This window comes from Burkholderia sp. MSh2, from assembly GCF_000731655.1.
Taxonomy (GTDB): Bacteria; Pseudomonadota; Gammaproteobacteria; order Burkholderiales; family Burkholderiaceae; genus Burkholderia; species Burkholderia paludis.
Genome location: NZ_JPGM01000016.1, coordinates 108676 through 154240, shown reverse-complemented (window position 1 = coordinate 154240; position 45565 = coordinate 108676). Strand labels below are relative to the sequence as shown.

At 66.6% G+C, this 45565-nt stretch carries 40 protein-coding genes and 1 pseudogene (1 of these 41 cut by a window edge); 28 read left to right on the top strand and 13 right to left on the bottom strand.

Translation table 11 applies throughout. From position 1 onward, the window contains the following. The 7 genes from GQ57_RS12710 to GQ57_RS12680 form a co-directional block, all read left to right on the top strand. On the top strand, nt 1-4980 hold a 4980-nt coding region (locus GQ57_RS12710; RefSeq protein WP_152603245.1), incomplete at its 5' end, for a non-ribosomal peptide synthetase. A 52-nt stretch (nt 4981-5032) separates the two neighbouring features. Continuing rightward, complete coding sequence (locus GQ57_RS12705; protein WP_052001288.1) at nt 5033-6391, top strand: lysine N(6)-hydroxylase/L-ornithine N(5)-oxygenase family protein; 1359 nt, start codon at nt 5033-5035, stop codon at nt 6389-6391. Nucleotides 6392-6434: 43 nt separating this feature from the next. Continuing rightward, complete coding sequence (locus GQ57_RS12700) at nt 6435-7547, top strand: GNAT family N-acetyltransferase (RefSeq protein WP_152601809.1); 1113 nt, start codon at nt 6435-6437, stop codon at nt 7545-7547. Between the two features lie 198 nt (nt 7548-7745). After that, nucleotides 7746-8486 (top strand): thioesterase II family protein, encoded by a 741-nt coding sequence (locus GQ57_RS12695; RefSeq protein WP_052001285.1) that lies wholly within the window; start codon nt 7746-7748, stop codon nt 8484-8486. A gap of 11 nt (nt 8487-8497) precedes the next feature. Continuing rightward, the gene (locus GQ57_RS12690; RefSeq protein ID WP_235215055.1) at nt 8498-9478 is read left to right on the top strand and encodes a TauD/TfdA family dioxygenase; all 981 of its coding nucleotides are present in this window, start codon (nt 8498-8500) and stop codon (nt 9476-9478) included. Further along, the gene (locus GQ57_RS12685; protein WP_081894933.1) at nt 9468-10049 is read left to right on the top strand and encodes an RNA polymerase factor sigma-70; all 582 of its coding nucleotides are present in this window, start codon (nt 9468-9470) and stop codon (nt 10047-10049) included. The genes GQ57_RS12690 and GQ57_RS12685 overlap by 11 nt, the downstream gene beginning before the upstream one ends. Nucleotides 10050-10104: 55 nt before the next feature. Further along, nucleotides 10105-10320: an MbtH family protein gene (locus GQ57_RS12680; RefSeq protein WP_031400536.1), complete on the top strand. Its 216-nt coding sequence runs from the start codon at nt 10105-10107 to the stop codon at nt 10318-10320. A gap of 73 nt (nt 10321-10393) precedes the next feature. Here GQ57_RS12680 and GQ57_RS41600 read toward each other — a convergent pair whose 3' ends face one another. Together GQ57_RS41600 and mdh are read right to left on the bottom strand one after the other, a co-directional pair. Continuing rightward, nucleotides 10394-10663 carry a hypothetical protein gene (locus tag GQ57_RS41600; protein WP_152603244.1) on the bottom strand — a complete coding sequence of 90 codons (270 nt, stop codon included), beginning with the start codon at nt 10661-10663 and terminating at the stop codon, nt 10394-10396. A 105-nt stretch (nt 10664-10768) separates the two neighbouring features. Further along, nucleotides 10769-11941 carry an iron-dependent methanol dehydrogenase gene (gene mdh, locus GQ57_RS12670; RefSeq protein WP_034198018.1) on the bottom strand — a complete coding sequence of 391 codons (1173 nt, stop codon included), beginning with the start codon at nt 11939-11941 and terminating at the stop codon, nt 10769-10771. 524 nt (nt 11942-12465) lie between these two features. On the opposite strand from mdh, the pseudogene GQ57_RS41595 reads away from it, so the two are divergent. Continuing rightward, nucleotides 12466-12672: pseudogene (locus GQ57_RS41595) on the top strand (transposase); the annotation flags it as partial. A 13-nt stretch (nt 12673-12685) separates the two neighbouring features. On the opposite strand, the gene GQ57_RS12665 reads toward GQ57_RS41595, so the two are convergent. Next, the gene (locus GQ57_RS12665) at nt 12686-13498 is read right to left on the bottom strand and encodes a DNA-binding transcriptional regulator (RefSeq protein ID WP_031400533.1); all 813 of its coding nucleotides are present in this window, start codon (nt 13496-13498) and stop codon (nt 12686-12688) included. Between the two features lie 164 nt (nt 13499-13662). Between GQ57_RS12665 and GQ57_RS12660 the strand changes: the two genes are divergently transcribed. Genes GQ57_RS12660 through GQ57_RS12625 form a run of 8 tightly spaced genes read left to right on the top strand, consistent with a single transcriptional unit; the run spans nt 13663 to nt 23017 of the window. Beyond that, the gene (locus GQ57_RS12660; protein WP_034198017.1) at nt 13663-15495 is read left to right on the top strand and encodes a bifunctional 3-(3-hydroxy-phenyl)propionate/3-hydroxycinnamic acid hydroxylase; all 1833 of its coding nucleotides are present in this window, start codon (nt 13663-13665) and stop codon (nt 15493-15495) included. Between the two features lies 1 nt (nt 15496). Continuing rightward, complete coding sequence (locus GQ57_RS12655) at nt 15497-16465, top strand: 3-carboxyethylcatechol 2,3-dioxygenase (protein WP_031400531.1); 969 nt, start codon at nt 15497-15499, stop codon at nt 16463-16465. Beyond that, nucleotides 16455-17243: a 2-keto-4-pentenoate hydratase gene (mhpD, locus tag GQ57_RS12650; RefSeq protein WP_031400530.1), complete on the top strand. Its 789-nt coding sequence runs from the start codon at nt 16455-16457 to the stop codon at nt 17241-17243. Before GQ57_RS12655 ends, mhpD begins: the two co-directional genes overlap by 11 nt. A gap of 17 nt (nt 17244-17260) precedes the next feature. Then, a complete protein-coding gene (locus GQ57_RS12645) occupies nt 17261-18208 on the top strand; it encodes an acetaldehyde dehydrogenase (acetylating) (protein ID WP_031400529.1) in 948 nt (315 codons plus the stop codon). 15 nt (nt 18209-18223) lie between these two features. After that, the gene (gene dmpG / locus GQ57_RS12640; RefSeq protein WP_326929153.1) at nt 18224-19246 is read left to right on the top strand and encodes a 4-hydroxy-2-oxovalerate aldolase; all 1023 of its coding nucleotides are present in this window, start codon (nt 18224-18226) and stop codon (nt 19244-19246) included. Nucleotides 19247-19304: 58 nt separating this feature from the next. After that, nucleotides 19305-20558: a 3-(3-hydroxy-phenyl)propionate transporter MhpT gene (gene mhpT, locus GQ57_RS12635; protein ID WP_031400527.1), complete on the top strand. Its 1254-nt coding sequence runs from the start codon at nt 19305-19307 to the stop codon at nt 20556-20558. A 14-nt stretch (nt 20559-20572) separates the two neighbouring features. Beyond that, entirely contained in the window at nt 20573-21439 is an 867-nt protein-coding gene (locus GQ57_RS12630; RefSeq protein WP_034198015.1) for an alpha/beta fold hydrolase, read from the top strand. Nucleotides 21440-21466: 27 nt separating this feature from the next. After that, entirely contained in the window at nt 21467-23017 is a 1551-nt protein-coding gene (locus tag GQ57_RS12625) for an MFS transporter (protein ID WP_235215054.1), read from the top strand. A gap of 96 nt (nt 23018-23113) precedes the next feature. On the opposite strand, the gene GQ57_RS12620 is transcribed toward GQ57_RS12625, so the two are convergent. Together GQ57_RS12620 and GQ57_RS12615 are read right to left on the bottom strand one after the other, a co-directional pair. Further along, nucleotides 23114-24040, bottom strand: coding sequence for an amidohydrolase family protein (locus tag GQ57_RS12620; protein ID WP_031400249.1), 927 nt, complete (start codon nt 24038-24040; stop codon nt 23114-23116). A gap of 544 nt (nt 24041-24584) precedes the next feature. Next, on the bottom strand, nt 24585-25289 hold the full coding sequence (locus GQ57_RS12615) for a TetR/AcrR family transcriptional regulator (protein ID WP_031400248.1): 705 nt from the start codon (nt 25287-25289) through the stop codon (nt 24585-24587). A 127-nt stretch (nt 25290-25416) separates the two neighbouring features. Between GQ57_RS12615 and GQ57_RS12610 the strand changes: the two genes are divergently transcribed. The 11 genes from GQ57_RS12610 (at nt 25417) to GQ57_RS12560 (ending at nt 38013) form a co-directional block, all read left to right on the top strand. After that, nucleotides 25417-26307 (top strand): alpha/beta fold hydrolase, encoded by an 891-nt coding sequence (locus GQ57_RS12610; protein ID WP_031400247.1) that lies wholly within the window; start codon nt 25417-25419, stop codon nt 26305-26307. Between the two features lie 14 nt (nt 26308-26321). Further along, the gene (locus tag GQ57_RS12605) at nt 26322-27332 is read left to right on the top strand and encodes a VOC family protein (RefSeq protein ID WP_031400246.1); all 1011 of its coding nucleotides are present in this window, start codon (nt 26322-26324) and stop codon (nt 27330-27332) included. Beyond that, nucleotides 27221-29092, top strand: coding sequence for a bifunctional 3-(3-hydroxy-phenyl)propionate/3-hydroxycinnamic acid hydroxylase MhpA (mhpA, locus tag GQ57_RS12600; protein ID WP_235212715.1), 1872 nt, complete (start codon nt 27221-27223; stop codon nt 29090-29092). The genes GQ57_RS12605 and mhpA overlap by 112 nt, the downstream gene beginning before the upstream one ends. A 24-nt stretch (nt 29093-29116) precedes the next feature. Further along, on the top strand, nt 29117-29926 hold the full coding sequence (locus tag GQ57_RS12595) for a 2-keto-4-pentenoate hydratase (RefSeq protein ID WP_031400244.1): 810 nt from the start codon (nt 29117-29119) through the stop codon (nt 29924-29926). Next, on the top strand, nt 29923-30870 hold the full coding sequence (locus GQ57_RS12590; protein ID WP_031400243.1) for an acetaldehyde dehydrogenase (acetylating): 948 nt from the start codon (nt 29923-29925) through the stop codon (nt 30868-30870). Before GQ57_RS12595 ends, GQ57_RS12590 begins: the two co-directional genes overlap by 4 nt. An 11-nt stretch (nt 30871-30881) precedes the next feature. Beyond that, nucleotides 30882-31925: a 4-hydroxy-2-oxovalerate aldolase gene (dmpG, locus tag GQ57_RS12585; protein WP_031400242.1), complete on the top strand. Its 1044-nt coding sequence runs from the start codon at nt 30882-30884 to the stop codon at nt 31923-31925. Nucleotides 31926-32011: 86 nt separating this feature from the next. Continuing rightward, nucleotides 32012-33058 (top strand): amidohydrolase family protein, encoded by a 1047-nt coding sequence (locus GQ57_RS12580; RefSeq protein WP_031400241.1) that lies wholly within the window; start codon nt 32012-32014, stop codon nt 33056-33058. A 118-nt stretch (nt 33059-33176) separates the two neighbouring features. Beyond that, nucleotides 33177-33902 carry an OmpW/AlkL family protein gene (locus GQ57_RS12575; protein ID WP_031400240.1) on the top strand — a complete coding sequence of 242 codons (726 nt, stop codon included), beginning with the start codon at nt 33177-33179 and terminating at the stop codon, nt 33900-33902. A gap of 747 nt (nt 33903-34649) precedes the next feature. Continuing rightward, nucleotides 34650-35939 (top strand): NAD(P)/FAD-dependent oxidoreductase, encoded by a 1290-nt coding sequence (locus GQ57_RS12570; protein ID WP_031400239.1) that lies wholly within the window; start codon nt 34650-34652, stop codon nt 35937-35939. A 17-nt stretch (nt 35940-35956) separates the two neighbouring features. After that, nucleotides 35957-36514, top strand: coding sequence for a helix-turn-helix domain-containing protein (locus GQ57_RS12565; RefSeq protein ID WP_031400238.1), 558 nt, complete (start codon nt 35957-35959; stop codon nt 36512-36514). Between the two features lie 152 nt (nt 36515-36666). Then, nucleotides 36667-38013: a glutamine synthetase family protein gene (locus GQ57_RS12560; protein ID WP_031400237.1), complete on the top strand. Its 1347-nt coding sequence runs from the start codon at nt 36667-36669 to the stop codon at nt 38011-38013. 14 nt (nt 38014-38027) lie between these two features. On the opposite strand, the gene GQ57_RS12555 is transcribed toward GQ57_RS12560, so the two are convergent. Beyond that, nucleotides 38028-39215 carry an FAD-dependent oxidoreductase gene (locus tag GQ57_RS12555; RefSeq protein WP_034198013.1) on the bottom strand — a complete coding sequence of 396 codons (1188 nt, stop codon included), beginning with the start codon at nt 39213-39215 and terminating at the stop codon, nt 38028-38030. Between the two features lie 147 nt (nt 39216-39362). Here GQ57_RS12555 and GQ57_RS12550 point away from each other — a divergent pair, with 147 nt between their 5' ends. After that, entirely contained in the window at nt 39363-40283 is a 921-nt protein-coding gene (locus tag GQ57_RS12550; RefSeq protein ID WP_034198033.1) for a LysR family transcriptional regulator, read from the top strand. Between the two features lie 61 nt (nt 40284-40344). Here the strand turns inward: GQ57_RS12550 and GQ57_RS12545 are convergent, their stop codons facing one another. From GQ57_RS12545 to GQ57_RS12515, 7 genes are all read right to left on the bottom strand, one after another. Continuing rightward, nucleotides 40345-41208 carry a hypothetical protein gene (locus GQ57_RS12545; RefSeq protein ID WP_034198012.1) on the bottom strand — a complete coding sequence of 288 codons (864 nt, stop codon included), beginning with the start codon at nt 41206-41208 and terminating at the stop codon, nt 40345-40347. Between the two features lie 100 nt (nt 41209-41308). Then, on the bottom strand, nt 41309-41866 hold the full coding sequence (locus GQ57_RS12540) for a GNAT family N-acetyltransferase (RefSeq protein ID WP_031400233.1): 558 nt from the start codon (nt 41864-41866) through the stop codon (nt 41309-41311). Nucleotides 41867-41916: 50 nt separating this feature from the next. Beyond that, entirely contained in the window at nt 41917-42495 is a 579-nt protein-coding gene (locus tag GQ57_RS12535) for a hypothetical protein (RefSeq protein WP_031400232.1), read from the bottom strand. An 85-nt stretch (nt 42496-42580) separates the two neighbouring features. Continuing rightward, the gene (locus GQ57_RS12530; protein ID WP_031400231.1) at nt 42581-42970 is read right to left on the bottom strand and encodes a lysozyme inhibitor LprI family protein; all 390 of its coding nucleotides are present in this window, start codon (nt 42968-42970) and stop codon (nt 42581-42583) included. 54 nt (nt 42971-43024) lie between these two features. Further along, nucleotides 43025-43783 (bottom strand): N-acetylmuramoyl-L-alanine amidase family protein, encoded by a 759-nt coding sequence (locus GQ57_RS12525; protein WP_031400230.1) that lies wholly within the window; start codon nt 43781-43783, stop codon nt 43025-43027. Nucleotides 43784-43906: 123 nt separating this feature from the next. Beyond that, nucleotides 43907-45526, bottom strand: a complete 1620-nt coding sequence (locus GQ57_RS12520) for an NAD(P)-binding protein (protein ID WP_034198011.1) — start codon at nt 45524-45526, stop codon at nt 43907-43909. After that, on the bottom strand, nt 45526-45565 hold the 3' portion of the coding sequence (locus tag GQ57_RS12515) for a polyamine aminopropyltransferase (protein ID WP_031400228.1). 1475 nt of this gene lie beyond the right edge of the window; only the last 40 of its 1515 coding nucleotides appear in the window; the start codon falls outside the window, past its right edge; the stop codon is at nt 45526-45528. The genes GQ57_RS12520 and GQ57_RS12515 overlap by 1 nt, the downstream gene beginning before the upstream one ends.

Below are 45565 nucleotides of genomic sequence, written 5' to 3'. Positions count from 1 at the left end.
TCGCGCCTGCTGCTGGTCGTGCATCACCTGGCGGTGGACGGGGTGTCGTGGCGGGTGCTGCTCGAGGAGCTGGGCCAAGCCTACGAGCAAGTGTCGTCGGGCGCGCCGCTGGCGCTGCCGGAGCGCAGCATGAGCTGGAGCGAGTGGAGCGACGCGCTGGTGGCGCATGCACAGAGTGATGCGGTGCGCGGCGAGCTGGACACGTGGCGCACGCAACTGGCGCCGACGTCGGGCTGGGATGACGCACGACGCGCGCGTGGCGGCCTGCCGCTGGCGGCGGCGCTGACGGAAGTGGACGCGACGCTGGGCGCGAGCCGGCTGATTCGCCGGAGCCTGGATGCGGCGAGCACGCGCGCGCTGCTCCAGGACGTGCCGGGTGCGTATCGCAGCCGGGTGGACGAAGTGCTGGTTGCGGCGCTGGTCGACGCGTTGTCGACGTGGAGCGGCGAGCAGGGCGTGCTGGTGGAACTGGAAGGCCATGGCCGCGAGGACGTGGTGGAAGGCGCGGACCTGACGCGCACGGTGGGCTGGTTCACGACGCGCTACCCGGTGTGGTTCGCGTCGCAGGGAGAGGGCGCACGGACGCTGGCCGGAGTGAAGGCGGCGCTGCGCGCGGTGCCGCACAAGGGGATGCACTACGGGGTGCTGGAATACCTGGCGCCTGAAGCGGAGCGTTCGGCGGTGCGCGCCTTGCCGCGTGCGCAGGTGAGCTTCAACTACCTGGGCCAGTTCGGACAGGAAGGCGACCGGCGCGGCCCGATGCGGCTCGCCACCGGCGAACATGCCGGCGACGCGGCCAGCGCGGCCGGCCGCTGCGCGCACGCGCTGTCGTTCAACGCGTGGATCGTCGACGGCGCGCTGTCGATCGAATGGCGCCACGTGCCGGGCGCGCTCGACGCGACGGCCGCCGACACACTCGCGGCGGCGTTCGATGCGCGACTCGCGAGCCTGATCGCGCATTGCGCGGCCGCGCCGCGCGGCGCGACGGCCGCCGATTTCCCGCTCGCGGGCCTCGACGAAGCGGGCCTCGCGGCACTCGGCCTGCCGCTCGCGGAGATCGACGACATCTATCCGGCGACGCCGCTGCAGCAAGGGCTGATCTTCCACGCGCAACTGCGCCAGGGCAGCGGCACCTACGTGAACCAGCTTCGCCTCACGCTGACGGGCGCGCTCGATGCGACGCGCCTCGAGCAGGCGTGGCGCACGGCGGTCGCCCGCCATGACGTGCTGCGCACCGCCTTCGGCCATCGCGCCGACGGCGAACTGCTGCAGATCGTCCATCGCACGGCCGACCTGCCGTTCACGTGGCACGCGGCGCGCGATGACGGCAGCGGCGCGCGCTACGAGGATCGCATCCACGCCTGGTGTGCGCAGGATCTCGCGCAGGGCGTCGATCTCGACCGGGCGCCGCTGATGCGGATCAACGTGTTCGAGCGGCCCGACGGTGCGCACGACCTGATCTGGACGAGCCACCATGCGCTGACCGACGGCTGGAGCAGCTCGCGGCTGCTCGACGAAGTCGCCGTGCATTACGCGGCGGGGGCGGACGGTGCGGCGCGGCTGCCGGCGGCGGGCCGCTATCGCGACTACGTCGCGTGGCTCGCCGCGCAGCCGTCCGCGCGCGATGCGTGGCTCACGCGGTTCGCGCAGGCCGACGATCCGGTGATGCTGAAGGACGCGCTGGGCGCCGTCGCGCAGCCGCGCCAGGGGCTGTTCCATCTCGAACAGCCGCTGCCGGCCGACGCGGAAGCCGCACTGCGCGCGGCCGCGCAACGGGCGCAGGTCACGCTGAACACGCTGATCCAGGCCGGCTGGGCGCTGCTGCTCGCCCGCCGCGGCGGGCGCGACGCGGTCCGCTTCGGCGTGACGACGTCGGGGCGCAGCGCGGGCGACGCGCAGGTGCCCGGCATCGACACCATGCTCGGCCTTTTCATCAACAGCCTGCCGATCACGCTCGACGTGCCGGCCGCCTCCGCGCCGGCCGACTGGCTGCGCGAGATCCAGCACGCGAACGCGGCGCTGCGCGAGCACGAGCACGTGTCGCTCGCGCAGGTGCAGCGCTGGATCGGCGCGAGCGGCGACGCGCTGTTCGATTCGCTGCTCATCTTCGAAAACTACGACACGGGCGAGCCGCGCGACGCGCAGCCCGACAGCGGGCTCGCGGTGCGCGCCGCGTCGGCGGTGAACCGCACGCACTATCCGCTCACGCTCAGCGTGACGCCCGGCCGCGCGCTGACCTTCGAATGGGCATGGGATGGCGCGCACGTCGATCGCGCGACCGTCGAGCGGCTCGCGGCCGACTACCTCGACCTGCTCGCGCAACTGGCCGACGGCGCAATTGCGCATGTCGGCGCGATCGGCGTGCGCCATGCGCCGACGGCCGCGCCCGTCCGGCGCGAGACGCCCGGATTCGCGTCGCTGCCCGCGCGGATCGCGGCCACGGCCGCGCGGGACGGTGCGCGCATCGCGCTCGGCTGCGGCGACGCGCGACTCGACTACCGGACCTTCGACGCGCAGGTGCGCGCGATCGCGCAGCGGCTGCTCGACGCCGGCGTCACGCGCGAGGCGCGCGTCGGCGTATGCGTCGCGCGCAGCGAGCGGCTGCCCGTCGCGCTGGTCGGCGTGCTCGCGAGCGGCGGCTGCTACGTGCCGCTCGATCCCGACTATCCGGCCGCGCGCCTGCGGTTGATGATCGAGGACGCCGGCGTGACGATCCTCGTGACCGATGCGGACAGCCGCGCGCGGCTTGCGGAAGGCGGCGCGCTGCCCGACGGGGTCGCATGCATCGACGTCGACGCCGCGCGCGCGGCGCCGCCCGGCGCCGGCCTGCTGCCCGAGATCCACGCGGCGCAGCTCGCGTATGTGATCTACACGTCGGGGTCGACCGGCCGCCCGAAGGGCGTCGCGATCAGCCACGGCGCGCTCGACCGGTTCCTGCATTCGATGCTCGCGACGCCGGGCATCGCGCGCGACGACGTGCTGTTATCGGTGACGTCGCCTTCGTTCGACATCTTTGCGCTGGAGGCGTATGCGCCGCTGATCGTGGGGGCGCGCGTCGAGATCGCGGCGCGCGCGGACGTCGTCGACGGCGAACGGCTCGCGAAGCGGCTGGCCGCGACGGGCGCGACGGTGATGCAGGCGACGCCGAGCGGCTGGAAGCTGCTGCTCGCGTCCGACTGGCGCGCGGCGCCGGGCTTCCGCGCGCTGTGCGGCGGCGAGGCGCTTGCGGACGATCTCGCGGTCGCGCTGCGCGCACGCGGCGCGACGCTGTGGAACCTGTACGGCCCGACCGAGACGACCGTGTGGTCGAGCGTCGCGCGCGTCGACGCAGCCACGCCGATCACGCTGGGCGCACCGATCGACCATACGGCGCTGCGCGTGCTCGACGCGCACGGCCATCCGGTGCCGGCCGGCGGCGCCGGCGAGCTGTTCATCGGCGGCGACAACCTCGCGCGCGGCTATCTCGGCCGTGCGGCGCTGACGGCCGAACGCTTCGTGCCCGATCCGTTCGGGCCGCCCGGCGCGCGTCTGTATCGCACGGGCGACGGCTGCCGCGTCGGCGCCGACGGCGCGCTGCGCTACCTCGGCCGGCTCGACCAGCAGGTGAAGGTGCGCGGCCACCGGATCGAGATCGGCGAGATCGAGGCCGCGCTGCGCGCGCTGCCCGGCGTGCGCGATGCCGCCGTTGCGCTGGTCGACGACGGCCGCGTCGCGCGTCTGGCGGGCTGCATCGTGCCGGCCGCGGATGCGCGCGACGCCGCATCCGGCTGGCAGGCCGCCGCCGCGGCCGCACTGCCCGCGCACATGGTGCCCACCGTCTGGCGGGTGCTCGACACATTGCCGCAGACGCCGAACGGCAAACTCGATCGCCGTGCGCTCGCACAGGGCTGCGCGGCCGATGCGGCGCCGCTCGGCGAGCCGCGCGCGCCGCGCACCGAGAGCGAGCGGCGCGTGGTCGACATCTGGCAACGCGTACTCGGCGGCGTGCCGGTCGGCATCGACGACGACTTCTTCCAGATCGGCGGCGATTCGCTCGCGGCGATGCGCGTGATGGCGCAACTGCGTGCGGCCGGCGCCGGCGCGTGTCCGCTCGAGCTGCTGTTCGTGCGGCGCACGCCGGCTGAACTCGCGGCCGCGCTCGACGGGGCCGGCGCAAGCTGGCCCGACAATCTCGTCGCGCTGAACGACGCGCCCGGCGCGCGCGACACGCTGTTCTGCGTGCATCCCGGCTTCGGCCTCGTGAACGGCTACGCGCCGCTCGCGGCCGCGCTCGGCCAGGACGTGCGCGCGATCGGCGTGCAGTCGCCGCGCTACACGGATTCCGCATGGCAGCCGGCCGACTTCGACGCGTGGATCGCCGACTACGTCGAGCGGATCCGCGCCGCGCAGCCGCACGGCCCGTACCGGCTGCTCGGCTGGTCGCTCGGCGGGCTGCTCGCCGCGCAGATCGCCGCGGCGCTCGAACGCGCGGGCGAAACGGTCGCGTGGCTCGGCGTGCTCGACGCGCATCCCGCGCCGGCCGCCGTCGATCCGGCCGAAGCCGTGCTCGACGTCGACACGTTGCGCGGCTATCTCGCGCCGCGTTCCGCCCGGCGGGCGGCCGCGCTCGACACGCTGCCCGCTGCCGCGCGCACGGGCGACGCGCACGCGCTGCTCGACGCCGCGCAGGCGGCCGGCGTGATCGACGCCGACGAGCGCGCGACGCTCGACACGCTCGACGCCGTCGTGCGCACGCATCGCCGCCTGCTCGCGATGCCGCGCCGCGCGCCGCGCCTGCATGCCGACATCGACGTCTGGCACGTCGCCGGCGCGTCGCCCGCCGACGCGGCCGCATGGGCGCCGCTGACGGCCGGCGTCGCGCACGCGGTGGCCGCGCTCGACACGACGCACGACGCGATCGTCCATCACCCGGCGGTGCTTCGCGAGGCCGCCGCGCGGCTGCGCGCGGGCACCGCCGCCGAATCGGGGACGCCCTCGTGAGCGCGCCCTTCATCCAGACCCGCCGCATGAATTTCAACAGGAGTGCTTGAGCATGCCAATCGATCAATACGCACCCACGCCTGCCGTCGATCTGCTCGGCATCGGCTTCGGCCCGTCGAACCTCGCGCTCGCGATCGCGCTCGACGAAGCCGGCCGCGCATCCGGGCAGGCGCTGCAGGCCCGCTTCATCGAACGCAAGCCGTCGTTCGCGTGGCACAGCGGGATGCTGCTGCAGGACAGCCGGATGCAGATCTCGTTCCTGAAGGATCTCGTCACGCTGCGCGATCCGTGCAGCCCGTTCTCGTTCCTCAAGTATCTGCATGAGCAGGGGCGGCTCGAGGATTTCGTGAACCTGCGCAGTTTCCTGCCGACGCGCATCGAGTACGACGGTTATCTGCGCTGGGCCGCGGAAGCGTTCGCGGATCGCACGCACTATGGCGAATCGGTGCTCTCGGTGCGGCCGCGTTCGGCGGGCGGCAAGGTGCGCGCGCTCGAGGTCGTGTCGCGCCGCGCCGACGGCAGCGAGGTCGCGCGCACCGCGTCGAACCTCGTGCTGGCGGTCGGCGGCCGGCCGTCGCTGCCCGCGCCGCTGGCCGCGCTCGACGGCCCGAGCGCACGCCGGCTCGTGCATTCGTCCGCGTATCTGCCGTCGATCGACGGGGCGCTGCGCGAGAGCCGCGCCGAGGCCCGCGCGGCGGGCCGCCGCGTGCGCATCGCGGTGCTCGGCGGCGGGCAGAGCGGCGCCGAGATATTCCAGGATCTCGTGCAGCGCGGCGGCCTCGACGACGATCTCGACGTGACGCTCGCGATTCGCGGCTCCGCGCTCAAGCCGGCCGACGACAGCCCGTTCGTCAACGAGATCTTTCACGCCGACTTCACCGACGAGATCTATCACCGCAGCCCCGATGCGCGGCAGCGCTTCTTCGACGAGTACCGCGGCACCAACTATTCGGTCGTCGACATCGACCTGCTCGAGCGGCTGTATGAGCTGTTCTACATGCAGAAGGTCAGCGCGCAGCCGCGCCACACGCTGCTCACGCAGCGTCACCTGATCGCGGCGACGCCGGGCGCGCACGGCCTCGCGCTGACGTTCGACGACACCGCGCGCGGCGTGAGCGAAACGCGCGAATACGACATCGTCGTCGCGGCGACGGGCTATCGCCGCGACGATTACCGGAACCTGCTCGACGGCGTCGCGCCGTATCTCGGCGAATTCGAGGTGGGCCGCGACTACCGGCTGAAGGCGCGCGACGATTTCCAGCCGGGTATCTGGCTGCAGGGCGGCTGCGAGGCGACGCACGGGCTGAGCGATACGCTGCTGTCGATCCTGGCCGTTCGCTCGGCCGAAATCGGCGCGTCCGTGTACGACGCATGCGTGCGCCGCACCGAGCGCACGCCGGCCGTCGCCTGACCGGCCTTTTCCTTTCCCCCGACAAACCACACGGAACATGACGATGGACACCACCCTGATCCCGCTGCCGACGGCCGCGGCCACCGCCCCGGGCGCAATCGACGCCGACGCCGACGGCTTCCCGTCGTTCTCGCTCGTGCTGGCCGACGGCCGCGCGAGCCGCGTGCAGGTGCGGACGGGCGGCAGCGTTGCACTGCACGTCGACGGCGAACCGCGCGCACTGCTGCTCGCGCGCATCGACGCGACCCATGTCTCGATCGAGATCGCGCCCGGCGACGCGGGACGCCTCGAACGGCAGCCGCCCGAGGTCCTGCTGCCGCTCCTCGCCGAATATTTCAGCCGGCCCGTGAACGTGTCGTCGGTCGAATTCACGCTGCCGGTCGGCCATGCGTGGGCGGTCGACGCGGTGCGACGCGGCGTGTTCGACGAGATCGTCGATGGTGCCGCCGGCTGCCGGCTGCGCTGCCACCGCGCGACCTTCTGGCAGCATCCCGCGCCGTGGCTGCGTGCGACGAGCAGTGCCGGCTATCCGCCGCGCTACACGATCACGAACCATCATCGCCATCCGGTCCGGCCGCCGAAGCCGCAGGGGCTCGTCTACGAACGGCGCATGCCGCATCTCGACCTGACGTTCTCGCTGCGCACGCTCGACGTCGGTCGCGACGTCGAGACGTTCAACCGCTGGATGAACCTGCCGAGCGTGGCGCGCGTGTGGGATCAGGCCGACGACGTGAAGACCCATACCGAGTATCTGGCCGCGCAGGCGGCCGACCCGCATACGCTGACGCTGTTCGGCTGCTTCGACGACGAGCCGTTCGCGTATTTCGAGGTGTACTGGGTCAAGGAGGATCGCCTCGCGCCGTTTTGCGACGCGGGCGACTACGACCGCGGGCTGCACATCCTGGTCGGCAACCGGCGCCACCAGGGGCCGGCGAAGCTCGAGGCGTGGCTGCGCTCGCTGTTTCACTACATGTTCCTCGACGATCCGCGCACGCAGCGGCTGTTCGGCGAGCCGCGCATCGACAACGAGCGCTGGATCGCCTACATGCAGGAGCAGGGCGGCTCGAAGCTGAAGGAGTTCGACTTTCCGCACAAGCGGGCCGCGCTCGTCAGCATCTCGCGCGAAACCTACTTCGAATCCTATGGCCCGCGCTGACCGGCGCGGCGCATGCCGGAGCGTACCGATCCCCGGATCGGGCCGCCCGGCCGTCAATGAAATGTCACTTGACAGCGATTTCGAGATAATAGTTAAATGCAAATCATTCTCATGTAGAGTCGTATTTCGTAATGACCTCGGGAGCCGGTCCGATCGCGCCATGCGGTGTCTCGCCGGCCCTCGCGGCGAGGGAAAGGTATGACGGCGGAACGCGCCACCTTGTTTTGCCTGCCGTTCGCGGGAGGGAGTAGCGCCGTTTTCAATCCGTGGCGCGCGCTCGCGCCGGCAGGGGTTCACGTCGCGCCGCTCGCGGTGCCGGGGCGCGGCGCGCAGTGGCGGGAGCCGCTGCTGTCGCAGTGGGCGCCGCTGGTCGATCGCCTGCTCGACCAGGTCGCACCTCACGTGTTTTCCCGTTATGCACTGTTCGGCCACAGCATGGGCGCGCTGCTCGCATTCGAACTCGCGCATCGCCTGCGCGCGTGCGGGCTGCCCGCGCCGGCGCTGGTCGTCGTGTCCGCGTGCCGGCCGCCGCGCAGCGCGCACCGCCTGTCGGGCGTCGACTGGCTGCACTGCCCGGAGCAGCGTGTGCTCGACGAGCTCACGTCGATCGATGCACCGGACGACGCGCTCGCGCACGACGAATTGCGCGCGCTGATGCTGCCGATCGTGCGCAACGATTTCCAGCTTTGCGCCAACTACCGTTATGTGCCGCGCACGCCGCTCGCGACACCGATCCACGCGCTCGCGGGCAGCCGCGACGCCGGCTGCCCGTTCGACGCGATGCGCGACGGCTGGCGGGCCGAAACGCTCGGATCGTTCTCGGGCGACGAACTCGACGGCGGTCACCTGTACCTGCGAGACGATCCTGCACGCACGTTTCTGGCGGTGTGCGACGCGCTCGATGCGCACGTACCGACCGCGCAACGCAGTCCAATTTGATAGGAGTCAACATGTCGATCGATGTTCGCGAAGCCCCGCCCGGGACTCGAATGGATGCGACGGTTTTCCAGCACGGCGACACTCGCCTGCCGGTGCTGTCGGCGCCTGGCGCCGACATTCTCGACGAGATGCTGCGCGATGCGATCGCCGGGCACCTGAATCGCGAGGGCGGCGTGCTGCTGCGCGGATTCGCCGGCATGAGCATCGAGCGCTTCCACGATTTCGCGAAAAGCTTCGGCTCGCCGCTGCTGTCGTACGAATTCGGCTCGACGCCGCGCAGCGAAGTGAAGAAGGGCGTGTATTCGTCGACCGAATACCCCGCGCATCAGTGGATTCCGCAACACAACGAGCAGGCGTACACGACGCAGTGGCCGATGAAGATCTGGTTCTACTGCGACGTCGAGCCGGTCGATCGCGGCGAGACGCCCGTGGCGGACGCCCGCGCGGTCTATCGCGACCTCGACGCCGCGCTGCGCGAGCGCTTCGCGACCCGCCGGCTGATGTACGTGCGCAATTACGGCGGCGGGCTCGACCTGTCGTGGCAGCAGGTGTTCAACACCGACGACGTCGCGACGGTGGAGGCGTATTGCCGTGCGCAGCAGATCGAGTGGGAGTGGAAGGAAGACGGCAACCTGCGCACGCGCCAGATCTGCCAGGCGGTCGCGAAGCATCCGCGCACCGGCGAGGACGTGTGGTTCAACCAGGCGCACCTGTTTCACGTCTCGTCGCTCGAAGAGGCGACGCGCGAGGCGCTGCTCGACATCGTCGACGAGGAAGACCTGCCGCGCAACGTGTACTACGGCGACGGCACGCCGATCGCCGACGACGAACTCGATGCGGTGCGCGCCGTCTACGATGCGCACCGGCTCGATTTTGCGTGGTGCCAGGGCGACGTGATGATGCTCGACAACATGCTGCTCACGCACGGCCGTGCGCCTTTCTCCGGCCCGCGCCGGATCGTCGTCGCCATGGCGGAACCGCATGGGGTTTGACATGGGCTGCATCGACATCGATCGGGGCCCGGCCGTGCAGGAGCCGATCGGCGGCCGCGGGCAGGAGCTGACGCATGCGCTGCTGGCGTCGCGCCGCGCGTTGATCGATACGGCCACGCGCATCGTCGGATGCCGGCGGCGCGGCGAGGACGTCGTGCACGACGTGTGGGTCAAGCTCGAGGAAGGATGCGAGGCCTGCGACGTGCGGCAGCCGGGCGGATACGTGGCGCGGATGGTGCGCAACCACGCGATCGACCGGTGCCGGCGGATGAATCTCGAGGCGTGTCACTGGGCGCCCGAGGAGGCCGGGCTCGAGGTGCCGGCCGAAGCGCCGTCGCCCGAGCAGACCAACATGGTGCGGGAAGCGATGTGCGAGTTGTCCGACGCGCTCGACGCACTGCCCGAACGCTCCCGTACCGCGTTCTGCATGTACTACGTATATGGCTATACGCAGCGGGAGATTTCCGACCAGCTCGGCGTGTCGTCGACGCTCGTCAACTGCATGGTGCGGGACGCGACGGCGCATTGCCGTTCGCGGCTCGAGCCGTATTACCGCGCGGACCGGATGTGATGCGCGCCATCGCGATTCCGGTGCCGGACGTTTCATTCAATCAGGAGTTTTCATCATGAGTTTCGACAACGACAACGCGACCTTCCAGGTGGTCATCAATCACGAAGAACAGTATTCGATCTGGCCGGATTTCAAGGAAGTGCCCGCCGGCTGGCGCAAGGTGGGCGTGCAGGGGACCAAGCAGGTCTGCCTCGACCACATCGAGCAGGTCTGGACCGACATGCGCCCGCTCAGCCTGCGCCAGGCGCTCGGCGAGGCGCCCGCCGCCTGACGGTGCGCGGTGCGCGGTGGGGCCCGCTTCGCGCGACGGGCGGCTCGATCGCGCTCCCCGAGGGGCTTGCCCGTCAGCCGGATTCGGGCAGGCGGCGATCCGGCAAGCCGCCTCCTGGTGGGACAGCGTCCGGTGCGCGCTGGGTCCGGGCCTGGTTGTATCCCAGGACCGCCGACGACGCGATGTCGGGGCGGTGCGCGACGTTGGTCGCGATGGTCGTCAGCGGGGCGCGAAGCCGCGCGGCGTACACCGACGTGACGGGGCTGTCGCCGGGGCGGGCGGTCTTGCGGCTGTCGGCGTCGGCAGGCTGCCGCGCGCCTGGCGTGAAGGATGCGTCGGGCATGTTCGTCAGGATCTCGTTACGGGTGTGACACGATGGAATGCGAGGCAGGATCGCCGGCGGCGATGCCCTCCCCCCGACGCGACGTCGTCGAGGGGAGGGCGGCCCTTACATGGCTGCCTGGAAGATCTCGACGACCTGGTTGAGCGTGGCCTTGCGCGGATTGGTGAGCATGCACGCGTCCTTCTGCGCGTTGTGCGCCATCACCTCGTGGTCTTCCGCCTTCACGCCCAGGCCGGCCAGGCCCGACGGGATGCCGATGGCGCCCGACAGGCCGCGGATGGCGGCGATCGCCGCCGCCGCCGCGTCCGTGGTGGACAGTCCGGCCGTGTTCGCGCCCAGCAGCGCGGCAATGCGCGCGAAGCGCTCGGGCGCGGCGATCAGGTTGAACGCCGACACGTGCGGCAGCAGGATCGCGTTGCACACGCCGTGGGGCAGGTTGTAGAAGCCGCCGAGCTGGTGCGCCATCGCGTGCACGTAGCCCAGCGACGCGTTGTTGAACGCCATGCCCGCGAGGTACTGCGCGTAGCACATCGCCGCGCGCGCCTCCATCGATTCGCCGTTGGCCACCGCCTTCGGCAGCCACTCGCCGATCAGTGCGATGGCCTTCTCCGCGCAGGCGTCGGTGATCGGCGTCGCCGCGGTCGAAACGTAGGCCTCGATCGCGTGCGTGAGCGCATCCATGCCGGTGGCCGCGGTCAGCGCCGGCGGCATCGCGACCATCAGGCGTGGATCGTCGATCGCGATGAGCGGCGTGCAGCGCCAGTCGACGATCGCCATCTTCACGTGATTGCTGGAGTTCGTGATGATGCAGAAGCGCGTCATTTCCGCGGCCGTGCCCGCCGTGGTGTTGATCGAGATCAGCGGCGTCATCGGCACGGTGGACTTGTCCACGCCCTCGTAGTCGCGGATGTGGCCGCCCCCTGCGGTGACGAGGCCGATCCCCTTGGCGCAGTCATGCGATGAACCGCCGCCCAGCGACACGATGAAATCGCAGCCTTCCTGCTGATACAGCTTGACCCCGTCATGGACGTTGACGTCGGTGGGGTTGGGCTCCGCGCCGGCGAAGATCGCGGCCTGCAGGCCCGCTTCGCGGAGGTAGCCCGCGAGGGTTCCGGACAGCCCCATCTTGTGCAGGCCCGCGTCGGTCACGATGAGCGCCTTCCTGGCGCCCAGCGACTTCGCGCGCGAGCCGGTCTCGCGTGCGCAGCCGGGACCGATGAGGGTGACGCAGGGAATGAAGAAGCTGTCGGTACGATCGGCGATGCTCAGGTAGCTCATGTCGTCTCCAGGGATTGTGGGGGTGTCTCGGCACCCGCATGAGCTTTCGCACGAACCGTACCAGGGGCTTGAAGTCCCGGATTCAGGTGTGGGCATGCCGCCCGCAGCCCGGTTCGGCTGTTCCTGTTCGACACACCTGTTCACTTTCGACACAGGGGGAGGGGGTGCCCTGGGGGCACGTTTTCGCTGGCTCCGGATGTGCCGGATGTGCCGGATGTGCCGGATGTGCGCGCGGCTATCGCCTCGATCCGGAGGAGCACGGTCGATCGCCGGTGGAGCGGTGCGGTGCGCATCCGCTGACCGTCGTCTGCGTGCACCCGTCGCCTGCGCGGTTCGCCTTGTCGCCGCGCGCCTGCCGCGATTGCGCGGAATCGATTCGCCCCGGACGCGTCATCGAAGTCCTGTCCCAACTGGTCAGCCTTCATGGTGCGCCTCGTTACTTGCGTTCGGGCAATGGCCCATAATTCGTATCGCGGGCCATCCTGAAGTGGGCTGCACGGAACGGCATGGACATGGCGCTTAGCGATCCGCAGCATCCCCGGCAACGCGGCACGAACGAAAACACGAACGGGCTTCCTGGACAGTACGTCCCAAAAGGAACGGACCTCTCTGCCTACTCGCAAGCCAGGCTTGACGCCATTGCCCGACGGCTCAACGAACGTCCACGCAAGACACTAAACTTCGATACACCGGCTGAACGATTCCATCACGCTGTTGCATCGACCGGTTGAATCCACCATGTGCTTACGCCGATGGATGGGGTTGAGTCCCTGGTTTCTGCTTCAACGCTGCGGCGATTTCTGTCGCCGTTTTCTGCAACTCGGGCACATAGCGGCGAGTGGCGTCTGCGAGACTGACCGCGCGCGACAGGAAGACGATGTTGAGACTCGCGATCACGCGTTCGTCCGCGCTGATCGCGACCGCCACTGCACCGATTTTCGCCTGTGCGGTCCAGTCTCCGTGATTTGATCCGAAACCATCCTCGCGCACACGCCGGATCAGCTTGCGCACGAGCGCATCGTTTCTCGCGAACGCCTGTTGCTCTTCGCCGCCCGCGCCGGAGCGCAACAGGTCGAGAATCTCCTCGCGCTCCTCGTTGGGGCACATCGCGAAGTAGGCGCGGCCCGCTGCCGTCAGCAAGATCGGCAAACGCCGCCCGACCATCGCCCGATGAAACGACAGCCGGCTGAAGCGATGCGTCGTCTCGCGGATGATCATCGCATCGCCATCGGGCGTGGTCAGATCGGATGGCCATGCAACGCGCTGCAGTAGCTGCCCCATGATCGGCGGCGCCACGGTCGCGATACGCTCGGTATCGGTGAAGCCCTCGCTCAACGCACGCACGGCGAGCGTCAGGCGGAAGCTGTCGTCCGATGGGCTGCGGCGTACGAACCCTTCCTCCATCAACGTTTCGAGCAGACGGCGCACCGTGGTGCGATGCAGGCCGGTCAGATCGGCGATCTGTTGACTCGTTGCGCGCCCGTCTTCCATTGCATTCAGCGCGCGCAGCACCTGAAGGCCGCGCGCCAGTCCGCGCACGTTCGTGTAGGTCGTCACGTCAAAAATACCATTGAAATCAACTATGTGCATTCTATGCACATTCTGGAGATTTTGTTGAGGGCGCTTTCGGCGGTCCATAAACTGCATTCATAAGCTGAACGACCGGGCGCCAGACGCTTCGCCGGTTCAGCACATCGGACAAGCCCAGTCAGGAGACAAGCATGCGCCCCGCCTTTGAACCGGCGGCCGGCAACGGCCGCGCTCATCCTCGCGAAACGCCCCATCGTTCGATCGACGCCGATGTCGCCATCGTCGGCGCGGGCCCGGTCGGCCTGATGAGCGCGAACATTCTCGGCCTGCAGGGCGTGCGCGTCGTCGTGATCGAGAAGCTCGCGCAGATCATCGACTATCCGCGCGCCATCGGCCTCGATGACGAGGCACTGCGCGTATTTCAGTCGGTCGGCCTGGTCGACGAGTTGCTTCCTCACACCACGCCGAATCACTGGATGCGCTTCACGCTGAAAGGGAAGTGCTTCGCGTCGATCGAGCCGCGCACCGACGAGTTCGGATGGCCGCGCCGTAATGCATTCATCCAGCCGCTCGCCGATCAGATTCTGTACCGCGGTCTCGAGCGCTTCGAACATGTGTCGACGCTGCTTGGCCACAGCGTTGACAGCTTCGTGCAGGACGAATGCGATGTGACCATCGCCGCGACCGACGCGCATGGCGTGACGACAACTATCCGCGCCGCATACCTGATCGGCGCGGACGGCGGCAACAGCATTGTCCGCCGCACGCTCGACGTGCCATTCGAAGGCCGCACGAAGCCGAATCAATGGATTGTGATCGACGTGCGCAACGATCCGATCGGCTCGCCGCATGTCTATCTGCATTGCGACGCACGGCGTCCCTACGTGTCGGCGGCATTGCCGCACGGCATCCGGCGCTTCGAATTCATGGTGATGCCTGGCGAGACGGAGGCGGAACTGTCGAAGCCGGAGAACATGGCGGCGCTGGTGCGCGGGGTGGTCGACGATCCTGACAAGGTCGACTACATTCGTCAGCGGGTCTATACCCACAACGCGCGGCTCGCAAGCACGTTCCGCGTGAAGCGCATTCTGCTCGCGGGGGACGCCGCGCACATCATGCCGGTGTGGCAGGGGCAAGGTTACAACAGCGGCATTCGCGACGCGAGCAATCTCGGCTGGAAGCTCGCTATGGTCGTGAAAGGCACGGCGGACGATGCGCTGCTCGATACCTACACGATGGAGCGGCGCGCCCACGCGCGCTCGATGATCCACCTCTCGGAAGTCGCGGGCGATATCTTCGCGCCGACGAGCTTCTTCGGATCGAAACTGCGCGACGCGTTCGTACGCTGCTTCGATGTGTTGCCTGCAATGAAGCGCTATTTCGTCGAGATGCGCTTCAAGCCGATGCCGCGCTATGAAGAGGGCGCCGTGCTGCTGGCGCGACGCGAGCGTTCCGACGGCCTGCTCGCGCGCCTGATCGCGAAGCGCGGACACGGCGCGTTCGGGCGGCTCATCGGCCTGATGAGCGAGAAACCCGAATCGCTGATAGGGCGGATGGTGCATGGCCGCGATGCACAGGCAGGCACCCCTGTGGGCCGCATGTTCATCCAGCCGCGCGTGCGTCTTGCGGATGGCGGCATTGTCAGGTTCGACGATGCGATCGGCAACCGCTTCGCGATCGTTTGCTGGGGCACCGACCCGACCTTCGGTCTGACGCCCGAGGCGCGCCGTCTCTGGAGCGTGCTGGGGGGATGCTTCGTGCTCGCGAAGCCCGATCCGCAACTCGCCTTCCATGATGACGTACCCGAAAACGTGATCGCCATGGGCGATGTCGACTCGCGCCTGCGCGACTGGTTCGCGCGCGTGCCGGAAGCGGTCGTGCTGTTGCGGCCCGACCGCTTCGTGGCCGGCATGTGTTCGCCTCAATGCGTATCGGATTGCGTGTTGCAACTCGCGGAAAGGCTGTCGCTGCCCACGACAACCGGCGCGACGTTCGCGCATGCCGCCGACCTGGTGGGAGCCTGAGATGCCGATCCATCTCGAATGCATGTCCCACACGCCTTTGTACGGTTATGTCAATCCCGCGCCGGCGGTCGTCGCGGAAGTCGAACGGGTGCAGCGCGCGGCGCGCGAGCGGGTCGATGCGTTCGATCCGGAGTTGGTAATCGTGTTCGCACCGGATCACTACAACGGATTTTTCTATGACGTGATGCCGCAGTTCTGCATCGGTGTGAGTGCGACGGCGATCGGCGATTTCGGCAGCGCGGCCGGCCCGCTGCCCGTCGCGCGCGAGGTGGCGCTCGCGCTTGCCGATGCCACGCTCGCGAGCGAGATCGACGTAGCCGTGTCGTATCGCATGCAGGTCGATCACGGCTGCGCGCAGGCGCTCGAGGTGCTCACCGGTGGCATCGACCGTTATCCGGTAGTCCCCGTTTTCATCAACTCGGTTGCGCCGCCGATGGCGTCGTGCCGGCGCGCCCGGCTGCTCGGCGATGCGATTGGCCGCGCCGTTGCGCATATGAACCGGCGCGTGTTGCTGATCGGCTCGGGCGGTATTTCCCACGAGCCGCCGGTACCGGAAATCGCCGGTGCGGATGATGTCGTCGCGGAGCGATTGATCGCGGGGCGCAACCCGTCACCGGAGTCGCGCGATGCGCGCCAGTCGCGTACCGTCGCGGCGGCAAAGGCATTCGCGGCGGGTGACAGCCGCCTGCATCCGCTCAATCCCGCATGGGACCGCATGTTTCTCGAACTGCTCGAGCGCGGCGAACTCACCGCCGCCGATGGCCTCACGAACGAAGCGATCACGCGTGATGCAGGCAAGTCCGCGCACGAGATCCGCACGTGGGTCGCCGCATTCGGTGCGCTCGCGGCGAGTGGCCCTTACGCGGCATCGATCGATTACTACCGCGCGATTCCGGAGTGGATCGCGGGTTTCGGCGCGATGCATGCGTGCGAACAGACCCATTTCAGGAGAGAAAACCATGTCGGCTGACAACAGCATGCTTTCGATGGCCGCACGCCTGCGTGAAGCGCAGGCCTCGCGCCGGGCGATCGCGCCGCTGCGCGAGACGTGTCCCGAAGGCGACGCGACACTCGCTTACGCGATCCAGCAGATCAACAACGACTTGCGCATGACTAACGGCGAGCGTGTCGTCGGCAGGAAGGTCGGCCTGACTTCGCCCGCGGTGCAGAAGCAACTTGGCGTCGATCAGCCGGACTTCGGCGCGCTGTTCGCGTCGATGGCGTATGGCGACAGCCAGCCGATGCCGCTTGCCTCGTTGATCCAGCCGAAGGTCGAAGCGGAGATCGCGCTCGTGCTCGAACGCGACCTGGCCGCCGAAAGACACACCTTCGCGGATCTGATGTCCGCGATCGCGTATGCGGTGGCCGCGATCGAGGTCGTCGACAGTCGGATCAGCGACTGGGACATCCGGTTTTTCGACACCGTCGCGGACAACGCGTCGAGCGGGCTGTTCGTACTCGGCAGCCGCCCGGTCCTGCTGCGCGATATCGAGTTGACCGCGTGCGCGATGACGCTCACGCAGGACGCCGAAGTCCTGTCACGTGGCAATGGCGGCGCGTGCCTCGGCAATCCGCTGAATGCGGCAGCGTGGCTCGCGGATCGGATGGTTCGACTCGGCACGCCGCTGCGTGCGGGCGACATCGTGCTGACGGGCGCGCTTGGCCCGATGGTCGCGGTGAAGGCGGCCGGCACTTATACGGCGCATATCGAAGGGCTCGGCAGTGTGCGCGCCAGTTTCGGCGAATGACGGACGGAGACATTTCCATGGCAACAGACAACACCAGGTGCAAAGCCGCGATCATCGGATCCGGCAACATCGGCACCGACCTGATGATCAAGATCATGCGTCGCAGCAAGCATCTCGACGTCGCGGCGATGGTCGGCATCGATCCGGCCTCGGACGGCCTCGCGCGCGCCGCGAGGCTCGGCGTGGCGACGACGCATGAAGGCGTGGAAGGGCTCGCGCGCCTGCCCGTGTTCGACGAGATCGACTTCGTGTTCGATGCGACGTCCGCCGGCGCGCATGTGAAGAACGACGCGTTCCTGCGCACGCTCAAGCCCGGAATTCGCGTGATCGACCTGACGCCCGCTGCCATCGGCCCGTACTGCGTGCCGGTGGTGAACCTCGACGCGCATCTCGATGCGCCGAACGTGAACATGGTCACGTGTGGCGGACAGGCGACGATCCCGATGGTCGCCGCCGTGTCGCGGGTCGCAAAGGTGCATTACGCGGAGATCGTCGCGTCGATCAGCAGCAAGTCGGCGGGACCGGGCACGCGCGCGAACATCGACGAGTTCACCGAGACGACGTCGAAGGCGATCGAAGCAGTCGGCGGCGCCGGCAAGGGCAAGGCGATCATCGTGCTCAATCCGGCCGAGCCGCCGCTCATGATGCGCGACACGGTCTATGTGCTGTCGGAAGCGGCAGACCGGGCGCTGATCGAAGCATCGGTCAGCCAGATGGCCGCTGCGGTCCAGGCCTATGTGCCCGGCTATCGCCTGAAGCAATCCGTGCAGTTCGACGACATCCCCGCCGCTGCGCCGTTGCATATCCCCGGACTCGGCCAATTCAGCGGACTCAAGACCTCGATCTTCATCGAAGTGGAAGGCGCGGCCCATTATCTGCCGGCCTACGCGGGCAATCTCGACATCATGACGTCCGCCGCGCTGGCCACGGCCGAGCGGATGGCCGCGTCGCTCGTGAACGCCTGACGCAAGGAGCACCCGATCATGGACAAGAAACTCTATATCTCCGATGTGACGCTGCGCGACGGCATGCACGCGATCCATCATCAGTATTCGATTCAGAACGTGCAGGACATCGCCCGTGCGCTGGACGAGGCGAAGGTCGACAGCATCGAGGTCGCGCATGGCGATGGCCTGCAGGGTTCGAGCTTCAACTACGGCTTCGGCGCGCACAGCGACCTGGAATGGATCGAGGCGGTCGCCGACGTGGTGAAGCACGCAACAATCGCGACGCTGCTGTTGCCCGGCATCGGCACGATTCACGATCTGAAGGCCGCGTACGACGCGGGCGCGCGCGTCGTACGTGTCGCGACCCATTGCACGGAAGCGGACATTTCGAAGCAGCACATCGAGTATGCGCGCAGCCTCGGCATGGACACCGTCGGCTTTCTGATGATGAGCCACATGACCACGCCCGACAACCTTGCGATCGAGGCGAAGAAGATGGAAAGCTACGGCGCGACCTGCGTATACGTGGTCGATTCCGGCGGCGCGATGAACATGAGCGACATCCGTGCGCGCTTCAGGGCGCTCAAGGCGGTGCTGCGCCCCGAGACTCAAACCGGCATGCACGCCCATCACAACCTGAGCTTAGGCGTTGCCAACTCGATCGTTGCGGTCGAGGAGGGCTGCGACCGCATCGATGCGAGCCTGGCGGGCATGGGGGCGGGCGCGGGCAATGCCCCGCTCGAAGTGTTCATCGCGGCGGCCGAGCGCCTTGGCTGGCATCACGGCACCGATCTCCATCGCCTGCTCGATGCGGCCGACGATATCGTGCGCCCGTTGCAGGACCGGCCGGTGCGCGTGGATCGCGAAACGCTCGCGCTTGGCTATGCGGGCGTGTATTCGAGCTTCCTGCGGCATTCCGAAGTCGCGGCGATGAAGTATGGCCTGAAAGCCGTCGACATTCTCGTGGAACTGGGCAAGCGGCGCATGGTGGGCGGTCAGGAAGACATGATCGTTGACGTCGCGCTCGATCTGAAGAAGCGCGAAGCGCGCGCCTGAACCATCCGTCATGCCACGCGCCATGAAGAGCGCTGCATCGTCCAACCTGGAGACATCAATGAAAACGTCAACGGCTTCTCCCCCGCGCGCCGGCGGCGCCATCACCATCGGCCTCTGCCTCATGGTCGCGCTCCTCGAAGGGCTCGACTTGCAATCCACCGGTATCGCCGCGCCGCGCATGGCACGCGAGTTTCATCTCGCGGTCGCGCAGCTCGGCTGGGCATTCGGCATTGGCGCGCTCGGTCTGTTGCCGGGCGCGGCGATGGGCGGCAGGCTCGCGGATCGCATCGGCCGCAAGCGCGTGCTGATGATGTCGGTCGCGTTGTTCGGGATATTTTCGATTGCAACGACCCAGGTGTGGGATCTGCAAAGCCTGCTCGCCGCGCGCTTTCTCACGGGCCTCGGTCTCGGCGCCGCAATGCCGAACCTGATCGCGCTGTGCGCTGAAGCGGCGGCGCCCGGACAACGCAGCACGGCGGTCGGCGCGATGTACTGCGGGATGCCGTTCGGCGCGGCGCTCGCGGCAGTGATCGGCATCGTCAGCCCGGGCGCCGAGGGCTGGCGGCACATTTTCTATGTTGGCGGAATCGGACCGCTGCTGACCTTGCCGCTGCTGGCGCTCTTCTTGAAGGAGTCGACGCACTTCGTTGCGGCACGCCAAGGTGCGACCCGCGAGTCGACGGAAGGCATCCTGCGCGCGCTCTTCAGTAACCGGCGCGCGATGACGACCATCGCGTTGTGGCTCAGCTACCTGGGAACGCTGATTGTGCTGTATTTCCTGATGAACTGGTTGCCGTCGATGGTGCTCTCGCGCGGCCTCACGCCGGTACAGGCAAGCGTCGTGCAGATGATGTTCAACATCGGCGGCGGCGTCGGCGCGATTGTGATCGCGGGGCTGATGGATCGCATGGGCAAGCGACCGGTCGTGGTAGGCATGTATGCGGGCATCGCGATTGCGTTATTGGCGCTCGCTGGCGCGACGGGCAGCGTGTCGATGGCCTGGGGCGGCCTGCTGGCGGGACTGTTTCTCGTCGGCGCGCAGTCGGTGCTGTATGCGCTCGCAGGTGCAACGTATCCGACGCGCGTGCGCGGCACGGGCGTCGGCGCTGCAGTGGCCGTCGGCCGTGTAGGTTCGATGGTCGGCCCGCTGATCGCCGGGCAACTGCTGGCGTTGGGCCAGAGCGCGTCGATGCTCGTGATCTCGAGCATTCCGCTCATCGTGATCGCGGCGCTCGGCGCGCTCGCGGTGGTCGCGAAATCTCCGCGCGAGCCGGCCAACGGCTCGCACACACTTGGAACCGAATCGATCTGACGAAGGACATCGACATGACTGACACCGTGATTCATTCAGAGGCTGCGACCAGCAAGTTTGTGAACGTGATGGAAGGCGGCACGGAACTGCGCGTGCACTACAACGACACCGGCGCAGGGTCGGAAACGCTGGTGCTGCTGCACGGTTCCGGCCCGGGCGCGAGCGGCTGGGCCAATTTCTATCGCAACGTCGACGTGTTCGCTCGCGCAGGCTACCGTGTGATCCTTGTCGACTGTCCCGGCTGGGGCAAGAGCGATTCGATCGTCTGCACCGGCTCGCGCTCCGACCTCAACGCGCGCGTGCTGAAGGGCGTGCTGGATACGCTCGGTATCGAACGCGCGCATCTCGTCGGCAACTCGATGGGCGGACATAGCGCAGTGGCATTCGCGCTGTCGTTTCCGGAGCGTGTCGGCAAGCTGGTGCTGATGGGTGGGGGCACGGGTGGGCCGAGCCAGTTCGTGCCGATGCCGACCGAAGGCATCAAGCTGCTGCAGGGACTGTATCGCGAGCCGACGCTAGAGAACCTTCAGAAAATGCTCAACGTCTTCGTCTACGACGCGAGAACGATGACGGAAGAGCTGATGCAGACGCGGCTCGATAACATGCTTGCGCGGCGCGATCATCTCGAGAACTTCGTGAAAAGTCTGGCGGCCAATCCGAAGCAGTTTCCGGACTATGGTCACCGGTTGAACGAGATCAAGTCGCCCGCGCTCGTGATCTGGGGGCGGGACGATCGTTTCGTGCCGATGGATGTGGGGTTGCGTCTCGTGTGGGGCATGCCGAATGCCCAACTGCATGTATTCGGGCGATGCGGGCACTGGGCGCAGTGGGAGCATGCGGACGCATTCAATCGCATGGTGCTCGACTTTCTGCAAAGCTGAGCGTGCAGGCACTCGCGGTCGTCGCGGGTGCCGCGCCTCTTCTGCAAGCGGAGTGATGGCCGCAGCACGTTCGGAGAAGCCGCTTTTACCGGGTTGCCCGAGGCGCGGAACGGGTACGTTCCGTTCGGTGCGGATGAGCAGGCGTCGAGAGATCGCACGGTCTTGTTGCTGGCGGGCGCTCATGATGTTGCTGCCACCGTCTGCACAATCCATTGCCATCTGCTTGCGATCGCATTTGCCTGTTTTACGGCGCAACCGGCCGAATGGCTGCGCGCCGGCAACCCCATCGAGCGTCACAAGGAGTCGGACATGAGCGCAGCACCCATGGAGGGCGCAGGTGCCAGTGGATCCAGCAAGCTGAAACTCGTCACCATCGTCGCAGGAGCAGCAATCGGCATGGCTCTGGGTTATGCCCCGGTATTCAATGCGACTGCCGGCGTATTCGCGCCCGTCATGCTGCGTGAATTTCACTGGACGCGGGAACAGGCTGCCATGTCCTACGCGGCGTCGATGGGCGGGCTCGCTGTGGCGAGCCCGTTCGTCGGCATGTTGATGGATCGCCTTGGCGTGCGCCGCGTGATTCTCGCTTCTGCAATCGCCTTCAGTCTTGCCGTGGCATGCATGGGGCTGCAGAGCGGTGCCATTGGAGCGTGGATTGCGCTATCGCTGGCGATCGGCGTGTCGGGAGCCGCAACGTCGGTGCTCGGTTACCTTGCGATTCTTCCGCAGTGGTTCGACCGGCGTCTCGGGCTCGCGACGGGTTGCGCAATGGTCGGACTCGGTGTGGGCACGGCCGCCGCGCCCACGGTCACCCAGCACCTCATCGCCGCATTCCACTGGCGCCACGCCTACCAGATCATCGCGTGCGTGTCGCTCGGGGGCTCGCTCCTTGCCTGTGCGCTGATCCGGGAGCGAAAGGTGGCGCGACGGCCACAAGCGGACGATCGCCTTGCCGATATCACCGGCGCAGAGCAGACATTCCCGGCGGTCAAACTCGGCACGATCGTCGTGGTCGCCTTTCTCGCTTCGAGTGCGACACTCTCGCTCAATCCGCATTTGCCGGTGCTTCTAGCGGATCGCGGCCTGTCACCCGGGGCTGCGGCGAACTGCGCGTCGCTTGTCGGCGTCGGGATACTCGTCGGGCGCCTGATTTCCGGCGTACTGATCGATTACCTTCATGCGCCGCTCGTCGGCGCGGGTTTCCTGCTTGCCGGCGCGTTGGGGTACCTGCTGCTCATGAACGCTGCGTCCCTGCCATCCGTGCTGCTCGCGTGCGCCTGCATCGGCGTCGCGATAGGGGTGGAAGGTGATCTGCTTTCCTATCTCGTCCGTGCCTATCTGGGGTTGAGGCGTTTCGGTCTCCACTACGGGATCGCGTTCGCGGGCTATGGTGTCGGCGCAGTCGTGGGCCCCCTCGTGGCGGGACGCTATTTCGACCTGTATCGCAACTACGCGTTACCGCTCCGGCTCGCTCCGATCGTGCTGGTCATCGCCAGCGTGCTGCTCGTTTCGCTCGGCAAATATCGCACGTTGCGATCGGATCGGCCGAAGGGCAAGTTCGTGAGCGCAGACACCTGAATGGCAGGGGCGGCGGAGGGAAGAACCCGCTGTTGACCCAACGTGGAAGCGCACGAGAAAAAAGGGGCGCCGGCATCCGTTGCCCCAAACTTCTTCTTACCCCGCCGCCAGTCGCGGGAACAGACGTTCCGCGTTACCGCGATAAATTGCGTGTTGCTGCGCTTCCGTCAGCGCAAATGCTTCGAGCATCCGGGTGAAATCGACTGACCGGTCCTTGCTGGCATACGGCCAGTCGCTTCCGAACGTGATCCGGGACGGATCGGCGAAGGCAAGCAACGCCGGCAATGCGTAAGGGCTGCTCGAGAGCGCCGTGTCGAAGTAAAAGCGCCTGAGACGCGCCAGGCCGGCCTCGTTGCTGTCGTCGGGTGACACGACGCGCGCAATTCGCTGTGCTGCGTAGGGGACAAACCCGCCTGCGTGCGACAGTATGAATTTCACGTCAGGAAAGCGCTCGAGCCAACCGGCTTTCGCAATGTTGATCGCCGCGCGAGTCGTGTCGAGCAGAAAGTCTGCCGCATACGGGGGAATCCCGGGCACCGGCTCACAGGGCAGGTCGCCGGGGTGAATGAAGACGACTGCCTGACGGTGGTTCAACTCATCGAACAGCGGTGCCCAGGATTCATCACCCAGGTACGTGCCTCGTACGTTACCGATCAGCACCACGCCGTCCGCACGGAGCGTATCCATCGCATAGGTCGTCTCCGCGATTGCGCCCTCGACATCCGGTAGCGTCAGCGTCGCGAAGAATCCGAAGCGGCCGGGGTATCGTGAGACAACGCCGGCCGCGAATTCGTTGACCTCCCGCGCCTTCTCGCGCGCCTCGATGTCGTCGCCCAGATGAACCCCCGGCGTCGATACGGAGAAAATGCCCGTGGCCGTCCCCTCTGCGTCCATGAGCTCGAGGGCTCCTTCTTCGCTCCAGTGCGGGATCGCGAGACCTCCCGCTGTTATGCCGCGACTTTCCAGCCACGCTGCATAGGATGGCGGCACGATGTGATGGTGCGTATCGATTTTCCTGGGCATGTTGCCTCTCCTGGTTGTGCTATGCGACGCGAGGTCTTCGCGCGCTCGGCGGATCTTCCACACCAGTCTAAGGACGCCGGCAGGACCGTCAAATCATTCTCCGGCGTGTGCAAGGAGTGCACCGACAAACCGCTTTCGATGTCCATCGACGACATCGACGAAGGGGGGGCATAGGTGCACCGAGGCGAGGTGAATCGAAGCGATGACGGCTCGCGGGCGGTGACGCCATGTTGATCGCGTGCCGGTTCTGGTTGTCCGATGCTTCGCCGGCGTCCCGCGATTGCTTGCCATTCCGGATCGTGGGCCCACGCTGGGATGGACGATTGACGCAGCTCATCCGGGTTGCCTGTCGTCGTTTGCAGCAGGTCCAATCGCTCCCGGTTCGATTCAGGCTGCGTACTACGGGTTGGTGGATTCGTCCGAAAGAACGCGGGGGCTACTGCTACGTGAAGCAATAGGCGCCCGCGAATGATGGCGCATGGATGGCCGGGTTGAGTCGCCTCGATCGGCGGTTCCGCCTGATGGCGTGCCGCGAGGCGGTCGATCATGACCGGGGGGCGGGTGTCTTCGCCGCACGCACACGTCCCCGCTCCAGCAGTGACGTTTCAGGCGGCGTGACCAGCGTCAGTTGGTCCAGCACGAGTCTCTGCGCTTCCTCTCCGTCGACACCCAGGCCGCGCAGAATCGCGGCAACGATCTGTTCGGGCGATTCGGCCACCTCACCGTTTTCGCTGAATCGATGAATCGTCGTGAGGGCGGTTCCTGCAATCATGTCGAGCGCCAGATCGACCGTCACACCCTGAAATCGGCCGGTCGCCAGGCCTTGATGGATGTGGACCGGCAGGTACACGTAGATCAGGCTGCTCGGGCCGACGGCATGGACGCCAGCTGCTGAAATGAAGCGGGCAAGCAGCGGATAGGCGCGTGCGGCATACAGAAACATCCGGACGCCGCACGCAATTCTTCGGGCTGGATCGTCGTACACGCCCACGACCGCTTCGATCAAGCGAAGCAACTCGTCGTTGAGCTCCTGCGTCACTGCCTCGAGCAGTTCTTCATTCGTCCGGAAGTAGTTGTAGAAGGTGCCTTGCGACACATCGGCTGCCGCAATGACGTCCTGGATGACACTGGCGCCAATCCCTTTCTCGGCAAAAACGAGCATCGCGCTTTCGATCAGCCGCGCGCGCATCCGTTCGCGGCGCTGCGCAGCAACACGAGTCCGATGATCAATGGTCGTGGATTCACTCATGTATCGATTATACGGTGCGGCTGACGGACGTCCGACCACGCGCTAGGTAAAAACGAGAGTATTGTCATAATGACATTTGTCTCAGTAGAATAATTCACACCTCGCGAAATCAGGAGCAGTCGACGCCATGGACACCCCCGCCATCACGCACGCAATGCGCCAACGCACCGTCACGGTCGGCACGCGGCAAATTTTTCTATCGGAAGCAGGCGATGGGCCCGCCTTACTGATGCTGCATGGCGGTGGGCCGGGCGCATCGGGCCTGTCGAACTACGCGCGGAACATCGAGGCGCTCGCGCAGCATTTTCGGGTGCTGGTGCCCGACATGCCCGGGTTCGGTCGGTCCACGAAAGGCGTCGACCGCAACGATCCATTTGGAGATCTCGCGGAAGGCATGCTCGGCATGCTGGACGCGCTCGGTATCCCGAATGCGCACGCGATCGGGAATTCTCTCGGCGGGGCCTGTGCACTTCGCATGGCGCTGGAGTGCCCTCAAGCGGTGGGCCGACTCGTGTTGATGGGCCCCGGCGGAGTGAATACGACGCGTCAGGTTCCCACGCCGGGCCTCAAGCGTTTGCTGAACTATTACAAGGGCAATGGCCCGAGCCTCGGGAAGCTCACGACGTTCATTCGCGGCGATCTCGTTTTCGATGGCAGTCTCGTGCCGCAATCGATGATCGAGGAGCGCTTTCGGGCCAGCATCGACCCCGCCGTTGTCGCGAGCCCGCCATTGCTGGGCCCCAAGGGCATTCCGAAGTTCAGCCATATCGACTTCACGCGGGATGCGCGACTGGCATCCGTGCGCAATCCGACGCTCGTGTTGTGGGGCGTGGATGACAAGGTCAACCGAGCCAGCGGCGCGTATGCGCTCCAGAAACGCATGCCGAACTGTGACGTCTACCTGTTCAGCAATACCGGACACTGGGTCCAGTGGGAGCGGTCGAGCGAATTCAACGCCGCCGTACTGGCATTCCTTGCGCAGAGCGATGCGAAAGCGCGCGTCGTCGCTGCCCGTTGATCGAGGGAGATGTCATGCCGACTATCGTCAGCCCGCGGTCCTCACCAGGCAGCCTGTTCGGTCGTGTCCGGATGGGCTATCTGCTGGCCGAATCGTCCCGGCTTCGCGAATGGACGAAATTCGCGTCGGAAGGCTTGGGGCTTCACGTGGATACCTCCAGTCCCGGCGTGGTCGCATGCCGCATCGACTCGCACGATCGGCGTTTGATCATCCGTGACGGCACGGCCGAGGATGTCATTGCAATCGGATGGCAGCTTGATGACCAAGATGCGCTCGAACTTGCCGTCGCGCGAATCTCCGCGCTCGGGGTTCGTGTGGAGGAGGGGAGCAGGGAAGAAGCTGCCATGCGCGGAGTGAGGCGATTCTGGTTTTTTGCCGGGCCGAAGAAGCTGCGCACGGAATTGTTCACGGAGCCGGTCATCAGCGATCTTCCGTTGCGCATGAGTGCGACGGGCTTTGTGACAGGCGCGTCGGGGATGGGGCATGTCGCCGTCACGACCCGGCAACCGGAGGTGATGCAGCAGTTCTGGAAAGATGTGTTCGATGCGCGCCTTTCCGACGAAATCGAAGACAGGATGCAAGGCCTGAATCTCGATTTCGCGTTCCTCAGATTCAACGAACGACATCATTCGTTCGCCACTGCATCGACACGTGGTATTCGCCTGAATCCCCTGCGCACGCAGATCCATCACATGAATCTTCAATGCGCATCGCTCGACGATGTGACGCAGGCGTACCTCAGGTGCCGGGCGATGGGCTATCCGATCGCGAATGCAATCGGCCAGCATCCCAATGATCGTGAACTCTCTTTCTACGTTCAGACGCCGTCGGGCTTCGAGATCGAGCTCGGCTGGAACCCGATTGTGGTCGACGAACAAACGTGGCGTCCGGCGATTTATCGAGGCATCAGTCTATGGGGCCATCGTCCCGAAAACATGAGCCTTGGCGTGAGGTTGGGGCGCGCTCGCCGCGCGCTTGCATCGCTGACGCGTCCGGAATTTTTTCTACAAGGAGAACGGTCATGAACGGAGCACATCCGAATGATGGGTGCGATGTCGCGATCGTCGGATTGGGGCCGACTGGCCTCATTCTCGCGCACATGCTCGGCCAGGCTGGCCACCAGGTCGTCGTGCTGGAGCGCGAACCCGTGTTCTACGGTAACGCGCGAGCGGTATACACCGACGACGAGTGCATGCGGATTTTCCAGCATCTCGACGTGGCCGACGAAATCCAGTCGCGGATGATGATGGAAACGCCCGTTCAGCTCGTTCGGCGCGACGGCACGCCGATTACCCAATACATGCCGCGCAAGCGTCCGTTCGGCTGGCCGGTGATCAACTTCTTTTACCAGCCGTACCTGGAAACGACGCTGGCCGAGACGCTCGCACGTTATCCGAACGTCGACGTGCGGCGGGGCCGCGAAGTCGTCGACTTCGCCCAGGACGCAGACGGCGTGAGCGTCACGCATCAGGCGACGCGCGAAGCGCGGTTCAGCGACAGTCACGATGCGCGCGTGCACATGGAAGGCGATCCCGATGTCAGAACACTGCGGGCGCGCTACATGGTCGGCGCCGACGGCGGCCGGAGCATCGTTCGCACGAAGCTCGGGATCGAGATGTCCGGCAAGAGCTTCCCTGAGCCGTGGCTCGTCGTGGACCTCGAACGCAGGCCCGGAACCGACGCATTGCGTCATCTGCCGTACTTCAACTTCGTCGTCGACCCAAAGTTGCCGGTCGTGAGTTGCGTTCAGCCCGGAAAATTCCACCGGTTCGAATTCATGTTGATGCCGGGCGAAACGAAGGAAAACATGGAGCGGCCGGAGACGGTCCGGCAATATCTGTCGCTGTTCGTCGATCCCGATCAGTTCGTGATCAAGCGCAAGCTCGTCTATACGTTCAACGCACTGATCGCGTCGCAGTGGCGGGTCGGACGCGTGCTGCTCGGCGGCGACGCGGCTCACATGACGCCGCAGTTCATGGGGCAGGGCGCGAGTTCCGGCGTGCGCGACGCGTACAACCTCGGCTGGAAGCTCGATCTCGTCTTGCGCGGCCTCGCGGCCGACGCGCTGCTGGACACATACCAGTCGGAACGGCATGCGCACGCGAAGGCGATGATCGACACGTCTGTCCTGCTCAAGAACGTCGTATCGGCACGCAGTCTGTCCGCCACGCTGGTGCGGGACACGTCCCTGGGCATTATCCGGGCCATACCGCCGCTTAGGCGCTGGCTTGAGGGAGGCGGATTCAAGCCGATGCCCATCTATCGCAAGAATGCGTACCTGGGTTTGCCGCGCCGTCGCCGACGCGGTCCGGAGGGCGCGTTGATTCCACAACCCGAGGTGCGCCTTTTCAACGGTGACAGGAAGAAGCTGGACGACCTGCTCGGCCACGGTTTTTCGCTGATCGGATTGAACGTCGATCCCTCTCGCTGCATGGACGATGTGTCACGGGCAACGCTCGGCGCATTGTCGGTGCGCAGCGTGACGATGTACGCGTACGGTGGCCGCCCGCAAGGGCTCGAAGGCGTCAATCGGGACAATGCGATCGAGGTGGCCGAAGTCGAGGATATCGATGGCGAGATGATCGCGTGGTTCAACAAGGCGGGGTTCAAGACGCAGGCCGTTGCGGTATTGAGACCCGACCGCTTTGCCTTTGCCGTCGTTTCCGTCAGCGAGCTCGACGGGACCATTCGCCAGCTACGGGAGCGGCTCGGATTCAGGGCCGACGCAGGCGACGGATTCGCCCGCATGTCAAAGACCGCGCCGGCCGTCGCGCAAGCGGCCTGATCCACGATGTCAAATTCCTCCGCCATGTCTCATTCATTCGACCAGGCAGCCGTTCAGGCGGCTGCGAAAGTTTTGCGCGACGCGCGTGAATCACGCACACCGGTCGACCCGATCGCCACGCGGTTCGGCATTGCCGGTCTCGATGCGGCGTATGCCGTCTCGGCACTCAACACCGCGGCTCGGATCGCCGACGGACGACGCATCGTCGGCAAGAAGATCGGCCTGACGTCGGTTGCCGTCCAGCAGCAGTTGCGAGTCGATCAGCCCGATTTCGGCGTGCTGTTCGACGACATGGAATACCTCGATGGCGACGAAGTGCCGCTGAGTCGCCTGATGCAGCCGAAGATCGAGGCGGAAGTGGCGTTCGTCGTCGGGCGCGACATGGCCGATGAAGCACCGAGCTATGGACAGGTACTGTCGGCGCTCGACTATGCGCTGCCGGCACTCGAGATCGTCGACAGCGCGATCTCGGACTGGCGCATCGCGCTCGAGGATACGGTTGCCGACAACGCATCCTGCGGCCTCTACGTGCTCGGCGATCAACCGGTGTCGCTCGGTGGCATTTCCATCGGGGATCTGGGCATGTCGATGATGCGCGACGGAAAGACCGTGTCGACCGGAACGGGTGCCGCGTGCCTCGGCCATCCGTTGCGGGCCGTGTACTGGCTGGCCCGCATGATGGCGCGGCACGGGCAGATTTTGCGTGAGGGCGACGTGATCCTGTCGGGTGCACTGGGTCCGATGGTGCCGGTTGGCGCCGGAGACACGATTCACGCGCAGATCGGTGCACTCGGCAGCGTCAGCTGCCGTATCGGACAAGGGCAAGCTCGATGAGCAAGAAACGGAAAGTCGCGATTATCGGCAGCGGGAATATCGGCACCGACCTGATGATCAAGATCCTGCGTCACGGCGAGCATCTCGAGATGGGCGTCGTGGCAGGGATCGACGCGGCGTCGGACGGGCTGCAGCGCGCGGCGCGCCTGGGCGTTGCGACGACGCACGAAGGTGTCGAAGGACTGGCACGCATGCCCGTGTTCGACGAGATCGACATCGTGTTCGATGCGACGTCGGCCACGGCGCATACGCGGAACGATGCGTTCCTGCGCACCGTCAAGCCCGGCATTCGCGTCGTGGACCTGACGCCGGCCGCGATCGGGCCGTATTGCATCCCGGTGGTGAACGGGGAGCATCATCTCGACGCACTGAACGTCAACATGGTGACGTGCGGCGGGCAGGCCACGATTCCGATGATCGCCGCGGTATCGCGGGTCGCGAAAGTGCACTACGGCGAGATTGTCGCGTCCATCTCGAGCCGGAGTGCCGGGCCAGGCACGCGCGCCAGCATCGACGAATTCACCGAGACGACATCACGGGCGATCGAAGAGGTCGGCGGCGCCGTGAAGGGGAAGGCGATCATCGTGCTCAATCCCGCCGAGCCCCCGCTGATGATGCGCGATACGGTGTACACGCTGAGCGACTTCGCCGATGAGCGCGAAATCGAGGCATCGGTCGCCGGGATGGTGGAAGCCGTTCAGTCGTATGTGCCTGGGTATCGACTGAAACAGCGTGTCCAGTTCGATCGCATCGAGGCCGAGCGGCCGATCCGGATCCCGGGCGTCGGCGAGCGAATGGTCGGCCTCAAGACCTCGATCCTTCTGGAAGTCGAAGGGGCTGCGCACTACTTGCCGTCTTATGCAGGCAACCTCGACATCATGACGAGCGCAGCCACGGCCGCGGCAGAACGGATCGCGGCCCGCCTCGGAGCCAATCAACAGTGAGTGCCTTTCCGATGGACAAGAAGCTCCATATCTCCGACGTGACGCTGCGCGACGGTAGTCATGCCATCCGCCATCAGTACAGCCTCGCGCAAGTGCGAGAGATCGCCGCGGCACTCGATGCGGCCGGGGTCGATTCGATCGAAGTCGCGCATGGCGACGGGTTGCAAGGCAGCAGCTTCAATTACGGATTCGGCGCGCATACGGACGTCGAGTGGATCGAGGCCGTGGCTGGTGTCGTCACGCACGCGAAGGTCGCGACGCTACTGCTGCCCGGGATCGGCACCGTCCATGATCTGAGGGCCGCATACGACGCCGGTGCGCGGATCGTTCGCGTTGCGACCCACTGTACCGAAGCCGATATTTCACGCCAGCATATCGAGTACGCGCGGGAACTCGGGATGGACGCAGTGGGTTTCCTGATGATGAGCCACATGCAGACGCCTCGAGCGCTGGCGGAGCAGGCAAGGTTGATGGAGCGCTACGGCGCTACCTGCTGCTACGTGGTGGATTCGGGCGGCGCGATGAACATGAACGACATCCGCGACCGGATGCGTGCATTCAAGGACACGCTGAAGCCCGAAACCCGGACGGGGATCCATGCGCATCACAACTTGAGTCTGGGTGTCGCGAATTCGATCGTCGCGGTTGAAGAGGGCTGCGACCGGATCGACGCCAGTCTTGCAGGCATGGGAGCAGGCGCCGGCAACGCACCGCTCGAGGTGTTCGTCGCGGCAGCCGATCGCCTTGGCTGGCGGCATGGTACCGACCTTTACCGCCTGATGGACGCGGCCGACGACATCGTACGCCCGCTCCAGGATCGCCCGGTGCGGGTCGATCGCGAGACCCTTGCATTGGGTTACGCCGGCGTGTATTCGAGCTTCCTGCGTCACGCGGAGCGGGCCGCCGCGAAGTACGGGCTCAAGACCATGGAAATTCTCGTGGAGCTGGGTCGGCGCGGCATGGTCGGTGGACAGGAGGACATGATCGTCGACGTTGCCCTGGACCTCGCGAGCGCGTCCGGGACTGTACGCGGCGCGTCGGCTTCCTCGATCTAGGGCGCAGGTGTTCACTCCGCTCGACGAAGCGGGCGGCATGCTTTTATTTGGTTCGGACTATATATTATTTTTAATTGGAGAATAGGGTGGGCCGTATCGACGTTCATCATCACTTTGTTCCACCCGTATATCGGGCCGCCATGTCCAGGCGAGGCCTGGCAAAGGTTGCGGGTGCCGATCTCCCCGCCTGGACCGAGAAGGAATCGCTGGCGGTGATGGACGCCCATGCCATTCAAGTCGCGTTGCTGTCGATCTCGGCGCCGGGCGTGTATTTCGGTAATCTCGATGAAGCGTGTTCGCTTGCCCGAGAATGCAACGAGTACGCGGCCGAACTGCGTCAACGACATCCCGATCGTTTTGGGTCATTTGCGGTCTTGCCCATGCCGTTTACCGATCGGGCATGCAGCGAGGCGATTCATGCTCTTGATGTGCTCGGGGCAGACGGCATCGTCCTGCTAGGGAGTACCGAGGGGCGCTTTCTGGGTTCGCCGGAATTCGACGAGCTGATGGCCGAGCTGGACAGGCGGCAGGCGGTTGTATTCGTGCATCCGAACCTGCATCGGTCAAGCGAAGAGATCGGGTTGATCGCCCCGGGCTTTCTGATCGAGTTTATGTGCGATACGACGCGTGCGGCGTTGAACCTCGTCCTGACCGGCACGATGGAGCGCTATCCCGATATCCGCTGGATTCTGCCGCATGCGGGCGGCTTCGTTCCGTATGTCGCGTGGCGTCTGTCGCTCGCCAATCTTCTTCCCGAGTTCGTATCGAGCATGCCGGCAGGCATGCTGACCTATATCCGGAGATTCCACTTCGACACTGCGCTCTCTCCGGCCGACTTTCCACAAGCGGCGCTGCGCGAACTGGTCGATCCGTCCCAGGTGCTGTTCGGCAGCGATTTCCCGTTCGCGCCTGCACCGGTGACAGCCATGCAATGCGACACGCTGGAGCATTCGAATGTTTGGGGTGCCGATGCACGCGCGCTGATCGAATCGGGTAATGCTCAACGGCTGTTTCCCCGCCTGGGGGGCTTGCACGTGAGCGCGCCCACGAATCGTACCGATCCGTTGACGTCCCTGAAGCGGGTTGCTGCCGTGACGAGCGTGCGCGTGATCAGCTGGCTTAGAAATCGTTGACCGATATTCCGATGTGTCTTGCGACGGAATATTCGGGACCTGGCGGACTCCCCGCCAGGTCCCGAATGACGAATCCTGCATCACTGGAAATACCTTTATAACAACCTCTGGAGGCCATATGAAGCATGCGAGCGCGGCAATACTCTTGTCGATGTCAGTCGTTTCGTCCGTTTATGCACAATCTTCGGGACAACTGATGATAAACGCGGGGTGGTTGCACATGGCGCCTCAGGATTCCAGCGAACCGTTGACGGTCAATGCCCTCGGCCGGTCGAACACGATGGCCGGAAGCGGAGCGAGCATCTCGGATGCCGATACGGTTGCACTTACGGCGACCTACTTCGTGACCGACCATATTGCGTTGGAGACGATACTGGGCGTTCCGCCGAAGCTCCGTCTCACCGGTACGGGGACGCTTGCGGGGCTGGGGGAGTTGGGAACGGCGCGAGCCTGGAGCCCGGCGATCATCGCGCAGTACCATTTCGGCGAGCCGTCGGCACGTTTACGGCCGTATGTGGGCGCGGGGATTTCTTATGTCTGGTTCAATGGCATTGACCTGAGCAATCCGGTTGCTTCGGGCAAGCTCCTGTACTCGCCCACCTTCGGCACGCGCCTCGAAGGGCCTACATCGGTATCACTGAGCAAGTCCTTTGCCCCGATTCTCAACGTAGGCCTGACCTACAACATCGATACTCACTGGTCCATCGGTGCTTCGTTTGCGTACGCGTGGTTATCCACGAAGGCGACGATCACGACGCACTCGCCTGTCGGGACCGTTACGAGCACGACACGATTGAAGATCAATCCAATCATGACCTTTGCGTCGCTTGGCTATCGCTTCTGATCGAAAGCTGCACAAGGACTGTTCGTCCGCGCCCAGTTCCCTCAGGCGCGGATTAAGGTACGACATATGGCAGGGGCCGGTCCGCGATGTGATCAGCCCTGTCGCGCGAAATGCGGAGGATCTACAGGACAGCAATGCGGTACGCAATTCCTCGCGTGCAAGCACCCGGCACAGGAATTCTCCAAACTGAAGCAGGATCGCCGCCCGTACAAATTCGCTGCAGCTTTCCTGATGGAAAGTCTACCGCTCGTCATGGAATTCACGGCTGTCTGGGGCCACGAGTGCAATGCCGATGAGGTCACAGTTCAGAAAATCAGTGAACTCGGTTTTCACAAAGAGGTGCAATGACAGCGAGGATTTCTCCATCGGCCTGGCGTCAGTGTGCAGCCGCCAGCCAGGCTGTAGTTTTGCGGAAAATACCGTCGCCAAGCGCCGTATGTGACCCTCGACGGTAGCACGCGTTATTCGGAACGTTCCTGCGTCAACGTGAGGAAGGGTGCGTCTAGCAAGGAAGCAAGTGTAATTTCAGGTTTACGCCTGCCGTTGCACGCGGAATTGGCGCAATTTTAGTTCGTCGGACTTCGGACTACAAGGTTTCAACTTGGACGAAAAAATCCAAGTTGGGTGCATCTCGACACCTTCGCTATTTTTCCGACGACCGGGGTTGCGGTTTACCCGCTTGTCCTCGTGAAATTGCCGTGCTAATTTTTCATGAAATTTCTCGGCGTAAATTTCACGGGAGTCCGCATGTTCGTGCAGTCCGACCGTCACGTCGCCAGCTACTACGCCGGTACCTACCCGGCGCCGATCCCGCATCGTCCGGAACTGGACGCGCGCATCGACGCCGACGTGCTCGTCGTCGGCGCGGGCTTCAGCGGGCTGCATACCGCGTTGCGTCTCGCGCTGGCGGGCAAGCGCGTCGTCGTGCTCGAGGCGAGCCGCGTCGCGTGGGCCGCATCGGGCCGCAACGGCGGGCAGGCGCTGCTCGGCTGGTCGTGCGACATGCAGCCGCTCGAGGATTCGCTCGGCCGCGACGGCGCGCGCCTGCTGTGGGACAGCATGCGCTGGGCCGCGGCCGAAGTGCGCGAATTGCCCGCGCGGCACGGTTTCGACATCGACTACCGGCCCGGCAGCCTGTGGGCCGCCGTGCGGCCGCGGCGCGTCGCGATGCTCGCGCAGGCCCGCGACGAGGCGGCCGAACGTTGGGGCTACGATCGGCTGCGCGTGATCGAGCGGGCCGAGATGCCCGAATGGATCGGCGGCACGCGCTATCTCGCGGCGCTTTACGATCCCGAGGCAGGGCACCTGAATCCGCTGAAGCTCGCGCTTGGCCTCGCGCAGACGATCGAGCGCACGGGCGGCCGCATCTTCGAGCAGAGCCGCGTGCTCGACTGCCGCGAGACGCCCGGTGGTTACGTGGCCCGCACGGCGCGCGGCGAAGTGCGCGCGGACGTGCTCGTGCTGGCCTGCAACGCGTACGTCGACCGGCTCGACCGCGACCTCGCGCGCCGGTTGCTGCCGGTCGGCACGTACCAGGTGGCGACCGCACCGCTCGCGCCCGACGTGGCGCGTTCGCTGCTGCCGCAGAACAGTTGCGTGATCGACAACCAGTTCGTGCCCGACTATTTCCGCCTGAGCCCCGACAGCCGTCTGTTGTTCGGCGGCGGCTGCACGTATCTCGGCGGCATCCCTGCCGATATCGCGGCGGCCACGCGCCCGCACCTCGAACGCGTGTTTCCGCAACTGGCCGGCGTGCCGCTCGATTACGCGTGGGGCGGCCATATCGACATCAGCATGCGCCGCACGCCGGACATCGGCCGCCACGGCCAGCGTTTCTGGCTGCAGGGCTTCTCGGGCCACGGCGTGCTGCCGACACTCGCGGGCGCGCGTGCGGTGGCCGACGCGGTGCTCGGCGATGAACGCCTGCTCGCGCAGTACCAGCGCATCCGCAATCCGCGCTTCCCCGGCGGCGACCGGCTCGCCGCGCCGCTGGAAGCGATCGGCAAGGCCTGGTACCGTCTGCGCGATACCGTCTGACCGCACCGGAACCCATCATGAACGAACAGGAAGAGATAGAAAGTCTGGCGATCCTGATCCGCGACCTGCGCAAGCACCGCAAGGTCACGCTCAACGATCTCGCGGAGCGGATCGGCCGCTCGGTCGGCTTTCTGTCGCAGGTGGAGCGCGGGCTGTCGCGCCCGACAGTCGCCGATCTCACCGCGATCGGCGAGGCGCTCGGCGTGCCGACCACCTATTTCTACAGCCTGAGCAAGCCGCGCAGCGTGCCGTGGGTCACGCGGCCCGACGAGCGGCGCACCGTGTATTACGCGGCCGGCATCACCGACATCCTCGTATCGCCGAACATGCGCTCGCGCTTCTCGGTCCTCGAAAGCCATCTTGCGCCCGGCGCGAGCAGCGGCGAGCGGCCCGTCGACGACAGCGACGAGCAGGGCGGTTTCATCCTCGAAGGAGAACTGACGATCTGGATCGACGGCGACGACACACCCGTCACGCTCGGCCCCAACGACGCATTCCAGCTTCCCGCGCACAAGCGCTTCCGTTATGCCAACCTGACCGACGCGCCGACGCGCGTGATCTGGGTATTCACCTGAGTTGTCGGCGGGGCGGGCGGCATCGCAGGCCGTCGCGCCACGCAGCCTGTTTGCAGTACTGACTTGAATGCGGCGCCCGCGATCCGGCGTGCCGCATGAATCCGGTCTGCCGCGCCGCGGCACCGCCAAACAAGACATGGAAAGGATGAGACATGGCTGACGTCGTTCCCGCGCTGGTCGGTGAGGTCCGCGCATTCCGGCAGGCGCATCCCGAGATCCGTTATGTCGACCTGATCTGCCTCGACCTGCCCGGACACTTTTACGGCAAGCGCTACCCGATCGATGCGCTCGAGAAGGTCGCCTCCGGCTCGCTGCTGAAGCTGCCGCAGAACTGCGTGCTGCTCGGCACGCAGGGCGGCCTCTACAAGATCGGCGACTACTGCTTCAACGACGGCGACCCGGACGCGCCGCGCCGGCTGATTCCCGGCACGCTGAAGCCCGTGCGCTGGGAGCGGCAGCCGCTCGCGCAGATGCTGATCAGCTCGGACGGCACCGACGCGCCGATCGAGTTCGAGCCGCGCGAGGTGCTCGCGCGCGTGCTGCGGCGTTTCGCGGCGCGCGGCATCCGGCCGGTCGTCGCGTTCGAGCTGGAGTTCTACCTGTTCGCCGCGCAGCTCGCGGAAGGGCTGCCGCAGTATCCGCGCGACCGCCTGAGCGACGACCGCGACGATCAGCCGAACATGCATATCGAGCGCCTGTCGCGCTTCTCCGACGTGCTGCACGAGATGGTCGAGGCCGCGTGCGAGCAGGGCGTCGACGCGACGGTGATCACCGCCGAGCTCGGGCCCGGCCAGTTCGAGATCAATTTCGGTCACACCGACGACGCGCTGCGCGCGGCCGACTGGTCGGCGCTGTTCTGCCGCAGCACGCGCGGCGTCGCGCTGCGGCACGGCTATCGCGCGAGCTTCATGGGCAAGCCGTACCTGCATGCGCCGGGCAGCGGCATGCACGTGCACGTGAGCCTGTACGACGACGCGGGGCGAAACCTGCTCGCGGCGGACGGGCAGCGGCCGCTGCGGCACGCGGTGGCCGGCTGCCTCGCGCTGCTGCCGCACTGCATGCCCGTGTTCGCGCCGAATCACAATGCGTTCCGGCGCTACGGCTCGATGGTGAATGCCGCGAGCCGCGCGAGCTGGGGCTTCGAGGATCGCGACGCATGCATCCGGATTCCCGAATCGGACGCGCGCAACCTGCGGATCGAGCACCGGCTCGCGAGTGCGGACGCGAACCCGTATCTGGTGCTCGCCGCGATTCTCACCGGGATGGAGCACGGGCTCGACGCGCGGCGCGAGCCGATTGCGCCGCTCAACGAGGATCGCGGCAGCGGGATCGATTTCCCGAAGGAGATGCTGTCGGCCGTCGCGGCGATGCAGGATCACGCGGCCGTGCGCGACGGGCTCGGCAGCGAGTTCGTGATGGTGTATTGCGAGAACAAGCGGCAGGAGGAGCTGGATTTTCGCAACGAGATCGGCGCGCGGGAGTATCGGTGGTTTCTGTGAGCGGATGTCGACGCTCACGCATCCTGCCGCTCGCGCACCTGCGCCATCGGCAGGTGCGCGCCCCACGCGTTCGTCAGGGCCTCGATTTCCGCGACCGGTTCGATCTGTTGTCGCGCGCTTTCGTTCACGTTCTCGCCGAATAGCAGGTGTGCAAAATCGCGCGCACGTTCGGTGATCGCCGCGGTTTTCGGGCGGCGCCGCATCGTGAAGGATACGAGCGCGGCCTCGAGGTCACTGCCGTTGCCGGCCCCGTGCTCGTCGAGGCAACGGGCAAGATGCCACGCGTCCTCGAGCGCCTGGCAGGCGCCTTGTCCGGAGGTCGGTAGCGGCGCGTGCGCCGCATCGCCGATCAGCAGCACGTTGCCGCGGTGCCATACGTCGACCGGATCGAGATCGTGCACGCGGATCTTCGTGATCGTGTCCGACGGTGTCGCACGTATCACGTCCGCGACGGGGGCCGGCCACGTCGCGAAGCGCCGTTCCAGCATCGCGCCGGGATCGCGTTCCGTCGCGTCGCCCGGATCGGTTTCGGGCCATGCCGCCGCCCAATACATCCGATGCCGGTCCACCGCGACGATGCCGAAACGCTCGCGCACGCCCCAGTAGTCGAATATCGACACCTCGTCGACCAGCGGCGCATCGCGCTGCGCGATACCGATCCAGTTGACGAATCCCTGGTAGACGGGCGTGTTGTGGCCGACCACGTAGTGTCGCGCGACGGAGTTCATGCGGCCGTCCGCGCCGATCACGAGATCGGGGGCGACCGTCGTTCCGTTGTCGAAGCGAACGACGGCGCGGCCGTCCGTTCCGGTTTCGATGGCCGTCGCACCGTGGCCGAAGCGGACGTCGATGCCGCGCGCGGCGAGGTGCCGTGTCAGCACGGCCTGCAGGTCGCGCCGCAGGATCGAATGCGTGGGGAATCCCATGCGGCGGTCGAGTGCGCGGATATCGGTGACCTTGAGCGGGGCGCCGTGCCGGTCGATGCAGCGCATCGCATGCAGGTGGCCGCCGACCTCGACGATGTCCGGCAGCAGGCCGAGTTGCGCGAGCACGAAGCCGGCGTTCGGCCACAGCACGACGCCCGCGCCCATCGTCGATTCCGACGGCCGGCGTTCGTACAGGCTGATCCGGTGTCCGCGCCCGGCGAGTGCGAGTGCGGTGCTCATGCCGGCCACGCCGGCGCCCAGAATGGCGATTTCCATCTTGCTCCTTCCTTGTGTCGTGCGCGCTCGCCGCCGCGCGGGTTCGCGTGTCGGCGTCGCATTGACGGGATGAGCATCGTAAATTATGGTTTCGGGCGGGATAAGCCGTGAAAATCGGCACGCTTTGATACCTGGAATGGGCGAATGATGCGGAGCAAGCTGGATCTGAACGCGGTGCGGGTGTTCGTGTCGGTCGTCGACGAAGGCAGCTTTGCCGGCGCCGCGCGCGTGCTCGCGATGCCGGGTTCCAACGTGAGCCGCCACGTGGCGCAACTGGAGTCGAGGCTCGGCGTGCGTCTGCTCGAGCGCAGCACGCGGCACCTGCGCATGACCGAGGCCGGGCGGCTGCTGCACGAGCGCGCGCGACCGATGCTCGATGCGCTGACGCAGGCCGAATTCGAACTGACGTCGCAGCACACGGAGCTGCGCGGCGTGCTGAAGCTCTGCGTGCCCGGCGAAATCGGGCCGCGCATGCTCGGGCCGATCGTCGCGGATTTCGCGAGGCGTCACCCCCGCGTCGAAATCGACTGCGATACCAGCCTCGCGGGCATGTCGACGCTGCGCGACGATATCGACCTGTCGATCATCGTCAATCGCGGGAAGCTGGACGACAGCGCATTCGTCGTCAGGCCGCTCGTGCGTTTGCCGAGCGTCGTCGTGGCCGCGCCGTCGCTCGTCGAGCGGACCGGGTTGCCGGCCCGGACGGAGCAGCTCAGGCAACTGCCGTGCATCACGACGTTGAGCACGCTGAAAGGGCGACCGTGGCAATTTTCCGACGGTGAAGGGCGGATTCACAAGATTCCGGTGGCAAGCCGGTATCGCGTCAATAGCGGCGAGATGGCAGGACTGGCCGCGGTGAACGGGATCGGTTTTGCGATTCTCGTCGAGCGCATGTGCGCGGTCGAGCTGGCCGAAGGGCGGCTGGTGCGCGTGCCGCTGGAGATGACGCCCGCGCCGCTGGAACTGCATGCCGCTTATGCGAGCCGGAATTCGGTCAATGCGAAGATCCGCGAGTTGCTGCAGATGATGCAGGCGCGGCTGGCGGAATGGGGGACGAGCCTTTCATGACGATCGTGTCGCCGTCCTGGCGGGCGACGGGTGCCGGTTCGTGCGCTTGCCCGGTGTTTCGTTATCCAGGCGGGTTGCTCGCGCCGTAACGGGAATAAAACCGGTACGGCAGATCGGCGAGTTCGCTTTCGACGTGATCGTGCCGGCCAAGCGACTGAAGCCAATCGAGGAATGTGGCTTCGGTCATCACCGCTCGCAACGTGTCGACCGCCGCGTCGCGATTCGCGGAAGGGACGAATTCAAGGGGCGTGGCGTCGCGGTCGGTCGAGCCGCTCAAGTAGCGCGCGCCCTGCCAGTCGATGCGCGGATAGTCGAGGGGGCTGAATCCGGATGGCTGCCGGACGCGGCCGCGGAGCATGTCGTCCGCTCCGACGAACCAGATCATCAACTGCGCGCGCCAGAGCGGATCGTCGATGGCGAGCACCGATGTCAGCCACGGGCGAATTTCCGGCGTTTCGAGGTATTTGACGCAAAGGAACATCGATGACGAGAATTTTCCGCTTGCATTGAACCAGTCTCCGGTGCCGGATTGCCGGTCGGGATGCCGGTTGAAGCACGCCGCTGGATCGAGTGCGCCCGACGGCCAGCATCCGGGGTCCATCAGGCTTTGCCCGAGCGTATCGAGCACGTCGCGGCGATACCCCGGATAGGGTTCGGACGAGATGCGACCGGGATGCTGCGAAACGAACGCGGCGATCAGCCATTCCAGCAGGGCATGCTGTTGCCTTTCGTGGCAGCGCGGCATCAGTTGCACCAGCAGGTAGTGATACCACTGCCGCCACTCGTCGAGGGGGCCGAACGAAGTCGTGCCGATCACGATTTCTTCGAGCGGCGTGTCCAGCCGCGCGATGTCGATCGACTGGAGGTCGTCCTGCAACTCGGCGCATGTCCGTCGCGATTCGCCCATGAACCACGCTTCGCCCATCGGCGTCTTCGGGCGCGGAAATGCCGCGCTCAGTCTCGCCGATGCCGAAGCGGAGCGCCCGGCCCCGGGAATCCAGCGAAACGGGGTGGGCCGGGCCGGCTCAAGATGTTGCCGCCTCGCCATGCGCCGCGCCCGGTAGCGCGCGCCAATAGCGCACCTCTTCGATAGGGCTCCCGTCGATCTCGAACGTCTTGATGTCGTCTTCGGCGATGAAGCCTTCGCGTTCGTAGAATGCCCGCGCGCGCCGGTTTTCCGCCAGCACCCAGAGCGACGCCCAGCCGTGGCCCATGTCGCGCAGCGAGCGGCAGGCATGGTCGACCAGCGCCGCGCCGATGCCTTGCCCGCAATGCGAGGGATGCAGATAGATCGCCTCGATCTCGCCCCAGCCGCGATCCTTGTCGGCGTCGCGCGTCGGGCCGTACGCGATCCAGCCGGCTATCCCGTCCTGCGTGCACGCGAGCGCGACGCGCGGCCGCCCGGCGTCGAGCGCGCCGCGCCACGCGGCGGTGCGCCGTTCGACCGACAGGCCGGAGAGGAACGGGGCCGGCATGATGCCCGCATAGGTTGCCTGCCACGAGGCGACGTGAATGGCCGCAATCGCCGGCGCGTCGGCGGGCGTGGCCAGGCGGATGTCGATCGTCGTCGTATTCGGTGCCATGTCTCCTCTGCCTGATCGGTGGCCGCGCGTCGCGTTGTCGCGCGCGGAATTCAGTGTGCCGGGTCCGGACTGTCGTCGATCGCGAAGCGGTATCCGATGTCGACCTGCGACGCGTCCTGCGGCGTGTCGGTTTTCGTCAGCACGAACTCGAACGCGGGCTCGAACCCGCCGTTGCGCGGCACTTCCCCGCCGAGCACCTCGACGTCGTACCAGCCGTTGTCGACCTCGATCGCGGGCCGGCCCGGTTCGCGGTAGCGCGCGAGCAATGCGTCGACGGTTGCGTCGGTGAAGCGTTCCAGGATGCGCCACGTGTAGAGCATGACCGAACGGTGTTCGACGCGCAGCACGTAGCCGCCGCGTCGGTGCCGCAGGCGGCTTCCGGTCTTCAGCAGTTCGGGCGTGTCGCCGTCCAGCGTGAAGACGATCGTGTACGGGTGGTTCTCGATGCCGGCCAGCGGAATGACGACGCCTTCCAGCACGGCGCGATCGCCGCTGTCGTCCGTCGTGAACGCCGCCGCGAGGTTGTCCGGCAACCCGTTGCGCGCCTTGAAGCGCTTCAGCAGCAGAAGATCGCCGACCAGAAAATAGTCGATCAGGTCGTTGAGGACTTCGGAGAATTCGTGTCGCATTGCCAATCCTTTCGTGGCGCCGGGGCCGACGGGCAAGGGACGATGCGTCGCCCCGTGCCCGCCGGGCCCCGACGCCCCGGCTGCCTTACTCGCCGAGCTTCGACGCCACGCACCCGGTGCTCGAGCATTCCCGCTCGCGCTCGCGCAGGAACGACAGCCGCGACTGCGTCATGTCGGTCGCGCACTGGATGTCCACGAGGTAGCTGGTGTTGCGCGTCTCGCTGCATTGCGCATCGCGTTGCTTCAGCCACGCGAGCTGGCCGGCCTTCAGCGTGGCCTGCTGGTCGCCGCTCAGTTGCTTGCGCAGGCGGCCGTACTCGTCGTTCAGATCGCGGTCGGACTGCGAGAACTGGTTGCTGGTGCAGTACACCTGGTCGAACGCGCTGTGCGGTTTTGCACAGCCGGCCGCCTGCGCGGCGAACGGCATGGCGAGCGCGAGCAGCGCGCAGGATGCGAACAGGTTCTTGTTTTTCATGACGATGCTCCTGACTGGGTGAAAACCGATGGGCCCGAAGGGCGGTACCGCCGTTTATTGCGGCGTCGTGCACGCGTCGATGCCGCCCGCGATCGCGGCGGACAGGCGCTGGATCGTCTCGCGTCGCGCAAGCCGAGCTTCCTCGTCCGGATTGACGATCACGCCCGCCTCGACGAGCACGGCCGGAATCGGCGCGGTGCGCAGCACGACGAGATCGTCGAAGCGGTGGATGCCGAGTTGCGGGTCGAGCAGCGGGCGGTTCTCGCCGCGGATCGGCTGCGCGTGATACAGCGACGGCCGTTCGCCGGCCGCGACCAGCCGCTCGGCGATCGCCTTCGCGCAACGCAGGCTTTCCGCATAGTGCGGATTGCGCTGCGACACGAACACCGCGAAGCCGCGGAATTCGCGCTGCCGGCCCGCGTCGATGAACTGTTGCTGCATCGAGTCGTGATGGATCGAGACGAACAGGTTCGCGTCGGGCGCCTGCGTCGAACGCTGGTCGAGCGCGATCTCGCGGCCGTCGGCCGACGTGCGCAGCACGCGGTCGCCGTGCGCGGCGAGCCGTTCGGCGACCGCCGCGGACAGGTCGAGGTTGTACAGGTATTCGACGCGGCCGCTCGCGCCGGTGGAGCCCGGGTGAGCCGGCGTATGGCCGGTGTCGACGACGATGTAGCGCCCGGAGGCGGGCGCGGCGTCGGCGGCGACGTCGGCCGCATGCAGCGCCGGCGGGGCGCCGAGCAGCGGGGCGCATGCGAGCGCGCGCACGGCGGCGCGCGCGAACGGGCGAAGGCGTCGGAAGGTTCGGTTCGTCATTGTTGTTGTCGAGGAGGGCTACGGCGCGTCTGGCGGTGCGGCTCCGTCGGCCTGCTCGATGCAGTCGGAATGTCGCGCGATTATAGCGGGTGGCGGCGTCGCCGCCATGACGGATGTCGACCGTCAGGCCAGCACGCGCCGGGCCGCGAGCATGCCCCAGTACGACGCTTCCTCGAACAGCGACAACCCGGACAGGTCCGCATGCGCGAACACGACCGGGCCGTCGGCGTCGCGCAGCGCGAGCAGCCCCGGCCGGCTCAGGAAGCCGACGTCGGGCGTCGCCATCGCGTGGCCGCGCACGGTGATCTCGAGCGCCGTCGCATGCTTCCACAGTTCGCGCCCGTAGACGGCCTGCAGGTCGATCGCCGCCTGCTCGCGCAGCGCGTCGGGCTTCGCCTGCGCGAGCCAGCGCCGCGTGTCGTCGGGCGAGCGGGTGCTCAGCGCCTGGTAGGCGGAGAACACCGAGCGCGTCGGCGGCGACATCCGGATCAACTGGTGGGTCGAGACGACGTAGCCGAGCCCCGCGCCGTCGTAGACGACGTTGTCCCACGCGAGCGGCACGCCGGCCTCCTCGGCCGGCATGCCGTCGAGCAGGAAGTTCGACACGAGCCATGGCGCGCGCGGCGGCAGGTCGCGCGCGGGATCGAAGCCGTAGGCGGAAAGCTGCGGAAACACGCGCGCCGCGACGAACAGCGGCATCGCGCAGACGACGCGCCGCGCCTTCAGCGTGAACGTCGACAGCGCGCCGTCGTCGCCGAGGCGCGCGCACAGTACGTCGACGCCGCCCGCGCGTTCGGTGGCGCGCACCGCGAAGCCGTCGCGCGACCACACGTTCGAGCCGGTGCGCGCGCCGATCGAATCGCACAGCTTCGTCACCATCGTGTGCAGCCCGTCGGGCCAGGTGAGCACCGCGCCGTCGCCCGCGTCGCCCGCGTGGCCGCCTCGCGACGAGAAATAGTGCAGGCCGGCCCAGGCCGACACGCGCTCGTAGCCGGCGCCGTAGTCGTCGCGGCAGCAGTAGTTCAGATACCAGTGCAGCGCCTGCGCGGTGTAGCCCTCGTCGAGCAGCCACTGCCGGAACGAGCGCCGGTCGAGCGCACGCCAGCGCGGGTCGCGCGACGATTCCGCGATCGGGATGCAGAACACCTTGCGGTCGTCCGCGCCGCGCGCGGTGCGCAGCCCGTCCGTGTACGCGAAGAAGCGCGCCTGCTGCGCGAGCGCGTCGGCCCCGAGGCCGGCCGTCGGCACGATGCCGTCCTGCCACTGCCCGGCGATGAAGAGCCGTTCGTCGGGCGCATGGACGAGCACGCGCTCGTCGAACACGGGGCGCGTGGAGAACGGGGCCGATTCGATTACGCCGAGATCGGCGAGCATGTCGCGCAGATGCGCGGATTCGAGCGACGGCAGCGGCAGGTAGTGCGCGCCTTTCGGATAGCCGAGATCGCCGAAGCGGCCGCCGGCCGCATTGCCGCCGAATTCGGGGCCCGCGAGCACGGTGAAGCGCGTGTGGCCCGCGCGCGCGAGCTGCCAGGCGCACGACAGCCCGGCAGCTCCCGCGCCGAGGATCGCGACGTCCGTCTCGAGCGTGCCGGACGGCGGCGGCAGCGCGGCATGGTCGCGCAGCGCGTGGCCTTCCCGCATGCCGGGGTAGTCGACGCGCGGCGTCGTTTCGATCCAGCCGGTGCGCCCGCACGCGGCGAGCGACGCGGCCGCCGATGCGACCAGGAAGGTGCGGCGGTCCATCAGCGCAGCACGTGTTTCCAGTCGTCGTCGAAACGGCGC

Excerpts from the sequence above, each read along its gene's own strand:
- GQ57_RS12705 (WP_052001288.1), top strand. The coding sequence starts at position 5,033 with ATGCCAATCGATCAATACGCACCCACGCCTGCCGTCGATCTGCTCGGC.
- GQ57_RS12700 (WP_152601809.1), top strand. The coding sequence starts at position 6,435 with ATGGACACCACCCTGATCCCGCTGCCGACGGCCGCGGCCACCGCCCCG.
- GQ57_RS12695 (WP_052001285.1), top strand. The coding sequence starts at position 7,746 with ATGACGGCGGAACGCGCCACCTTGTTTTGCCTGCCGTTCGCGGGAGGG.
- GQ57_RS12690 (WP_235215055.1), top strand. The coding sequence starts at position 8,498 with ATGTCGATCGATGTTCGCGAAGCCCCGCCCGGGACTCGAATGGATGCG.
- GQ57_RS12685 (WP_081894933.1), top strand. The coding sequence starts at position 9,468 with ATGGGGTTTGACATGGGCTGCATCGACATCGATCGGGGCCCGGCCGTG.
- GQ57_RS12680 (WP_031400536.1), top strand. The coding sequence starts at position 10,105 with ATGAGTTTCGACAACGACAACGCGACCTTCCAGGTGGTCATCAATCAC.
- GQ57_RS41600 (WP_152603244.1), bottom strand. The coding sequence starts at position 10,663 with ATGCCCGACGCATCCTTCACGCCAGGCGCGCGGCAGCCTGCCGACGCC.
- mdh (WP_034198018.1), bottom strand. The coding sequence starts at position 11,941 with ATGAGCTACCTGAGCATCGCCGATCGTACCGACAGCTTCTTCATTCCC.
- GQ57_RS12660 (WP_034198017.1), top strand. The coding sequence starts at position 13,663 with ATGCGCCCCGCCTTTGAACCGGCGGCCGGCAACGGCCGCGCTCATCCT.
- GQ57_RS12655 (WP_031400531.1), top strand. The coding sequence starts at position 15,497 with ATGCCGATCCATCTCGAATGCATGTCCCACACGCCTTTGTACGGTTAT.
- mhpD (WP_031400530.1), top strand. The coding sequence starts at position 16,455 with ATGTCGGCTGACAACAGCATGCTTTCGATGGCCGCACGCCTGCGTGAA.
- GQ57_RS12645 (WP_031400529.1), top strand. The coding sequence starts at position 17,261 with ATGGCAACAGACAACACCAGGTGCAAAGCCGCGATCATCGGATCCGGC.
- mhpT (WP_031400527.1), top strand. The coding sequence starts at position 19,305 with ATGAAAACGTCAACGGCTTCTCCCCCGCGCGCCGGCGGCGCCATCACC.
- GQ57_RS12630 (WP_034198015.1), top strand. The coding sequence starts at position 20,573 with ATGACTGACACCGTGATTCATTCAGAGGCTGCGACCAGCAAGTTTGTG.
- GQ57_RS12620 (WP_031400249.1), bottom strand. The coding sequence starts at position 24,040 with ATGCCCAGGAAAATCGATACGCACCATCACATCGTGCCGCCATCCTAT.
- GQ57_RS12615 (WP_031400248.1), bottom strand. The coding sequence starts at position 25,289 with ATGAGTGAATCCACGACCATTGATCATCGGACTCGTGTTGCTGCGCAG.
- GQ57_RS12610 (WP_031400247.1), top strand. The coding sequence starts at position 25,417 with ATGGACACCCCCGCCATCACGCACGCAATGCGCCAACGCACCGTCACG.
- GQ57_RS12605 (WP_031400246.1), top strand. The coding sequence starts at position 26,322 with ATGCCGACTATCGTCAGCCCGCGGTCCTCACCAGGCAGCCTGTTCGGT.
- mhpA (WP_235212715.1), top strand. The coding sequence starts at position 27,221 with ATGGGGCCATCGTCCCGAAAACATGAGCCTTGGCGTGAGGTTGGGGCG.
- GQ57_RS12595 (WP_031400244.1), top strand. The coding sequence starts at position 29,117 with ATGTCTCATTCATTCGACCAGGCAGCCGTTCAGGCGGCTGCGAAAGTT.
- GQ57_RS12590 (WP_031400243.1), top strand. The coding sequence starts at position 29,923 with ATGAGCAAGAAACGGAAAGTCGCGATTATCGGCAGCGGGAATATCGGC.
- dmpG (WP_031400242.1), top strand. The coding sequence starts at position 30,882 with ATGGACAAGAAGCTCCATATCTCCGACGTGACGCTGCGCGACGGTAGT.
- GQ57_RS12575 (WP_031400240.1), top strand. The coding sequence starts at position 33,177 with ATGAAGCATGCGAGCGCGGCAATACTCTTGTCGATGTCAGTCGTTTCG.
- GQ57_RS12570 (WP_031400239.1), top strand. The coding sequence starts at position 34,650 with ATGTTCGTGCAGTCCGACCGTCACGTCGCCAGCTACTACGCCGGTACC.
- GQ57_RS12565 (WP_031400238.1), top strand. The coding sequence starts at position 35,957 with ATGAACGAACAGGAAGAGATAGAAAGTCTGGCGATCCTGATCCGCGAC.
- GQ57_RS12560 (WP_031400237.1), top strand. The coding sequence starts at position 36,667 with ATGGCTGACGTCGTTCCCGCGCTGGTCGGTGAGGTCCGCGCATTCCGG.
- GQ57_RS12555 (WP_034198013.1), bottom strand. The coding sequence starts at position 39,215 with ATGGAAATCGCCATTCTGGGCGCCGGCGTGGCCGGCATGAGCACCGCA.
- GQ57_RS12550 (WP_034198033.1), top strand. The coding sequence starts at position 39,363 with ATGCGGAGCAAGCTGGATCTGAACGCGGTGCGGGTGTTCGTGTCGGTC.
- GQ57_RS12545 (WP_034198012.1), bottom strand. The coding sequence starts at position 41,208 with ATGGGCGAAGCGTGGTTCATGGGCGAATCGCGACGGACATGCGCCGAG.
- GQ57_RS12540 (WP_031400233.1), bottom strand. The coding sequence starts at position 41,866 with ATGGCACCGAATACGACGACGATCGACATCCGCCTGGCCACGCCCGCC.
- GQ57_RS12535 (WP_031400232.1), bottom strand. The coding sequence starts at position 42,495 with ATGCGACACGAATTCTCCGAAGTCCTCAACGACCTGATCGACTATTTT.
- GQ57_RS12530 (WP_031400231.1), bottom strand. The coding sequence starts at position 42,970 with ATGAAAAACAAGAACCTGTTCGCATCCTGCGCGCTGCTCGCGCTCGCC.
- GQ57_RS12525 (WP_031400230.1), bottom strand. The coding sequence starts at position 43,783 with ATGACGAACCGAACCTTCCGACGCCTTCGCCCGTTCGCGCGCGCCGCC.
- GQ57_RS12520 (WP_034198011.1), bottom strand. The coding sequence starts at position 45,526 with ATGGACCGCCGCACCTTCCTGGTCGCATCGGCGGCCGCGTCGCTCGCC.